A 53,404-nucleotide genomic window follows, 5' to 3' on the forward strand; every position below is an offset into this window, starting at 1 on the left:
CGCACCCGGGAGCGTGGGGCAACCGGCGACCCGGTTACTGCTACGTCGTCTCGCCCGGGATCGACGAGTCGCGCTACCCCTCCCCGGGCCGCACCCGGGCGTTCGGGCACCGGGCGGTGCCGGTCATGGAGCTGCTCGCCACGTGGGCGCAGCGCAACGGCGCCACCCCCGACCCGATCACCGACCGCGCCGCCGCCGCGGTGGCCGGCCGCGCCTACACCACCCGCAACGACACCGACGACCAGTCGACGGCGGGCGCCGCTGCCGACGAGGGGGACGACGACATGGAGTACGGGCTGTTGGTCGACCCGGAGGACGTCGACATCGACCCCGACGCCGAACTCCCCGACCCCGAGGAGGGCGACGACACCCCGCTGTTCGGACAGGAGACGGGGCACAAGCCGTCCCCGGAGGAAGCCCGCCGGCTGTTCGCTCAGGCGCTGGAGGAGTTCGAGAACGAGGGCCGGATGGTGGTGGGTCCGAAGGACTTCACGGACTGGTGCGACCGGCACAGCCTGTCTCGTTCCTGGGTGTCCAAGCGGCTCAAGGATGCCGCCCTGGAAGGCCGGTTGGAGCAGACGAACGCCACCGGTCGGTGGCGGATCGTCCCCGCCCTCACACCCGCCTGACACCCGTCACGGTGTGACGCCGCATCACACCCAAACCCCTAGGCACCCGCGCTGTGACGTGCCATCACACCCGCCGTCACAGGCCCCGTCACACCCGCGTCACACCCGGCCACGAGCCCGCGTCACACCTGACGCGCGCCCGCCCGTCTCCCGAGGGAGGACCCGTGCACCGCGACCCGCCGGGCATCATCGCCCCGCACATCCCCGCCGACGACTGGCGCCGCGCACAAGCCACCGGCGCCCCGGTCATCCTCATCGTCCAGACCACCACCGACCACACCGGCATCCCGTGGCGACGCGTCCTGATCCCGTTCGCCGTCGCGGGCGCCGCCGCCCTCGGAACCTGGGGCCTGGTCGTCGCCCTCTGCGCCCTGTTCGACGCCGCCGCCCACGCCGTCACCATCATCGCCGGCGCCACCGGCCCGATCGGCATCGGCGGCATCACCCTCAAGCTCGCCCGCGGCAAGAGCACCTAGCTACGCCAAGGGCGGCCCCCTCTCTCGCCAAAGAAACCGGGCCGCCCTTGTCCACCTGCCCTCAACAGACCTGTGGAGGTCTCCAGCATGACCCAACCGACCTACATTCGGCGAGCACCCGCCCACCTGCGCACCGCGCTGGGGTTGGCCGCGGCCGGTGTGCCACCTCTGCCGCTGCGGGTGGGGAAGGTGCCGTTCGGGAACTGCCGTACCTGCGCGAAGAACGCGTGCGGCGGACGACCGAACATGAAAGCCCCCGGCCCTTGCACTTGCCCGGCGCCCTGCCACGCGTGGGCCGCCGCGACCACCGACCCCGACGTCATCAACTCGCCTACGTGGGCTCGGGCGTGGCGCGACGCGGCGGCAGTGGCTTACCACCCCGGTGGTGCCGGTCTCACCGTCGTCGACTTCGACAACGCGGACGCCATCGCATGGGCCCGTGACACTCTGCCCGTCACCCGAACGGTGCCCACGACGCGCGGTGAGCACTGGCTCTACCAGGGCGCCATGCAGTCCGCCAACGCCGTACGGCCCGGCGTGGACATCAAGTCCACGATGGCCTACGCCCGTTGGCTTGGCCCCGGCACCGGCACCATGACGGCACTGCCGGACGTCGTCCGCGCGCTGGCCGTGAAGGAACCTACCGCGGTACGGCCGGCGACCGTCACGGTGCTCGCACGGGCCGCGGGTGGGGAGTGCCGGCACCGCACGCCGGCATACCTGGATCGCGGCATCGCCATGGCAGAGCAGCGCATCACCTCGGCTTCCAGCGCGGTGCATGCCACCGTCTACCGGACGTTCCTCGCCGTGCTGTCCACGCACGGGCGGTGCGGCTGCCTCACCGACACGCACGTCGCCCGGCTGTTCACCGCCGCGCAGGCCAAGGGCGAAACCCCCCGGCACTGCACGGACGCGTGGACCAACGCCCTCACCACGTTGGGACTGTGACCATGGCCGACGACGAGAAGAACCCCGCCCGCCAGATCATCACCGACTACGCGCAAGCCCACTTCCGGTACTTCCGCACCCCGGACGGGACCGTCTACGCGCAGAAGAACGGCCAACCCGTCGCCCGCCCGATCCGCTCCCAGGGCACCACCGGCAGCCACCGGCAGGAACTCATGGTCGGCCTCTACCGCGACGGACGCGGCGCGTTCAACGGCAGTGCGCTGAAAGAGGCGTTGGACCTGATCGAAGCACTCGCGCTGACCGAGGAAGTGCAGCCCGTGCACATCCGCGTCGCCCCCGGATTCGATGGGGCAACCTGGCTGGACCTGGGACGGGATGATGGTCAGTCCGTGCGGATCCACCCCACCGGGTGGGACATCCTCACGCCCGACCCGCGCGAGGTGTGCTGGCGTCGTACGCAGCTCACCGGGGAACTGCCGCTGCCCGTCAAGGACACGAACGGCAAGGGCATCGATCTGCTGATGCGGCTGTGTAACTTCGCCGGCGCGGAGAACGAGTGCCTGGCCATCGCGTGGCTGATCGGCTGTCTCGGTCCGTCCGTCCCGGTGCCCGCGCCGTTCCTCACTGGGCCGCAGGGCGCGGGGAAGTCGACCGGCGGGCGGATGCTGGTGCGGATCATCGAGGGGATGAGCGGGGACCTGCGTCGGGCTCCGAAGGATGAGGAGAACCTGATCGCGGCGGTGGCGGCGGGATGGGTCACCGCACTGGACAACCTCTCGCACATGTCGCCGGACCTGTCGGACGCGATGTGCTGCATCGTCACCGGAGCCGAGAGCGTCAAGCGCGCCCTGTTCACCGACGGGGACGTCTTCCGCGTCGGCTACCGCCGCCCCCTGCTGCTGACCGGCATCGATGTGGGGGTCATCCGCCCTGACCTCGCCGAACGGCTGCTCCCGCTCCGTTTGGAGCGGCCCGGTGTGCGGCGGACCGAGGCCGAACTGTGGGCGGAATACGAGGAGGTGCTGCCCGTCGTGCTCGGGTCCCTGCTCGACCTCACCGTCAGAGTGCGCGCGGCGCAGGCGGAGACTCCCACGGACCTGCGCATGGCGGACTTCGCGCACCTGTGCGCGCAGTTGGATGCGGCGACGGGTCTCGGGGCGCTGGCCGCGTACCGGGCCCGGCTGGACGATCTGAACGACGACGTGATCGAGGGTGACCTGTTGGCACAGACCGTCCTGCGGCATGCCGACACCATCGAGCTGGGCGGGGCGGAGCGGATGACGTCCACGGAGTGGCTGGCCTGCCTCAGTCGCCTCTACAGCGGCGATGACTGCCGTGCGCTGCCCAAGGGGTGGCCGACGACCGGCAAGGTGCTCTCCGACCGTCTCAAGCGTCTCCAGCCGACGCTTGCCGCGCGGGGTGTGCTCATCGACTCCGGCCGCACCAGCCAGGGCCGGTACCTGGAAATGACCCGCCCCGCCCCCACGCCCCCATTCGACCAACCCCGGATGCACTGAGCACGCCCCCCACCCTCACGCGGACAAGCAAGAAGAGCACCCGGCGGCCCGGCGAGGCGTGCTCTTCTTGCTGTTCGGGGCGCAGCCCCGCCCCAAGGACGTGCCGCGAAGCGGCTCCTTCTTCACGTTCTGAGCAGCACCGCACCACACCAGAACACCCTCTCTTTTGTCCTAAGAGGGAAGACGCTGCGTCATCTGCGTCAGGCGAACCGGAAAACGGCACCTGACCTGCGCATACAGGCATGACGCAGACCGCCGTGCCTGCGTCATCCTGCGTCATCCGCGTCATGGGCCACGTCACGGATGACGCTGCCCATGACGCATCCATGACGCAGACCTCACCCCTAGCGTCACCTAAAACCGCAGGTCAGACGCCTAAATGACGCTCACGACGCAATGACGCAGAAATCCACACCTCGGACAGACACGGACTCCCGAAGCAGGCCCCCCGGAGGTTCCTCGTGCCCCCCGTCGCCCAGATAAGCACCGCGCTCCCGCCCGCCGATCAACTGCTCTACACCCCTGAAGCCGCCGCCAAGGTGCTCTCGTACGGCCGCTCCACCATCTACGAGCTGATGGCCGAGGGACTCCTGAAGTACGTCAAGCGTGGCCGCTCCCGCCGCATCCGCCGGAGCGACCTTGAGGCCTACGTGAACGGCCTCGATCCGACAACCCACTGACCCAACCGACCAACGCTCGAACGAGGCGGCCCCGGACACCGGTCCGGGGCCGCTTCTCGCATGGAGGAATGAATGAGCCCCCGCCCCAAGAAGCTGAACATGGAATCGTCCGTCTATGAGGGCAGCGACGGTTGGTGGCACGGCCGCGTCACCATGGGCATCAAAGACGATGGCAGCTACGACCGCCGCCACCGCAGGGCCAGGACCGAGCCTGAAGTACGCCGCAAGGTACGCGAGTTGGAGAACCTGCGGGACAAGGGACGCGCCCCCAAAGCGGGCCGCAAGCCAACCGTAGAGCAGTGGATGACCACGTACCTCACGGACATCGCGAGCCTGAAGCTCAAGCCGCGCTCGCTGGATGACTACTGGTCGAAGACCCGAAACGACATCGTCCCCGGCGTCGGCAAGCACCGCCTCGACAAGCTGGCCCCGGAGCACCTGGAACGCATGTACCGAGTGATGCTCGACAACGGCCACGCGCCCTCCCACGTGGTCAAGGTCCACCGCATCCTCTCCCGCGCCCTGAAAATCGCGCACCGCCGCCGGATCATCGGCGAGAACGTGGCCACCCTCGTAGACCCGCCCACCGTCGACGAGACCGAGGCGAACCCCTTCACGACCGAGCAGGCAAAAGCGTTCCTGAAAGCCGCCGCCAAGCGCCCCACCTTCATGCGGTGGTGCGTGGGCGTCGGGATGGGCTTCCGGCAAGGGGAAACCCTGGGACTCCGGTGGGCCTATGTCGACTTCGACGCAGAGCTGTTCAACCCCCAGTGGCAGCTTCAGCGCCTCACCTGGCGCCACGGATGCGCCGACGCCCGCGCGTGCGGCGAACGCCTCCACCGATTCGAGCCGTGCCCGCCGGACTGCCGGACGCACAAGAACTACAAGCGCGGTTGCCCCAAGCCGTGCCCGAAGGATTGCCGACGGCACGCCACCGCATGTCCCGAGCGCAAGGGCGGCGGTCTGGTCTTCACCCGCCCGAAGACCAAAAAGAGCACGAACCCCGTACCGATCCCGCCGCCATTCATCCCCTACCTGCACGCGCACAAGCAGCAGCAGGACGAAATGCGGACCGCCGCCGGCGACGAGTGGCAGGAGTTCGGCGCGCTCTTCACGCGGCCGGACGGCCGTCCTCTCGACCCCCGGGCCGACTGGGAGGAGTTCAAGGAACTACTGGAGGAGGCAGGCATCACCGACCGTCGCCTGTACGACGGGAGCCGCCACACCGCCGGCACGATCCTGAACGAACTCGGGGTGGACATGCCAACGATCATGGAGATTCTCCGGCACACCCAGATCAGCCAGACCAAGCGGTACGTGAAGGGCCGATCCCACCTCTCCAAGGACGCGATGCGCCGCATGGGAGATCACTTCATGCCGCAGCCTGAACCCTCAATTGAGACCACAATTGAGACCACGGACAGCAAGGCGGCTCGCGCCATGCGCCGCCGCCGGGTCCGGTAAAAGCAAAAGCCCCAGGTCACGGCGAGTGAGTCCTGAGGCTTCCACAGAGCCGCCTTCGGGATTCGAACCCGAGACCTACGCATTACGAGTGCGTTGCTCTGGCCATCTGAGCTAAGGCGGCGCGCTGTCCACACCATGGTGCGATCAGCAACGTCGGTAAGTCTACACAGTTTCCGGGGGTGCTCCGCACACCCCCCTGAGGCCCCCGAAGAGGCCTCAGCACCCGCCTTCGCCACCCCCGCTACGACCCTACGAGCACCGCTTCCCCTCCACCGGGGGCGTCCCCCGGAGGAGATACGCGTTGATCGTATCGTCGATGCAGTCGCTGCCCCGGCCGTACGCCGTGTGCCCGTCGCCCTCGTACGTGAGGAGGCGGGCCGAGGAGAGTTGGGCGGCCAGGGACTGGGCCCAGGGGTACGGGGTCGCCGGGTCGCGGGTCGTGCCGACGACCACGATCGGGGCCGCGCCCTTCGCCTCGATGCGGTGCGGCTCGCCCGTCGGGCGGACCGGCCAGTACGCGCAGTTCAGGGAGGACCAGGCCATCGCCGCGCCGAACACCGGGGACGCCTTCTCGAAGGACGGCAGCGCCTCGCGCACCTGTTCGGGGGTGGCGTACGCCGCCGGGAGGTCGAGGCAGTTCACGGCCGCGTTGGCGAACATCAGGTTCGTGTAGCGGCCGTCCGCGTCACGCTCGTAGTAGCTGTCCGCGAGGACCAGCAGACCCGCGCCGTCCTTGTCGCGCATCGCCGAGGTCAGCGCCTCGCGCAGTTGCGGCCAGGTGCTCTCGTCGTACATCGCGGCGATCACACCCGTGGTGGCGAGTGCCTCGCCCAGCCGGCGGCCGTCCGCGTCGCCCGTCGGGATCGGTGACGCGTCGAGGCGGCCGAAGAACGCCTTCAGGTTGGTGCCGACCTCGCTCTCCTCCGTGCCGAGCGGGCAGTCCGGCTGCCGTACGCAGTCCTTCGCGAACGCGTCGAACGCCGTCTCGAAGCCCGCCGTCTGGCCGAGGCTCAAGCGGCTCGCGGACAGGGACGGATCCATCGCGCCGTCCAGGACGAGCCGGCCCACGCGGTCCGGGAACAGCTCCGCGTACGTCGCCCCGAGGAACGTCCCGTACGACGCCCCCACGTACGTCAGCCTCTTGTCGCCGAGGATCGCCCGCAGGATGTCCATGTCCCGGGCCGCCTCCACCGTGGACACATGCCGCAGCAGATCGGGCGAGCTGCTGCCGCAGCCCTCGGCGAACTTCTTGTACGCGCCGACCAGTTCGTCCGTCTCCCGGACGTTGTCGGGCGTCGTGTCCGTCTGCGTGTACGTGTCCATCTCGGGGCCGTCCAGGCACTCGACCGGCTCGCTGCGCGCCACCCCGCGCGGGTCGACCGCGACCATGTCGTAGCGCGCGCGGACCTCCGCCGGGTAGCCGATACCCGCGTACGACTGCAGGTACCCGACCGCCGAACCGCCCGGTCCGCCCGGGTTGACCAGCAGCGAACCCAGCGGCTTGCCGCTGCCCGTGGCCTTCTTGCGCGAGACGGCGAGCCTGACGTCGCCCTCGGACGGCGCCGCGTAGTCGAGAGGCGCCTTCATCGTGGCGCACTGGAAACCGGGCACACCGCACGACCGCCAGTTCAACTTCTGCGCGTAGTACGGCGCGAGGCCGGCCGGCACCGTGTCCGCCGACGAACTCGCCGCGCTCGTCGAACTCCCCGTGGAACACGCGGAGACGAGCAGCGCGGCGACCGCGAGCAAGGTCCAGGTCTGACGAGGGATGCGCCTCATTTGCATTCACCGAGCGTAACCCTGAGGAGCGACACGGATACTCTCCGTCCATGAAATGACCCATACGAGTTACGAGTTGCGGGTCACCAGCCACGGGATACGAATGAGCTACTGGTTACGAGTGATCAGCTCACGCCCGCCGATACCCGCACCCGCACCCACGCTCGCACCCACGCCCACGCCTGCCTGCACCCGCTGCAGCCGACGTTCCTCAGCCCGCTCTCAGCGCCAGCGTCATCGCCTCCACCGCCAGCAGCGGTGCCACATTGCGGTCCAGGGCCTCCCGGCACGCGGCGATCGCGTCGATACGGCGGAGCGTCGACTCGGGCGAGCCGGCCCGGGCCAGGCGTTCCAGCGCGTCCTCGGCCTCCGCGTTGGCGATGGCCAGGCGACTGCCCAGCTGGAGTGCGAGTACGTCTCGGTAGAAGCCGGTGAGGTCGATCAGGGCCAGGTCCAGGGTGTCGCGCTGCGTACGCGTTCTGCGGCGCTTCTGCCGGTCCTCAAGGTCCTTCATCACACCCGCCGTGCCACGCGGCATCCGGCCGCCCTGCACCGCGCCCATCGCCTGCTTCAGCTCCTCCGTCTCCTTCACGTCCACCCCCTCGGCGAGCTGCTTGGCGTCCTCCGAGGCCGCGTCGATCAGCTCCTGGGCCGCCTTGAGACAGCCGCCGACGTCCGCCACCCGGAGCGGCAGCTTGAGCACGGCGGCCCGGCGCTCACGGGCCCGCGGGTCCGTGGCCAGCCGCCGGGCGCGTCCGATGTGGCCCTGGGTCGCCCTGGCCACGGTGTGCGCGACGTCCGGCTCGATGCCGTCCCGCCGGATGAGGATGTCGGCGACCGCCTCCACCGGAGGGGTGCGCAGCGTGAGGAGACGGCAGCGGGAGCGGATCGTGGGCAGCACGTCCTCGATGGACGGGGCGCACAGCAGCCACACCGTGCGCGGCGCGGGCTCCTCGACGGCCTTGAGCAGGACATTGCCCGCGCCCTCGGTGAGGCGGTCGGCGTCCTCCAGGACGATGACCTGCCAGCGTCCGACGGCCGGCGACAGCTGAGCGCGCCGCACCAGGTCGCGGGTCTCCTTGACGCCGATGGAGAGAAGGTCGGTGCGGACGATCTGCACGTCCGCGTGCGTGCCCACCAGGCTGGTGTGGCAGCCGTCGCAGAACCCGCAGCCGGGGATTCCGCCGAGGGCGCGGTCGGGGCTCACGCACTGGAGCGCGGCGGCGAAGGCGCGGGCCGCCGTGGAGCGGCCCGAGCCGGGCGGGCCGGTGAAGAGCCAGGCGTGCGTCATCTTCGACGCCTCGGGCAGCGGCTCTCTCGCGGCGACGGCCGTGACCAGGGCGTCGGCATCCCGCGCGGCGGCCTCCAGCTGCGCGCTCACCTTCGCCTGACCCACCAGGTCGTCCCACACCGGCATGGGAACACCGCCCTTCCGTCACACGGTCAAACCGTCAAGCCGTTTCGTCACGGCTTGCCCCGCGAATCCCATTGTGCGGGCCACCACTGACAACGGGCTCCACCAGCAACCCGCACAAGCCCTCGTCACCGACCACGCAGGCTCTCGCCCCGCCAACCCGCATCACAGCCGTCGCCCCCAAACACAGCCCCCCAACGACGCACAGCCCCTCAGCGACGCCGCCCGCCCCGCCCCCGCCCCTCGTCCCGTTCGTCGTCCACACGCGGACCGAGCAACTCGTCGGCCAGCGTGGGCAGATCGTCCAGCGGAGTCTCCTCCGCCCAGTCAGAACGCGGACGGCGGCGCGGAGCACCGTCGGCATCGACCTGGGGCAACTCCCGCGTGCGGTCCTCACCCGCCCCGGCCTGCCCGTCCGCCCGCTCGTCCCGGAAGAACCCGGGCGGCACCCGATCCGCGGGCCCGCTGTCCCGCCGACCCGCACCGTCCTCCCGTACGGGAGGAAGCACCGCGGTCTCGTCGGCGGCACCCGGCACCACGGGCGGCAGCACAGCCGTGTCATCGGCGGCACCCGAGGGAACCGGCGGCAGCACAGCCGTCTCGTCCGCCGCACCCGGCACCACAGGACGCAGCACAGCCGTCTCGTCCGCCGCACCCGAGCGAACCGAAGGCAGCACCGCGGTCTCATCGGCAGCCCCCAAGGGCACCGAAGGCTTCTGCAGCTTCGCGGTCACCTCAGAATCAGACCCACGCGACCGCTCACCACCAGCCCCACCGGCCCCCGCAGCGCCAGCCGAACCCGCACCTGAAGCTCCCCCACCGGCCCCAGAAGCCCCCGCCGCCTCAGCCACCTCTGCCTCTGCCTCTGCAGCCGCCGAAGCTGCCGCAGCCGCGGAAGCAGCCGCCGCGGCGGCCGAAGCCGCAGCCGCCGCCTCAGCAACCCGCTTCCGCTCCGCGGCCTCCACCGCCTCCGCCGCCCGCCGCCGCTCGGCCTCGGCCCGGACCAGCGCCTCCTCGGCCTTCCGCTGCTTCTCCAGCCGTCGTTCCTCCGCCTCCGCGTGCAGCCGCGCCTCCTCCTCGGCCTGCTTGCGTCGGCGGTCCTCGTCGGCCTTGCGGCGGGCCTCGGCCTCGGCGCGGGACTTCTCCTCCGCCAGCAGCCGCACCCGCTCCTCCTCGGCACGCCGACGCGCGTCCTCGGCCCGCTGCCGGGCCTCCTCGGCCTGGCGTTCGGCCTCGCGGCGCTGCGCCTCCTCCAGCTCGCGGCGCTTGCGCTCCTCCTCCTCGGCGCGCAGCCGGGCCAGCGTCTCCTGGCGTTCGCGTTCGAGGCGCTCCTCCTCGGCCTTGCGCGCGGCCTCTTCCTCCGCCTTGCGCCTGGCCTCCTCCTCGGCCGCCTTGCGGGCCTCCTCCTGGGCCTTCACCTCGGCCTCGGAGAGGGGCAGCATCAGGTCGAGCCGGTGCCGGACGACCGTCGTGACCGCCTCGGGCTCCTGGGCCGCGTCCACGATCAGGTAGCGGCCGGGGTCGGCGGCGGCCAGCGTGAGGAAACCGGAGCGCACGCGCTCGTGGAACTCGGCCGGCTCCGACTCCAGCCGGTCCGGCGCCTCGGTGAACCGCTCCCGCGCGGCCTCCGGGGAGACGTCCAGCAGGACGGTCAGATGCGGCACCAGGCCATCCGTCGCCCAGCGCGAGATCCGCGCGATCTCCGTCGGGGACAGGTCCCGGCCCGCGCCCTGGTAGGCCACCGACGAGTCGATGTAGCGGTCGGAGATGACGATCGCGCCCCGCTCCAGAGCGGGCCGTACGACCGTGTCGACGTGCTCCGCGCGGTCCGCCGCGTACAGCAGCGCCTCCGCGCGGTGCGACAGTCCGGCGCTCGACACGTCCAGCAGTATCGACCGCAGCCGCTTGCCCACCGGGGTCGCCCCGGGCTCGCGCGTGACCACGACCTCGTGGCCCTTGGCCCTTATCCACTCGGCGAGCGCCTTCGCCTGCGTCGACTTGCCGGCGCCGTCGCCGCCCTCCAGGGCGATGAAGAAACCGTTCGACGCGGGTGCCTGCACGGGGTCGTCGCCGCCGCGCACCGCGTCCCGCAGGTCGTGCCGCAGCGGTACGCCGGACCGGTCGTCGGCCTTGGCGAGGACCAGCGCGGCCACCGGCAGCAGCAGCGCGCCCACCAGCATCAGCGTGAACGCCGCGCCCCCGTGCGCGAACACGAACTTGCCGCTCTCCAGCCGATGCGGCCCGATGAGGGCGGCCACCAGGGGCGCGATCAGCGCGGCCAGCGCCACGGACACCCGTACGACCGCGTGCAGATGCTCCGTAAGCCGCGTACGCCGCTGGTCCTCGGTCTCCTGGTCGAGCAGCGTGTGCCCGGTGTTGGCGGCGACGCCCGCGCCGATGCCCGCGAGGGCGACGATCAGCAGCACCGTCGTCACGTCCGGGACCAGCCCGGCGGCGAGCAGCGCGACCCCGGTGAAGGCGAGGGCCAGCGCGAGCAGCCGGCGCCGCGACAGCGACACCAGCACCTTCGGTGCCGTACGGATGCCGACGACCGTGCCGCCGGTCAGCGCGAGGACCAGCAGCCCGTACGTCACCGGTCCGCCGCCCAGGTCCTTGGCGTGCAGCACGGCCACGGAGACGGCCGCCGCGACCGCGCCGGAGACGGCCGCGCAGGCCAGTACGAGCAGCGGGATCGCGCCCGTACGGCCCGTCTCGGGAGCCGTGCCGGACTTGGGGCGGCGCAGGCCTTCGAGCGGTGACCGCGCGCGCGGGGTGCGGGCGTCGGGCAGTTCGAGGGCGGTGAGGACGGACAGCGAGGCGGCGAACAGCCCGGCGGCGACGTACGACCCGAAGGCCGCCTGGTGCACGCCGAACCACTCGATCCCGGTGCCCAGCAGGTTGTTGACCAGCGCGGCAACGACGAGCGCGGCGCCCGCGAGGGGCAGCGCGACGAAGGTCGTACGCAGGGACAGGCGCCGCAGGGCGTCCATGTGGTCCGGCAGCGGGCGGACCGTCGCCCCCTCCGGGGGAGGCGTGGGCAGCAGCGCGGGCGCCGCGCTCTCCCGGCACACCGTCCAGAACCGCTCGGCGACACCGCTCACGAAGGCGGTGACCAGGAGGACGGCGAGGGCGTTCTCCGGCGTCCAGTCGATCCACAGGGGCGCGATGATCATGAGTACGGCGCGCAGCCCGTCGGCGCCGACCATGGTCCAGCGGCGGTCGAGCGGGCCCTCCTGGGAGGTGAGCGACGTCAGCGGGCCGAGCAGGACGGCGCCGAAGAGCAGCGTGGCCAGAATCCGCGCCCCGAAGACGGCCGTCACGGCGAGCGCCACACCGCGGTACCCGCCGCCGAACGAGCCCTCCGCGATGGCCGCCTGAAGGACCAGCACCACCACGACCAGCAGCGCGAGCGCGTCGCCGACACCGCCCACCAGCTGCGCGCTCCACAGCCGCTTCAGCTGGGGCCGGCGCAGCAGGGCGCGGACGGCGCGTTCGCGGGAGTCCGCGACCAACGCGTCGTCGGGGGCCTGGGGAATGGCCGTTGGCTGCTCTGCTGGCGTCATGCTTTCAGCCTATCGGCAGCCACCGACAGCCCGAAGTGGCCGTCCACAGGCGCGACCGCCCCGACACCTGATGGTGATAAGGCGGTTGTTTTACGAAGCCGGTGCGAAGGCCCGGTGAAGGCGGGACACCGGAGTCGGGCGCACCCCCGCGGTCGCCGTCCGCGGGCGGCGACCGCATCGCTGCCGTCGCCGCCCGCGGACCACTCGTCGACCGTCCGCCTACTCGTCGACCGTGACCCGCGCCGCGGTCGCCTTCTTGGCCGGAGCCTTCTTGGCTACCGTCTTCTTCGCGGTGGTCGTCTTGGCGGCCGTCGTCTTCTTGGCGGCGGCGGTCTTCGTCGTCGCAGCCTTCTTGGCGGGGGCCTTCTTCGCCGGTGCCTTCTTCGCGGTCTTCTTGACCGGCGACTTGGCGCGCTTCTCGGCGAGCAGCTCGTAGCCGCGCTCCGGGGTGATCTCCTCGACGCTGTCGCCGGAGCGCAGGGTCGCGTTGCTCTCCCCGTCGGTGACGTACGGCCCGAAGCGGCCGTCCTTGACGACCACGGGCTTTCCGCTGACCGGGTCCGTGCCCAGTTCCTTCAGCGGCGGCTTGGCGGCGGCCCGGCCACGCTGCTTGGGCTGGGAGTAGATCTCCAGCGACTCTTCGAGGGTGATCGTGAAGAGCTGGTCCTCGGTCTGCAGCGACCGCGAGTCCGTGCCCTTCTTCAGGTACGGGCCGTAGCGGCCGTTCTGCGCGGTGATCTCCACGCCTTCGGCGTCCTTGCCGACGACCCTGGGCAGGGACATCAGCTTGAGCGCGTCCGCCAGGGTCACCGTGTCCAGGGACATCGACTTGAACAGCGAGGCCGTACGCGGCTTCACGGCGTTCTTGCCGGTCTTCGGCGTGCCCTCGGGGAGCACCTCGGTGACGTACGGGCCGTAGCGGCCGTCCCTGGCGATGATCTGGTGGCCGGACTCGGGGTCGGCGCCCAGCTCGAAGTCGCCGCTCGGCTTGGCGAGCAGCTCCTCCGAGAGTTCGATCGACAGCTCGTCGGGAGCGAGGTCCTCGGGGACGTCCGCGCGCTGGTGGTTCTCGGAGTCCTTCTCGCCGCGCTCGATGTAGGGGCCGTAGCGCCCGACGCGCAGCACGATGTCGTTGCCCACCGGGAACGACGACACCTCGCGGGCGTCGATCGCGCCCAGGTCGGTCACCAGCTCCTTGAGACCGCCGAGATGGTCCCCGTCGCCGTTGCCCGCCTCGGCCGCGCCGCCGACCGCGGGGACGCCCTTGGCGCCCTCGCCGAAGTAGAACCGCTTCAGCCACGGCACGGACTGGGCCTCGCCGCGGGCGATGCGGTCGAGGTCGTCCTCCATGCGGGCGGTGAAGTCGTAGTCGACGAGCCGCCCGAAGTGCTTCTCCAGGAGGTTGACCACGGCGAAGGACAGGAAGGACGGCACCAGGGCCGTGCCCTTCTTGAAGACATAGCCGCGGTCGAGGATCGTGCCGATGATCGAGGCGTACGTCGACGGGCGGCCGATCTCGCGCTCTTCCAGCTCCTTGACCAGCGAGGCCTCGGTGTAGCGGGCCGGGGGCTTGGTGGCGTGCCCGTCGACCGTGATCTCCTCGGCGGACAGGGCGTCGCCCTCGTTCACCTGCGGCAGCCGCTTCTCGCGGTCGTCCAGCTCGGCGTTCGGGTCGTCGGCGCCCTCGACGTACGCCTTCAGGAAGCCGTGGAAGGTGATCGTCTTGCCGGAGGCGCTGAACTCGGCGTCCCGGCCGTCGGCGGAGGTGCCCGCGATCTTCACGGTGACCGAGTTGCCGACCGCGTCCTTCATCTGGGAGGCGACCGTCCGCATCCAGATCAGTTCGTAGAGCCGGAACTGGTCGCCGGTCAGACCGGTCTCGGCGGGGGTGCGGAAACGATCACCCGACGGGCGGATCGCCTCGTGCGCCTCCTGCGCGTTCTTGACCTTCCCGGCGTACGTCCGCGGGGACGAGGGCAGGTAGTCGGCGCCGTACAGCTGGGTGACCTGGGCACGGGCGGCGGAGATCGCCGTGTCCGACAGGGTCGTGGAGTCCGTACGCATATAGGTGATGAAGCCGTTCTCGTACAGCTTCTGCGCCACCTGCATGGTCGCCTTCGCGCCGAAGCCCAGCTTGCGGCTGGCCTCCTGCTGGAGTGTCGTCGTACGGAAGGGGGCGTACGGCGAGCGGCGGTACGGCTTCGACTCGACCGAGCGGACGGCGAAGCTGGTGTTCTCCAGGGCGGCGGCGAGGGCGCGGGCGTTCGCCTCGTCGATGTGGAGGGTGTTCGCGCTCTTGAGTTGTCCCAGGGAGTCGAAGTCGCGGCCCTGCGCGACCCGCCTGCCGTCGACGGCCGTGAGACGGGCGACCAGCGACGACGGGTCCGACGAGTCCCCCGCGCGGCCGGTCGCGAAGGTCCCCGTCAGGTCCCAGTACTCAGCAGAACGGAAAGCGATGCGCTCGCGTTCCCGTTCCACCACAAGTCGTGTCGCGACCGACTGGACCCGGCCGGCCGACAGTTTCGGCATGACCTTCTTCCAGAGGACCGGCGAGACCTCGTAGCCGTAGAGGCGGTCGAGGATGCGGCGGGTCTCCTGGGCGTCGACGAGCTTCTGGTTCAGCTCGCGCGGGTTGGCGACGGCGGCCTGGATCGCGGCCTTGGTGATCTCGTGGAAGACCATCCGCTTGACCGGGACCTTGGGCTTCAGGACCTCCTGGAGGTGCCACGCGATGGCCTCGCCCTCGCGGTCCTCATCGGTGGCGAGGAAGAGTTCATCGGAGTCCTTCAGCAGGTCCTTGAGCTTCTTGACCTGGGCCCGCTTGTCCGCGTTGACCACGTAGATCGGCTGGAAGTCGTGTTCGACGTCCACACCGAGGCGGCGCACCTCGCCGGTGTACTGATCGGGCACCTCGGCGGCGCCGTTGGGGAGGTCGCGGATGTGCCCGACGCTCGCCTCGACGACGTATCCGGGGCCGAGATAGCCCTTGATCGTCTTCGCCTTGGCAGGCGACTCGACGATGACGAGTCGGCGGCCTCCCTTTGCGGTCTCGCTGGTCGGGGACAACTTCGCTCTTCTCTCCGGTCGACACTCGGGGTCTCCCCCGGCCTTGCTCCCGGGGTCGGGTCATGCTGACGCTGCGGAGTGTGACGGTACATCCCGCCCCCGTGTCAAACGGGAAAAGCCCGCAACGGCCACTCGAACGGTAACCCGACTACCGCCATTCCTGCCGCCCGGAGTGTCGACCTGCCCGTTCGCGCCTATCCGGAGGGTGACCTTCTGGTTACCGGCGACACCCCCGCCGTACGGGCCGTGCGCAGGCTTCCCGCCCGCCTCACAGCTGGGTGAAGCTCCATGCGCCGACCCCGAGGGCGACCAGTGCGACGACGGTCGCGAGGGCCGCCGATGCGACGGGGTTCACACCGAGGGCGACGGGCGCCCGGTGCCGTGCCCGGGCCGCGGTCCACACCAGCAGCCCGCCCCCGAACAGGGCGAACACCATTCCCACGAAGATCGCCGGTCCGCTCTCCATACCTCTGCGCGCCCCTCTCCCGCCGCCCGGGAGTCCCCGGACCCGGGAGACTCGCACGCCCGGGAAGCGTCCGCGCGAACCCTGGGTGAACGCGCGGCGGACTGAACGCCCGCGTCCCTGTGAGTACCCGCCGAGCGCCCCCGGATCACCCCCGCGAACAGACCGGACGACCACGTTCCGTCGCGGCGCGCGGCCCGCGAATCTCACACCCGGTACTCGTGTCCCGCCCGGCCCGCCCGCCCAACTCGGCGCGAATATGCCGCCCGAACCGCGCCAGCCGCACACCCACCGCACCGCCTACGGCACCCCGGGCACCGCGAGCGGCCCGCCCACTCCGCCCGCGCGCTTCCCCGCGCCTCGCGCGCCGCCCCTGTACCTCCCACCGCCGCAGTGCCCACGCGTACGCGACCTGCCGTACCCGTACCGGCCGCGGCACCCCCCACCGCCATGGTCGCCACGACGTAGCCGACCGCCCCACCGGCGACGGAACCGGCCCCGGAGCGCGCTCTCAGCCGGTCGTCGGCTCCAGGAACCCCAGCTCCACCAGCAGCCGGATCTGCGCGGGCGTCCGGTCCCGCAGCGACACCGGGTCCTCGCCGACGAGCTGGGCAATGGCGTCCAGGATCCGCCCGGCGCTCAGCGTGCCGTCGCAGACGCCCGCGAAGCCGGCGCCGACCGTGTCCACCTTGGTGGCCCGGCGCATCCCGCGGTTCTGTCGCAGCACCACGTGCTCCGGGTCCTCGGCGCCGGGCAGCCCGACCTGCTCCTGCACGATCTCGCCCGCCAGTCTGAAGTGGGCGGCGAGCAGCGCGGCGTCGTCGTGCGCGCGCAGGTAGTCCACGCGCTCGAAGTGCGCCCGCACGGTGTCCCCGAGCGGCTGTTCGACGGAGTGCGGCCACTCCTCCACGGTGATCGAGGGCTCGGCCGCCCCCGTCCTCCGCAGCGTGATCCAGCCGAACCCGACGGCCTTCACCTTGCGCGTCTCGAACTCGTCCAGCCACGCGTCGTACCGCGCCCGGTACTCCGCCGGGTCCGAGCGGTGGTCACCGGCGTCGCGCAGCCACAGCTCGGCGTACTGCGTGACGTCCTGCACCTCGCGCTGCACGATCCAGGCGTCGCACCCGCGCGGCACCCAGGACCTGAGTCTGTCCTGCCAGTCCTCCCCTTCCACGTGCTGCCAGTTGGCGAGGAACTGTGCGAACCCGCCCTCGCGCAGCCGCTCCCCCGCCTCCTGAACGAGCGTGCGGCACAGATCGTCCCCGCCCATCCCGCCGTCCCGATAGGTGAGGCGGGCGCCCGGCGAGATGACGAACGGCGGGTTGGAGACGATCAGGTCGTACGTCTCGTCCGCGCGGACCGGCTCGAAGAGCGAGCCCTCACGCAGCTCGGCCGCCGGGGCGCCGGACAGGGCGAGCGTCAGCGCGGTGATGTGCAGGGCGCGGGGGTTGAGGTCGGTCGCCGTCACGCGCGTGGCGTGCTGCGCGGCGTGCAGGGCCTGGATCCCGGAGCCGGTGCCGAGGTCGAGCGCGGCGGCGACCGGCGTACGGACGGTGATCCCGGCGAGGGTCGTGGACGCGCCCCCGACCCCGAGGACCACGCCCTCGTCCTTGCTGCCGATGCCCCCGGCGCCGCCGACCGCGCACCCGAGGTCGGACACGATGAACCAGTCCTCGCCGTCAGGACCGCCGTACGGCCGGACATCGACGGCGGCGGTCACTTCGCCGTCGTCCCCGGGGACCAGCCAGCCGCTCGCCAGGCAGTCGTCCACGGGCAGCACGCCCGTCACGCGCGCGCGGGGCACCGATTGCTGCAACAGGAACAGTCTTACGAGCAGTTGCAGCGGCGTGTCGCCACGGGTCGCCCGGAGCGCCGGCACGGTCTCGCTGCGGGCCAGGGCGGCGTACGCGGGCGCACCGAGCAGGTCGAGCAGCCCGTCGGCGGTGAAGTCGGCGGCGAGGAGGGCGTCCCGGAGTCGCTCGGCGACGTCGGGGCGGTCGGCGGAGGGCAGGGCGTGCAGGCTGGCGTTACTCACGCCCCCATTGTGTCCGCCCCGCCGCTCCGCCGCGCCTGCCTGTGGACAGACGCGCACAGGCACCCCGTACGCCTGTGGAAAACTCCCGGGCCGTCAGCTGGCCGCGGAGGACGCCGAGGGGGACACGGCCGTCGACTTGCAGCTCTGCTGCTCGGACATCGCCTTGCCGACGTCGCCCTCCTCCAGGGCCTTCAGGGCGTCGTTGCCGCTCTGGCTGAGCTTGTCCAGCTGGGTGGCGACGCCCTTGAGGCCGTCGGCGAACTTCGCCTGGTTCTTGATGTCGAGTTCGTCGACCTGCTTCTTCAGGCCCGCGTAGGAGGCCGCGATGTCGTTGAGTTCCTTGACGGCGTTCGTCTTCTTCGTCTCGCCGTCGTCGACATTGGGGGCGCCCGCGGTGTTCACGGCGGCGCCGATCGCCTTGTAGGCGTCCGCCATGTCCTGGAAGGCCTGTGCGTCGGTCTTCTGGACGGCCTCCGGGGTGCTGTTGTCGGAGGTCTCCTTCTGGATCGCGGCGTTGGCGGCCTCGATCTTCTGCGCCTGCGGTTTCACCGCGTCGCACACCTGCTTGGCCCAGGCATCCAGCTTCTCGTTGCCGTCGTCGCTGCTGCATCCCGACAGCGCGAGCACCAGTACCGCACCGCCGGACAGTGCGACCGCGAGCTTCTTGTTCACCGGATTGGTCCCTTCCATGGCTCTCGGCCCCGGAACATACACGCCAACTGGGCGACATCAGGGTGACGGACATCCGCTTGATGTGTTATTGCAGCCATTTGCACCAAGAGAGAGAAGGGTCACGGAAATGCCGTGCAACCCATGCCAAGCGGGCGGACGACGCGTCAAAACGCGCCGTCCGCCCGCTTGTTGGCCGGTTCCTGACCGCCCCCGCTACGAAACCACCGCAGGATCGGCCGACTTGGCCTCCCGCTGGGCATCCTCCCCCTCGTCGTCCCCGGCGACCCCGCGCCGCTTCGACACGTACACCGCGCCCACGATCACCGCGATGGACAGGACCGCGATGACGATGCGCAGGGCGAGGTTCTCGTCGTCGCCGTAGCTGAACTTGACGATCGCGGGCGCGATGAGAAGCGCGACCAGGTTCATCACCTTCAGCAGCGGGTTGATGGCCGGGCCCGCGGTGTCCTTGAACGGGTCGCCGACCGTGTCACCGATGACGGTCGCCGCGTGGGCCTCGCTGCCCTTGCCGCCGTGATGGCCGTCCTCCACCAGTTTCTTCGCGTTGTCCCACGCGCCACCGGAGTTGGCGAGGAACACCGCCATCAGCGTGCCGGTGCCGATGGCGCCCGCGAGGAACGCGCCGAGCGCGCCGACGCCGAGCGTGAACCCGATGGCGATGGGGGCCAGGACGGCCAGCAGCCCGGGCGTGGCGAGTTCCCTGAGCGCGTCCCTCGTACAGATGTCGACGACGCGTCCGTACTCGGGTTTCTCGGTGTAGTTCATGATCCCGGGGTGTTCGCGGAACTGCCGCCGCACCTCGTAGACGACCGAACCCGCCGACCGTGAGACGGCGTTGATGGCCAGCCCGGAGAACAGGAAGACGACCGCCGCGCCGGCGATCAGCCCCACCAGGTTGTTGGGCTGCGAGATGTCCATCACGAGGTTCATCGGCCCGCCCTCGCCGACCTTCTCGCCCACCTCCCGTGCCGCGGTCGTGATGGCGTCGCGGTACGACCCGAAGAGCGCCGACGCGGCCAGGACGGCCGTGGCGATGGCGATGCCCTTGGTGATGGCCTTGGTGGTGTTGCCGACGGCGTCCAGGTCGGTGAGGACCTGTGCGCCCGCGCCCTCGACGTCGCCGGACATCTCGGCGATGCCCTGGGCGTTGTCGGAGACCGGTCCGAAGGTGTCCATCGCGACGATGACGCCGACCGTGGTGAGCAGGCCGGTGCCGGCCAGGGCCACCGCGAACAGCGCCAGCATGATGGACGTACCGCCGAGCAGGAACGCCCCGTACACGCCGAGGCCGATCAACAGGGCGGTGTAGACGGCCGATTCGAGCCCGATGGAGATACCGGCGAGGACGACGGTGGCCGCGCCGGTGAGGGAGCTCTTGCCGATGTCCCGTACGGGTCGGCGGGTGGTCTCGGTGAAGTAGCCGGTCAGTTGCTGGATCAGGGCCGCGAGCACGATGCCGATGGCCACCGCGAGGAGCGCGAGGACCCGCGGATCGCCGCCCTTGGCCGCGATCGCCGCGTCGGTGACCCCGTCCAGATCGGCGTACGACGACGGCAGATAGACGAAGACGGCGATGGCGACGAGTGCGAGCGAGATCACCGCGGAGATGAAGAAGCCGCGGTTGATCGCGGTCATGCCACTGCGGTCGGACCGCTTCGGCGCGACCGCGAAGATGCCGATCATCGCCGTGAGGACGCCGATCGCGGGCACCAGGAGCGGGAAGGCGAGCCCGGCGTCCCCGAAGGCGGCCTTGCCGAGGATCAGGGCGGCGACGAGCGTCACGGCGTACGACTCGAACAGGTCGGCCGCCATGCCCGCGCAGTCGCCGACGTTGTCGCCCACGTTGTCGGCGATGGTCGCGGCGTTGCGCGGGTCGTCCTCCGGGATGCCCTGCTCGACCTTGCCGACCAGGTCGGCGCCGACGTCGGCGGCCTTGGTGAAGATGCCGCCGCCGACCCTCATGAACATGGCGATGAGGGCCGCGCCGAGGCCGAAGCCTTCGAGCACCTTGGGCGCGTCGGCCGCATACACCAGCACCACGCAGGAGGCGCCCAGCAGGCCGAGGCCCACCGTGAACATGCCGACGACACCGCCCGTACGGAATGCGATCTTCATCGCTTTGTGCGAGACGTCGGTGAGATCCTTTTCCGGCTCGCCTTCCGCCGGAGTCGCTTCCCTGGCGGCTGCGGCGACCCGCACATTACTGCGCACAGCGAGCCACATGCCGATATAGCCGGTGGCCGCCGAGAACGCGGCGCCGATCAAGAAGAACACCGACCGTCCGGCGCGCTGATTCCAGTCGTCGGCGGGCAGCAGCAACAGCAGGAAGAAAACGATCACGGCGAATACGCCGAGCGTGCGCAACTGCCGTGCCAGATAGGCGTTCGCGCCTTCCTGGATCGCCTTCGCGATCTCCTTCATGCTGTCGGTGCCCTCGCCCGCCGCGAGCACCTGGCGCACCAGCACCCCGGCGACCACGAGCGCCGCCAGGGCGACGACGCCGATGACCATCACGAGCAGTCGGTTGTCGTCGGTCAGTACTGCGGCTGCGAAGGTTGTGGGTTGATCGAACCGATGAGGGGTAGAAAGCCCCGCCATTCGTCCTCCTTGACGCTTGGGCTGAGCTCAAGATGTGGACGGATTGTAGGTACCGGAACCTGATCAAAACAGTACGCGGAAACGGAATAGATCGCCCCATGCTATTCAGCAAATGATCGGCGGAAGATCCAATGGCCCGGATGATGTAATGCCGCAGGCGCATTGTCGGTTGATCGAATTGTCGCGCGAATGATCGTGAATGACTTCACGAAGGGATCGTGAATAGCTTCACGAATTCCGAAAACCGCCGACAAAAACACCAAGGGCCCTGCTCGGCAGGGCCCTCAAGGTGTACGGCGTCGGGGTGTCAGGGGAGGAGCGTGACCGGCGGCATGGTTGGCCAGCTCATGCGGATGGATCCGCCGTTCTCCCCCGCGGTGACCTCGACGTCGTCGACGAGGCCGCTGATGACCGCGAGGCCCATCTCGTCCTCCTCGGCCTCCACGTCCACGTCGCCGCCCGCACCCGGAGCGTTGTCGCCGGGAGCGGATCGGGGCGCTTCGTCGCCGACCTCGATGGAGAACTGCTTCTCCTCCTCGATCAGCGTCACCCGCACCGGCTCCGAGATGCCACCGCTCTGGTGCAGTCCGACGGCACGAGAGCAGGCCTCGCCGACGGCGAGTCGCACCTCGTCGAGTACGGCCTCGTCCACTCCGGCCCTGCGCGCCACCGCTGCCGCCACCAGTCGGGCGGTCCTGACGTGCTCGGGCAGCGCGCTGAAGCGGAGTTCAACGGTGGCCATGCATCCCCCTCGGAATACGGGCGTGCGGTCAGGGGGGCCGGGTCGCCGAGACCCGGACCCCCGTCGTTTAACTTCTTCCGTCACGGACGTGTGTACGAGTGACCGCACACGCGTCCGGCAAACGGCCGTCAGTCGGTGGCCGCCACCGCTTCGTCGACCGAGGTGTGGATCGGGAACACCTTGGTGAGACCGGTGATGCGGAAGATCTTCAGAATGCGCTCCTGGTTGCAGACCAGGCGCAGCGAGCCCTCATGGGCACGTACGCGCTTCAGGCCACCGACCAGCACGCCGAGCCCGGTGGAGTCGAGGAAGTCGACACCCTCCATGTCGACGACGAGGTGGAAACTCCCGTCGTTGACCAGCTCGACCAGCTGCTCACGCAGCTTGGGCGCGGTATAAACGTCGATTTCGCCACCGACCTCGACGACCGTACGATCGCCGACGGTACGGGTCGACAGGGACAGGTCCACGGATCCTCCAGCACCTTGCTATCGAGCGGTCATCCCAAGGGACACCTCGGCAGAGTCCCCAGGACGGTTCGCCAGCCGCGATGGCATTCAATCACTTACCGCAGGGCGTGCACGACGCCTTGGGCCCATTGTCCGTCACGCCAGTGACACACTCGATGCCGATGGCCAATATTCACCGATCCGATCGACCCTCGAATTTCGCCGCCCCGCGGCCCGATCCGGGCACGATCCTGGACCGGCTCGCCTCGGGGCCGAGCCGGGCTTCGCGCATCACTCATACGGAGCACTTGCCCCCACGTGCGGGGAGGCATGCCGTCTGGCCGGACCGGATTCGCGCCGAGGTCGTCGCGGCCGTCCAGGCCGCCGGTATCGAACACCCCTGGGCCCACCAGGCACTGGCGGCCGAGCACGCCCTGGACGGCGACAGCGTGATCGTCGCCACAGGCACCGCCTCGGGCAAGTCGCTCGCGTACCTGGTACCGGTCCTCTCGGGCCTCCTGGACGGCTCCGAGGCGCCGAACGGCCGCGGGGCGACCGCCCTGTACCTCGCCCCGACCAAGGCCCTCGCGGCGGACCAGCGACGCTCGGTGAAGGAACTTTCACAACCATTGGGAAACGCGGTGCGACCGGCCGTGTACGACGGCGACACCCCCTTCGAGGAGCGCGAGTGGGTCCGCCAGTACGCGAACTACGTCCTGACCAACCCCGACATGCTGCACCGGGGGATACTCCCGTCCCACCCCCGCTGGTCCTCCTTCCTGAAGTCGCTGAAGTACGTCGTCATCGACGAGTGCCACACCTACCGGGGCGTCTTCGGCTCCCACGTCGCCCAGGTCCTGCGCCGGCTGCGCCGCCTGTGCGCCCGCTATGGCGCCTCCCCCGTCTTCCTGCTCGCCTCCGCCACGGCCGCCGAGCCGTCCGTCGCCGCCCGCAGACTGACCGGCCTCCCGGTGGTCGAGGTCGCCGACGACGCCTCACCGCGCGGTGAACTGGTGTTCGCCCTCTGGGAGCCTCCGCTCACCGAGCTGCACGGCGAGAAGGGCGCACCCGTCCGCCGTACGGCCACCGCGGAGACGGCCGACCTGCTGACCGACCTGGCCGTCCAGGGCGTGCGCACGGTGGCCTTCGTACGCTCCCGGCGCGGCGCCGAGCTGATCGCGGTGATCGCCCAGGAACGCCTCGCCGAGGTCGACCGCTCCCTGGCCCGCCGTGTGGCCGCCTACCGCGGCGGCTACCTACCCGAGGAGCGCCGGGCCCTCGAACAGGCGCTCCACTCCGGCGAACTCCTCGGCCTCGCCGCCACCACCGCCCTCGAACTCGGCATCGACGTCTCGGGTTTGGACGCCGTCGTCATCGCCGGCTACCCGGGCACCCGCGCCTCCCTGTGGCAGCAGGCTGGCCGCGCCGGACGGGCCGGACAGGGCGCGCTGGCGATCCTGGTCGCCCGCGACGACCCCCTGGACACCTTCCTCGTCCACCACCCGGAGGCCCTCTTCGACCAGCCGGTCGAGTCGACGGTCCTCGACCCGGACAACCCCTACGTGCTGGCCCCCCACTTGTGCGCGGCGGCGGCCGAATCCCCCCTGACCGAGGAGGACCTGGACCTCTTCGGCCCCGAAACGGCGGCCCTGCTCCCGCAGTTGGAGGCCGCGAAGCTGCTGCGCCGCCGCACGAAGGCCTGGCACTGGACCCGCCGCGAGCGGGCCGCCGACCTGGCCGACATCCGGGGCGGTGGCGGGAACCCGGTCCAGATCGTCGAGGAGGGCACGGGACGGCTCCTCGGCACGGTCGACGCTGGCGCCGCGCACACGACCGTCCACGAGGGCGCGGTCCACCTCCACCAGGGCCGTACGTATCTCGTCCGCTCCCTCGACCTGAAGGACTCGGTCGCCCTGGTCGAGGAGGCGAGCCCGCCGTATTCGACGGTCGCCCGCGACACGACGGCCATCTCCGTCCTGGAGACCGACACCGAGATCCCCTGGGGCGACGGCCGCCTCTGCTACGGCTCCGTCGAGGTCACCAACCAGGTCGTCTCCTTCCTGCGCCGACGGGTCATGACCGGCGAGGTCATGGGCGAGACGAAACTCGACCTCCCGCCGCGTACGCTGCGCACCCGCGCCGTGTGGTGGACGGTCACCGAGGACCAGCTCGACGCCGCCCGCATCAACCCGGAGATCCTCGGCGGCGCCCTGCACGCCGCCGAACACGCCTCGATCGGCATGCTGCCCCTGTTCGCGACCTGCGACCGCTGGGACATCGGCGGCGTCTCCGTCCCGCTCCACCCGGACACCCTCCTCCCGACGGTCTTCGTGTACGACGGCCACCCGGGCGGCGCCGGCTTCGCAGAACGCGCCTTCCACACGGCCCACTCCTGGCTGACGGCCACCCGCCAGGCCATTGCCTCCTGCGAGTGCGAAGCCGGCTGCCCGTCCTGCGTCCAGTCCCCCAAGTGCGGCAACGGCAACGAACCGCTGCACAAGCGGGGGGCGGTGCGGTTGCTGACGGTGCTGCTGCAGGGGGCACCGGAGGAGAAGGCTTAAGGCCTGCCCGTACGGGTTCGCCTCAGGTCAGTTCCAGGGCGCCGGGTGGCCCCGGTGGCCCCGCCCTCGACCTGACCTCCGCCGCGAACAGCCCCCTTCCCGATATCACCGTCAGATCCGACGTCTCGCCCACCACCGCGCACCGCACGAGCCGCGTGCCCTGGACCGCCGCCACCCGGTCCGCCCGAGCACAGGCCGCCGAGGTGCCCTCCGTCCAGTGGTCCGCCGCAGCGAGCGCCGCCAGATCCGCACCGGCGGCGGCCCGGTGCCGGGCCACGGCGGCCTGCCCCATGGCGAGCACGACACCGAACACCACGCAGAGGACGGCGAGGGCACCGACGCTCCAGACGGTCGCGGAGCCACGGTCGGAGCGGATCGACCGCCCGGTACCGGCTCGACCGAGCCACCCGCCAACAGCCCTGCCGAGGCGCCCGGCGACACCCCTGACGAGCCGTCCACCTCCCCGGCACCTCACGAGCCCACCCCCACCGTCTCCTCCGCCAACGCCACCGCCTCGTGCGTCACATCGACGGCAAGGGAACCGATCCCCGGCGACCGCGCCACGACCCTCACCCGGACCAGGTCGCCCTCTCTGCTGACGGCGACCTCCGCCCCGCTCGGGGCCGCACCACGGGCCACCTCGGCGACGGCACCGGGCGGGTCCTGCCGGGCGGCGGCCCGGGCACCGGCCCGGGCCGCGTCCACGCACTGGATCTGCGCGGCGGCGACGAGCAGCGCCCAGACCAGGCCCAGCGAGAACAGCACCAGCACGGGCAGCGCCACAGCCGCCTCGGCGGTCACGAACCCCCGGTCGCCGCACCGGCGTTCACATCTTGGCATCGAGGGCCTTCTTCACGATGGCCTGCAACTCCGAGTTGACCTGCCCGCTCGTCACCACCTTGTAGAGCACGGCGGCGAACGCCACCGATGCGATGATGCCCACGGCATATTCCGACGTGACCATTCCGGCATCCCTGCGCGCCACCAGCGCCGCCCGCGCCCTGAACGCCAGCGCCCACACCCGTTCCCGTACCACTGCGAACATCTCGACTCCCTTAAATATCAGTGCTGTTGATGACTTGATGTCGATGACCTACTGCTGACCCGCCCGTTGCTCCCGCGTCACCCACCACCCCCGCCCAGCAGCCCGTCCGCCAGCCCGATCACCACGGGCAGTACGCCGACCGCGATGAACGCGGGCAGGAAGCACAGACCCACCGGGACGGTGGCCATGACGGCCGCCCGCCGGGCCCGTTCCGTCGCCGTGCGTCCCCATTCGGCGCGGGTGTCGGCGGCGAGGCGGGCGACGGGCCCGGCCGCGGGTACGCCCGACTCGTCGGCCCGCTCCAGCAGCCTCGCCAGAGGCCCGGCGCCCGGTATCGACGCCAACCTCCGCCAGGCCTCGGCCGGTTCGCCGCCCAGCCGTACCTCCGCCGCGCCCCGTGCGAGCGCCTCGCCGACCGGTCCCGCCAGCGCCTCGCCCACCGCCTGGGCGGCGATCACCGGACCGGCGCCGGCCGCGATACAGGCCGCCAGCAGATCGGCCGCGAGCGGGAGTTGCCGGGCCGCCTCGGCCGCGTCGGCCTCCTCCGCGGCGCCACCGGCCGCCTGCCGCAGTCGCCACCGCCACAGCCCGACCCCGGCGACCAGTCCCACGAGGACGCCCACGGCACCGCCGACGAGCACCCACCCGGCGCTCACCGCCCCCACCACGGGCAGCCACCGCCGTACGGCGTCCCGCGCGCCGAACCGCCGCCCCAGCGAGGCCCGTTCCCGCTCCAGCGCGAGCAGCCGGGCCAGCCTCCGGCGCACCCTCCGCTCATCGCGCACCGTCTCGATCCACCGCAGGAGCCACCCCAGGGCCAGCGCGACCGCAACCACCGCCCCCAGCCTGTGGAAAACCTCCGCACTCACGCCGGCTCCCTTCGCCCGCCACGGTCGACGGCCGTACCGACCCGACCTCCGTCATCCACTCGCCCGGCCCTCACACCGCCTCCGCTCCCCGCACGATCCGCAGCACCCACCACAGCCCCACGCCCTCCAGCACCCCGCCGACCAGCAGGCAGCCCAGTCCGGCGCCGGTGTGCAGCAGGACGTGCAGGGGGTCGGCGCCCAGGGCCGTGCCCAGGAACAGGCCCAGCACCGGCAGGCCCGCGAGCATCACCGCGGTCGAGCGGGCGCCCGCCAACTGGGCGCGCAGGTCTGCACGTTGGTCCCGGTCGGCGCGCAGGGCGCCTTCGAGGCGGTCCAGTCCGGCCGCCAGGCCCGCGCCCTGGTCCACAGCCACCCGCCAGCACGCCGCGAGCCCCAACAGGCCCTCCGCGCCCGGTTGCCGGGCCGCCACGGCGAGCGCCCCGGGGACGTCCCCGCCGAATCTCGCCGCCGCCAGCACCGACGCCTGTGCCTCGCCGAGCCCGCCGGAGTCGCGTGCCGCCCGCAGCAGCGCCTCCCCCGGCTGCCGTCCGGCCCGCACCTCACCGGCGAGCGTCCCGCACAGCGCGATCACCTCGTCGCCCCGCCGCTCCCGCGCCCGCCGCAGCTCACCGGCCCGCCTGACCCGGCGCAGCAGCGGCACCCCGGCCGCGCCCGCGAGGGCCGGCACCACGGAGGCGCCCAGCAGCGCCACCACAAGGCCGACGGCCACCGCCCACCACTCGGCCCGCAACCGCCCGCGCAGTCTGCGCAGTTCACCGGCGGCCCGTTCCCACGGAGGCGGCCCGGCGCCCACCGCCCCGCCCCCGGCGAGCAGCAGCTCCGCCCGCCGCGCCCCCGGATACCGGCCGCCCAGCAGCCAGCAGACCGCCCCTACGCACACCCCGGCCGCCCCCATCGACAGCTCGACCGTCCCGGTCACGCGCCCTCACTCCCCTGTCCCTTGTCGCCTCCGGCGCGCAGCAGCCCCCGCAGCCGCTCCCATCCCCGCTCGTACGCGAACGCCTCCTCGCCCCACCGCAGCGCCGGCACCGTCACCACCAGCCCCGACGGGTCCCGCTCCAGGACGTGCACCTCGGCGATCCGGCGCCGCCCGGCGCGGTCGCGGACGAGATGCAGGACCACCGACAGCGCCGCCGCCAACTGGCTGTGCAGCGCGGCCCGGTCGAGCCCGGCGGCCGTCCCCAGTGCCTCCAGCCGGGCCGGTACGTCCGCCGCCGCGTTCGCGTGGACCGTCCCGCAGCCCCCTTCGTGCCCCGTGTTGAGGGCGGCCAGCAGATCCAGTGCCTCGGCGCCCCGGACCTCGCCGACGACCAGCCGGTCGGGCCGCATCCGCAACGCCTGCCGCACCAGGTCCTGGAGGGTGACCAGGCCCGCGCCCTCCTGGTTGGCGGGTCTGGTCTCCAGGCGTACGACGTGCGGATGGTCGGGCCGCAGCTCGGCCGAGTCCTCGGCCAGCACGATCCGCTCACCCGGGCCGACCAGCCCCAGCAGCGCGCTCAGCAGAGTTGTCTTGCCACACCCCGTGCCGCCGCTGATCAGGAAGGACAGCCGGGCGTCGAGCAGCGCCCGCAGCACCCGGTCGCCGCCCGGCGGTACCGTCCCCGCGGCCGTCAGCTCGTCCAGGGTGAAGGCCCGCGGCCGTACCACCCGCAGCGACAGACAGGTGCAGCCGACGGCCACCGGGGGCAGCACCGCGTGCAGCCGGGTCCCGTCGGGCAGCCGGGCGTCGACCCAGGGGCGGGCGTCGTCGAGCCGCCGCCCGGCCACCGCCGCCAGGCGCTGCGCGAGCCGTCGTACGGCGCCCGCGTCCGGGAAGGAGACGCCGGTCAGTTCCAGGCCGCCGCCCCGGTCCACCCACACCCGGTCCGGCGCCGCCACCAGGACGTCGCTGACCGACGGGTCGGCGAGCAACGGCTCCAGCGGGCCGGTGCCGACCAGTTCGGACCTCAACCGCTCGGCGGCGCCCAGCACTTCGGCGTCCCCGAGCACCCGCCCCTGCTCCCGCAGGGCCTGCGCCACGCGCGCGGGTGTCGCCTCGGCGCCGCTCTCGGCCAGCCACTGCCGTACGCCGTCCAGCAGCCCGGCGGGCGCTCCCGGCCCCTCGTCCCAGCGGACGGCGTTCATACGCCACCCGCCTCGGCCAGGGCGCGCTCCCAGAACACCGTGCAGAACCGGGCCAGGGGTCCGCGCGGGGCGGCTCCCGGTGGCGCCTTGCCCTCGTGCGGGCGGGCCAGGGCCGATTCGACGGGGACCTCGCCCGCCAGGGGCAGGTCGAGCAGCCGGGCCACCTCGCGGTCGTCCAGGCCCGGTGTGTACGGCCCGCGTACGGCCACCCGCAGGTCGCGCAGGACCATGCCGACGGCGGACGCCACCCGGCCGGCCGCCGCGACGGCCCGCAGCTCGCCGGGGACGACCAGGAGGCCGACGTCGAGCTGGGCGAGGACCTCGGCGACTCCGTCGTCGATGCGCCGAGGGAGGTCGACGACAACCGCCCCGCCGCGCCTTCTCGCCGCCGCGAGGACCGCCCGTACGGCCTGGGGCGGGATGGCCACGCAGTCTCCGCGGTCCCAGCTCAGCACCCTCAGGGAGTGCAGTTTCGGCAGCGACTCCTCCAGGGCGCCGCCGCCGACCCGGCCGCGCGAGGCGGCGAACGCGGGCCAGCGCAGTCCGTCGGCCGTCTCACCGCCCAGGAGTACGTCGAGTCCGCCGCCCAGCGGATCCGCGTCCACCAGCAGGGTGCGCACTCCCTCCCGCGCGGAGGTGACGGCGAGGGCGCAGGCCAGCGTGGACGCTCCGGCCCCGCCCCGGCCGCCGATGACGCCGACGGTGAGCGCGGGCCTGCCGACGCCCTCGGCGACGTCGGCGATCCGGTCGACGAGCCACTGTTCGCCGTCGGGCAGCATCAGGACGTGGTCGGCGCCGATCTCGACGGCCCGCCGCCAGACCCCGGAGTCGTCCTGGTCCCGCCCGACCAGCACCACCCCTCGCCTGCGAGCGGCGCCGCGCACCCGGCGTACGGCGTCGTCGCCGACCAGGACGAGCGGCGCCGCCTCCCAGCCACCGCCCCGCTCGGGCACCCCGTGGTGCACTTCGGGGGTGGCTCCGGCCGCCGCGCACAGGCGCAGCAGGTCGTCCAGCAGACCGGCGTCCTCGGTGACGATCAGCGGTCCGCTCTGCCGCCCCTCGGCCGCGGGCTGATCGTTGTCGTGTGTGATGGCTCCCGCCATGATTTCCGGCCCCCTTCGCTATATGAACGGCCGACAGAACCCGGCCGAGCGCGTTCGACAAACCGAACCGGCCATGAACTCGCCGCGAGCGGGACGCGCTGGAATCACGGTGGGGCGAACCCGGAAATCATGTGGATCTTGATCGAAATCTGTGGACAGTGCTGCGGTTGTGGATATCTCTCTCACCCACACAGGTGACGCCTGGACGACTTCCCCCAGCGCAGCGCTTCAGCTACGCACAGTGACGGATCGCAGGCATGCGAAAGAGGCGGCCGAAGCCGCCTCGGACGGCGCCAGGGCCGCGAAAGGGATGCGAGGGGAGAAAGAGAAACCCACCCGGACATGCGACGACCCCCGCCGGGGGGGGGAGAGCGGGGGTCGTCCCCACGGTTCGACTCGGGGGGGGAGGAGCCGGACCGGGTTAGCACGGTCGCGAACGATCCGTGACTTCCATGGTGTACCCGACAGCCCTCTCAGGCAAACCCACGCGCCACGCCTTACGCCGAATGGTGGGCGCCTATGCTCAGCATCGTGGAAAACCACTCCTTGCCCCGCACAGCGGCCTTCTTTGACCTGGACAAGACGGTCATTGCGAAGTCGAGCACGCTCACGTTCAGCAAGTCGTTCTACCAGGGCGGTCTCATCAACCGCAGGGCCGCCTTGCGTACCGCCTATACCCAGTTCGTCTTCCTGGCGGGCGGCGCCGACCACGACCAGATGGAGCGCATGCGCAAGTATTTGTCCGCGCTCTGTCGCGGCTGGAACGTCCAGCAGGTCAAGGAGATCGTCGCCGAGACCCTGCACGACCTGATCGACCCGATCATCTACGACGAGGCGGCCTCCCTCATCGAGGAGCACCACACCGCCGGCCGCGACGTGGTGATCGTGTCCACCTCGGGCGCGGAGGTCGTCGAGCCGATCGGCGAACTGCTCGGCGCTGACCGGGTGGTGGCCACCCGCATGGTCGTCGGGGACGACGGCTGCTTCACCGGCGAGGTGGAGTACTACGCGTACGGGCCCACCAAGGCCGAGGCGATCAGGGAACTGGCCGAGTCCGAGGGATACGACCTCGCGCGCTGCTACGCGTACAGCGACAGCGTCACCGACATCCCCATGCTGGAGTCCGTCGGCCATCCGCACGCCGTCAACCCGGACCGCGCGCTGCGCCGGGAAGCGGTCGCCCGGGGCTGGCCGATCCTGGACTTCCACCGCCCGGTCCGGCTGAAGCAGCGCCTGCCCGCACTCTCCGTACCGCCGCGCCCGGCCCTGGTGGCCGCCGCCGCGATAGGTGCGGCAGCGGCCACCGCGGGCCTCGTCTGGTACGCGAGCAGGCGTCGTCCGACAGTCGCCTGACCTACTCCCCCGACGCCCGAATCATGGCTGTTTGATCATAAAAGTAAAGAAGTACATCCAGGGCTTCCGCTTACTCCGGTCCAGGAGTAGAAAGGACTTAACGGCCCGCGAGACCAAGGACATCCGAAAGGATCACCTTAATAACGCATTTGGCCCCACGGACCGAGCATGAACACTGGGCACCCACGCGACGTCGACCCGTCGATTACGGGCCAGCCGCACCAGGTGACGGGCCAAGTTCCCGACCTGATGGGCAATATATCGAGGACGCTTGGTAACCGGGTGAACATGCCAGCGGCGGTACGAATCCCCGTACCGCCGCATCCCTTTGTCCGCACTCCACTTGATGGCCCTCCGCGGAGGGCCATTTCGCTGCGGCCCCCCGCGTAGCCGCTTTTACGCCGCCCCGCGCTGCAACGCCTCGCACACGGCCGTCGATTCGCGTGCCCCGAGTTCGACCGCCCGCCCGCAGTGGGCAATCCACGCGGCCATGCCCTCCGGAGTGCCGGAGGCGTAGCCGTCGAGTGCCGCCAGATAGGCCGCGCGGCCCGGTTCGGCGTGGCCGACCTCGGCCGGGCACACCGACTTCGGGTCGAGGCCGCTGCCGACCAGGACGATCCGCTCCGCCGCGCGCGCGACGAGGCCGTTGTGGGAGCCGAAGGGGCGCAGCGCGAGGAGTTCGCCGTGCACGACGGCCGCGGTGACCAGGGCGGGGGCCGAGCCGCCCGCGATGATCAGCTCCGCGAGCCCCTCCAGCCGCGCCGACACCTCGGCCGCGCCCGGCAGCGGCAGTTCGACCAGCGGCTCGTCGACCAGCTCACCGTCCTGTCGCGGACGCCCGACCTCGTCGGCCGTGCCAGCGGCGGCGACCAGATGCAGCCGGGCCAGCACGCGCAGCGGCGACTGCCGCCAGATGGACAGGAGTTGACCCGCCTCCGCGGTCAGCCGCAGGGCCGCCCCGACCACCCGGGCCTCGTCGTCGCCGCTGAAGTCGGTGCGCCGGCGCACCTCTTCGAGGGCCCAGTCGGCACCGGAGAGGGCCGCGGAGCCGCGCGCGCCGCGCAGTCCCGCCTCACCGGTGATCTCGTTGCTGCGCCGCCGCATGACGCGGTGGCCGTAGACCCGGTCCACGGCCTTGCGCACGGCTTCCACGGAGTCGGCCACCCCGGGCAGCGACCCCAGGGCCGCTAGCGGATCGGCGGTAGCGCCTGTCGTACTCATGAGTACGACCCTACGCAATCCAGGGAGCCGACCCACGAAGGAGTGGACTTCCTCACGCGCCCTGGACACCCTCGGCGGTCGCCCCACTACCGTTACTGAACATGAAAATTGCTTTCGTCGGGAAGGGCGGCAGCGGCAAGACCACGCTGTCCTCCCTGTTCGTCCGCCATCTCGCGGCCTCCGGGGCCCCGGTCCTCGCCATCGACGCCGACATCAACCAGCACCTGGGCGCCGCACTCGGCCTCCACGACGCCGAAGCCGCCGCGCTGCCCCCGATGGGCGAGCGGCTGGACCTGATCAAGGAGCACCTCCGCGGCACGAACCCGCGCATCACCTGCGCCGACGCGATGATCAAGACGACCCCGCCCGGCGAGGGCTCGCGGCTGCTGCGCGTCCAGGAGACCAATCCGGTGTACGACGCCTGCGCACGACCGGTGGAACTCGACGGCGGTGCCGTCCGTTTGATGGTCACCGGCCCGTTCACCGAGGCGGATCTGGGGGTGGCCTGCTACCACTCCAAGACGGGCGCGGTGGAGCTGTGCCTGAACCACCTCGTCGACGGCCCGGGCGAGTATGTCGTCGTCGACATGACCGCGGGCTCGGACTCCTTCGCGTCCGGCCTGTTCACCCGCTTCGACATCACGTTCCTCGTCGCCGAACCGACCCGGAAGGGAGTCTCCGTCTATCGCCAGTACAAGGAGTACGCCCAGGACTTCGGGGTCGTCCTGAAGGTCGTCGGCAACAAGGTGCAGGGCCAGGACGACCTCGACTTCCTCCGCGCCGAGGTCGGGGACGACCTCCTGGAGACGGTCGGCCACTCGGACTGGGTGCGCTCCATGGAGAAGGGCCGCCCCACCCGGTTCGACCTCCTGGAGGACACCAACCGCCGCGCCCTGCGCCGACTGCGAACGGCCGTCGACGCCACGTACGAACTGCGCGACTGGGAGCGCTACACCCACCAGATGGTCCACTTCCACCTGAAGAACGCCCACTCCTGGGCCAACGCGAGAACGGGAGTCGACCTGGCGGCCCAGGTCGACCCGGGCTTCGTACTGGGCGAACAGCTGACGGCAACCACGGTCTGAGGCGGTCGGGGCGCGCAGCGCCCGCCGACAGGGGCGCGGGGAACTGCGCGACCAGCCCCCACAGCCCCGCGCACGAAGAACCGCTCCAGGCCAACCCCTACCGCTTGCCCGCAGGCGCCCCCGGCACTCCCTGGGGCGCCGGGGCCGAAGCCGGGCGGCCGGCCAGCAGGGACGCCCAGCCACGCTCAGGCGCCTCCCCCACCCCCAGCGTCCGCAACTTCGCCAGCACCTCCGGGTCCTGCGCGTCCAGCCAGTCCGCGAGCTGCCGGAAGGAGACACACCGCACGTCCGACTTCGTGCACACCCGCTCGATGAACTCCTCGACGGCCCGCATGTACACGCCGCCGTTCCAGGACTCGAAGTGGTTGCCGATGATCAGCGGCGCCCGGTTGCCCTCGTGGGCCCGCTCGAACCCCTTGAGGAGCCCGTCCCGGAACTGGTCGCCCCAGTACTCGTACCGCGCCTTGTCCCCCGTCCGTGCCGCGGACTGGTTCATGTAGAAGTTGTAGTCCATGGTCAGCGTCTCGAAGCCCCGGCCGGGCATCGGGACGAGCTGCATGGACAGGTCCCACAGCCCCTTCTTCCGCTCGGGCCAGACCTGGTCGTTGACCCCGCTCGTGTCGTAGCGGAAGCCCAGTTCGCGGGCGGCGCTCATGAAGTTCTTCTGCCCTTCCAGGCAGGGTGTGCGGGCGCCGACGAGTTCCCGCTCGTAGTCGAAGGGCAGCGGGGACGCCTTCTTCATACCGGTGGTGGTCTTCCAGGACTTCACGAAACGTTTCGCCTGGGCGATCTCGTCCTTCCAGTCCTCCACCGACCACTCGCCGACCCCGCCCCCGGCGCCGCAGAAGTGACCGTTGAAGTGGGTGCCGATCTCGCTGCCCTCCAGCCAGGCGAGCCGCAGCTGCTTCACGGTGTCGGCGATGCCCTGCTCGTCGTTGAAGCCGATGTCGGAGCGGCCCGGCGAGTGCTGGGGCGGCCGGTACAGGTCGCGCTGGTCCTCCGGGAGCAGGTACACACCGCTCAGGAAGTACGTCATCGTCGCCCTGTTGGCCTTGGCCACCTTGCGGAAGTGGGAGAACAGCCGCTGGCCGTCCTCACCGGCGCCGTCCCAGGACAGGACGACGAACTGCGGCGGCTTCTGGCCGGGCTTCAGCCGCTCCGGTCTGGGCTGGTAGGGCTGGGCTCCGGTGTACGCGGTGGAGCCGTCGCCGATCAGCCGGACCGCGCTCCTGGGTGCCGGGGCCGGCGCGGCCTTCTTCGCGCCGGGCGCACCCCCCTTCGTACCGGAGCCGGTGGTTCCCGCCCCGCAGCCGGCCAGTGACGCGGCACAGGCCGCGACGGCCACTACGCCCGCGGCGATCCTCTTGGTGACGGCCATCTCCGCCCACCTCTTCCTTCGTTCGGGCCGGCGCTTTCGGGCGCGGCGCCGTCAAGGTCGCATGGGACGAAAAAGGAATTAGTACGACAAGCCGATCAAATATTCACTTCACCCTTCCGGATGATCCATTGCACCATTTGCCCCGAAAATCCATACACGGCCTTTACTGTGCATTACGATCCATTTACCGAGCGTTGAAAAATCCCGCCGCTGCACGCCGTGACCACACGGCCGCGACCCGCCCCCCGCCACAGCCGGGGGACCACCTGTTCCGCGACCGCGCTGCCCCGGAGGAGACGGGAAACATGTCTGCCTGCGTCCCCACTCGCGCCCCCGAACCGACTCGGACGAAGCGCATGCACCAGCCTCACAGCCCACCACCACCGCCGACCCCACCCCGCCGCTTCCGCGTCGCGGGCGCCGACGTGTCGGCCTCGATCGCGGTCTTCCTGATCGCCCTGCCACTGTCCCTGGGCATCGCCCTGGCCACCGGCGCTCCGCTCCAGGCCGGACTGGTCGCCGCCGCCGTCGGCGGGATCGTCGCCGGACGGCTCGGCGGCTCCCCGCTCCAGGTGAGCGGACCCGCCGCCGGGCTCACCGTCGTCACCGCCGAACTCATCCAGCGGTACGGATGGCGGACGACCTGTGCCATCACCGTCCTCGCCGGGCTCGCCCAGCTCGGCCTCGGCTGCCTGCGGGTGGCCCGGACCGCGCTGGCCGTCAGCCCCGCCGTCGTCCACGGCATGCTCGCCGGCATCGGCGTGACCATCGCCGTCGCCCAGCTGCACATCGTCCTCGGGGGTACGCCGGAGAGCGCGGTCCTCGACAATCTCCGCGCGCTGCCCGCCCAGTTGGCCGGGCTGCACCCCGCCGCCGTGTCGATGAGCGTGCTCACGCTGACCCTGCTGCTGGTCTGGCCCCGGCTGCCCGGCCGGGTCGGGGGCGTGCTGCGCAAGCTGCCGGCCGCCCTCGTCGCCGTCACCGGCGCCACACTCACCGCCGCGCTCGCCGGGCTGAGTCTGCCCAAGGTCGACCTGCCGTCCTGGAGCAGCCACGCGCTGGCCGGGCTGCCCGAAGGATCCGTGCTCGGCCTGGTCGCCGCCGTGCTCACGGTCACGCTGGTGTGCAGCGTGCAGTCGCTGCTCGGCGCGGTCGCCGTGGACAAGATGGTCGCCTCCCGGCCCGATCTGCTGGCCGGCCGCACCGCCGGACCGGGAGCCGGAAGCCGCGTCGGCCGCTCCGACCTGAACCGCGAACTGCTCGGCCAGGGCGCCGCCAACGTCGTGTCCGGAGTGCTCGGCGGACTGCCGGTCGCGGGCGTGGCCGTGCGGAGTTCGGCGAATGTGCAAGCCGGTGCCGTGAGCCGGAACTCCACGATGCTGCACGGCGTTCTCGTAGTAGTCGCCGCGCTGCTGATGGTTCCGATCCTGGAGCTGATCCCGCTCGCCTCACTCGCCGCCCTGGTGATGGCCGTCGGCATCCAGATGGTGTCCCTGCACCACATCCGCACGGTGACTCGCCACCGCGAGGTCCTGGTCTACGCGGTGACGACCCTGGGCGTCGTCCTGCTCGGCGTCCTCGAAGGAGTCCTGCTGGGCGTCGCGGTCGCCGTCGCCGTCGCCCTGCACCGCCTCGCCCGCACCCGGATCACCTACGAAGTGAGAGACGACGAAAGAGAAGGAGTCCACTACGTACACGTACGAGGCCAGTTGACGTTCCTCGCGGTGCCCCGGCTCAGCCGGACCCTGCACCTCGTCCCCCAAGGGGCCGACGCCGTCGTGGAGTTGGACGGCTCGTTCATGGACCACGCGGCCTACGAATCACTGCAGCACTGGCAGAGCACGCACACTGCGCAGGGCGGCACCGTCGAGGTGACCGGCCGCACGGGGACGCGGATCGCCGAGCCCGCGAGCAGCTCCGACTGCCGCTGCCGGCCCTGGACGCCCTGGCGCAACCACCAGTGCGAGGTCCCCGAGTCCGGTCAGAGGCGTGGAGGGTTCGCGAGCGGGCCGGCGGGAGCGAACGGGCCCATCGGGCCACCCGGTTCGGCCGGTGGTCCCGGCTCGGCGGGCCCGGGCGGCCCGGAGGGCTCATCCGGCCGCACCGGCGCCTCCGGCTCCTCCGGTCCCGCCAGCTCCTCCGAGGCGTCAGGCTCCGCCCGGTCGACCGGTGTCGCCGAGCCCAGTGGGCATCAACTGGCTCGTGGGATCAGCGCGTTCCAGCGGAACACCGCTCCTCTGGTGCGCGGTGAGCTGGCCAGGCTGGCTCGTGAGGGGCAGCGGCCCGCGCAGCTGTTCCTGACCTGTGCCGACTCGCGGCTCGTCACGTCGATGATCACCTCCAGCGGTCCCGGCGACCTGTTCGTCGTGCGGAACGTGGGCAACCTGGTGCCGCAGCCCGGCGAGGAGAGCGGGGACGACTCGGTGGCGGCGGCCATCGAGTACGCGGTGGACGTGCTGCGGGTGCGGTCCATCACGGTGTGCGGGCACTCCGGGTGCGGGGCCATGCAGGCGCTGCTGAGCATGGAGCCCGGCGGGGCTCGGACGCCGCTCAGGCGGTGGCTGCGGCACGGGGTGCCGAGTCTGGAGCGGATGGCCGACAGGGACCGGCCGTGGGCGCGGCTCGCCGGGCGGGCGCCCGCCGACGCGGTCGAGCAGCTCTGCCTGACCAATGTGGTCCAGCAGTTGGAGCATCTGCGGGCGCACGAGTCGGTGGCGCGGGCCCTGCGCGAGGGGGCGCTCGAACTGCACGGGATGTACTTCCATGTGGGTGAGGCACAGGCGTATCTGCTCAGCGGGGAGGTTGACGGGGACGAGGTGTTCGATCATGTGCGGGCGGCCGGGCTGCCGGCCTGACGGGAGCGGATGAACCGGGCGGCCGTCGCGCACGTGACCTTGGTTGTCCCCTTCATGAGGAGGCGTGCCGACGGGATCGGCCCGAGGGTCCGACGGTCTGACGACTTGAGGACACAGAGGTCTAAACCAATTTTCCGTCGGCCCTTGTCATCGGGCCCCCCGGTCTGATGAGCTGTGGCCTGGGACACAACGGCCGCCCCGGCAAAGCACCGTAAGGGAGATGTCGTGAGCAACGAAAGCCTGGCCAACCTGCTCAAGGAAGAGCGCAGGTTCGCGCCGCCCGCCGAGCTGGCCGCGGACGCCAACGTCACGGCGGAGGCGTACGAACAGGCCAAGGCTGACCGGCTCGGCTTCTGGGCCGCGCAGGCCCGCCGGCTGAGCTGGGCCACCGAGCCGACCGAGACGCTGGACTGGTCGAACCCGCCGTTCGCCAAGTGGTTCAAGGACGGCAGCCTCAACGTCGCCTACAACTGCGTCGACCGGCATGTCGAGGCGGGCAACGGCGACCGGGTCGCCATCCACTTCGAGGGCGAGCCCGGCGACAGCCGTGCGATCACCTACGCCGAGCTGAAGGACGAGGTCTCCAAGGCGGCCAACGCCCTGCTGGAGCTGGGAGTCCAGAAGGGCGACCGGGTCGCCGTCTACATGCCGATGATCCCGGAGACGGCCGTCGCCATGCTGGCGTGCGCCCGGATCGGCGCCGCCCACTCCGTCGTCTTCGGCGGCTTCTCCGCGGACGCGCTGGCCACCCGTATCCAGGACGCCGACGCCAAGATCGTCATCACCACCGACGGCGGCTACCGCCGGGGCAAGCCGTCCGCGCTCAAGCCCGCCGTCGACGCGGCCGTCGCGCGCGTCGACAACGTCGAACATGTGCTCGTCGTCCGCCGCACCGGCCAGGACGTCGAGTGGCACGAGGGCCGGGACGTGTGGTGGCACGAGGTCGTCGACCGGCAGAGCAGCGAGCACACGCCCGAGGCGTTCGAGGCCGAGCAGCCGCTGTTCATCCTCTACACCTCGGGTACGACGGGTAAGCCCAAGGGCATCCTGCACACCTCCGGCGGCTATCTCACCCAGGCCGCCTACACCCACCACGCCGTCTTCGACCTCAAGCCGGAGACCGACGTCTACTGGTGCACCGCCGACGTCGGCTGGGTCACCGGGCACTCCTACATCGTGTACGGGCCGCTGGCCAACGGCGCGACCCAGGTGATGTACGAGGGGACGCCGGACACCCCGCACCAGGGCCGCTTCTGGGAGATCGTCCAGAAGTACGGCGTCACGATCCTCTACACGGCGCCCACCGCGATCCGTACGTTCATGAAGTGGGGCGACGACATCCCCGCGAAGTTCGACCTCTCCTCCCTGCGGGTGCTGGGGTCCGTGGGCGAGCCGATCAACCCCGAGGCGTGGATCTGGTACCGCAAGCACATCGGCGGCGACGCGACGCCCATCGTCGACACCTGGTGGCAGACCGAGACCGGCGCCATGATGATCTCCCCGCTGCCCGGTGTGACCGAGACCAAGCCGGGGTCCGCCCAGCGCGCGCTGCCCGGCATCTCCGCCACCGTCGTCGACGACGAGGCACGCGAGGTGCCGGACGGGGGCGGCGGTTACCTCGTACTCACCGAGCCGTGGCCGTCGATGCTGCGCACCATCTGGGGCGACGACCAGCGGTTCATCGACACCTACTGGTCGCGTTTCGAGGGCAAGTACTTCGCCGGTGACGGCGCCAAGAAGGACGACGACGGCGACATCTGGCTGCTCGGGCGGGTGGACGACGTCATGCTCGTCTCCGGGCACAACATCTCGACGACCGAGGTCGAGTCGGCAATGGTGTCGCACCCGTCCGTCGCCGAGGCGGCCGTCGTGGGCGCCGCCGACGAGACGACCGGGCAGGCCATCGTCGCCTTCGTCATCCTGCGCGGCACCGCCACCGAGACCGACACCCTCGTCGCCGAACTGCGCAACCACGTCGGTGACGTCCTCGGCCCGATCGCCAAGCCCAAGCGCATCCTGCCGGTCGCGGAACTCCCCAAGACCCGCTCCGGCAAGATCATGCGCCGCCTGCTGCGCGACGTCGCCGAGAACCGCGAGCTGGGCGATGTGACCACCCTGACCGACTCCACCGTCATGGACCTCATCCAGACGAAGCTCCCCGCGGCGGGCAGCGAGGACTAGATCACGACGGGACCCGAGGGTTTCCTCCGGGCGGCGGCTCCCGCGCACCTTAGGTAAGCTAAAGATCGCGTCAACAACGCGACAAGATCCGCGAGGATCGCCAAGGTGCGCCGGGAAGTCTGGTCGGCACGCGTTCCGTGCTGCCCACCGACCGGAGGTCCCCCCGTGGTCGCCCCCCGTACCACCAGCCGCAAGCTCCTCGGACGGCTCTCGCTGCCCGAGCGGACGTTCGTCGCGGACGCGCTGCGCACCGAGACCGTCGGTGGCGTGCTGTTGCTCCTCGCCGCGATCGCCGCGCTGGTCTGGGCGAACACCCCGGTCAAGGAGTCCTACGAGACCGTCCTCGACCTCCATGTCGGACCGTCCGCCCTCGGGCTCCACCTCTCCCTCCAGCACTGGGCCGCCGACGGCCTGCTCGCCGTCTTCTTCTTCGTCGCCGGTATCGAACTCAAGCGCGAACTCGTCGCCGGGGACCTCCGCGACCCGAGGGCCGCCGCGCTGCCCGTCGTCGCCGCCCTGTGCGGAATGGCCGTACCGGCGCTCGTCTACACCCTCACCAGCCTCAGCGGCGGCGGCTCGCTCGCCGGGTGGGCCGTGCCCACGGCCACCGACATCGCCTTCGCGCTCGCCGTGCTCGCCGTCATCGGTACGTCGCTGCCCAGCGCCCTGCGCGCGTTCCTGCTGACGCTCGCCGTCGTCGACGACCTCTTCGCCATCCTGATCATCGCGGTCTTCTTCACCGACGACCTGAACCTCGCCGCGCTCGGCGGCGCCTTCACCGGCCTCGCCGTCTTCTGGCTGCTGCTGAGGAAGGGCGTACGCGGGTGGTACGTCTACGTCCCGCTCGCGCTGGTCATCTGGGGGCTGATGTACAACAGCGGCGTCCACGCCACCGTCGCCGGGGTCGCGATGGGGCTGATGCTGCGCTGCACGACCCGGACCGAGGACGGGGAGGAGCGGTCGCCCGGCGAGCACGTCGAGCATCTGGTGCGGCCCCTGTCCGCCGGGCTCGCCGTGCCGCTGTTCGCCCTGTTCAGCGCGGGGGTGTCGGTGTCCGGCGGGGCGCTCGGAGAGGTGTTCACGCGGCCCGAGACGCTCGGGGTGGTGCTCGGGCTCGTCGTCGGGAAGACGGTCGGGATCTTCGGCGGGACCTGGCTGACGGCGCGTTTCACCAGGGCCTCGCTCAGCGACGACCTCGCCTGGGCGGACGTCTTCGCCGTCGCCTCGCTCGCCGGGATCGGCTTCACCGTCTCCCTCCTCATCGGCGAACTCGCGTTCGACGGCGACAGCGCGCTCACCGACGAGGTCAAGGCCGCCGTCCTGACCGGCTCCCTCATCGCCGCGCTCGGCGCGACCGTGCTGCTGAAGATACGGAACGCCCGCTACCGCGGGATGTGGGAGGCCGAGGAGCGCGACGACGACCTCGACGGCATCCCCGACATCTACGAGCAGGACGATCCGGCGTACCACCTGCGCATGGCCGACATCTACGAGGGGAAGGCGGCAGAGCACCGGCGCATCGCCGGGCTCAAGGCCGCCGAACTGGAGGCCGCCGAACGGGACCGGCTTGCCGAAGTGGCGGGCGGGGCGGGCGACGAGGGTGACGGTCCGGCATGATCTGACACGTAGGCGTCGGACATGTGCGTCAGATGCGTACGGCGGCTGGTGATGGCCGCCGGGTACGGCAGTCACGTACGCCGGTCGCCTGCACCCGACACCCGACATCCGAGCAACACAACGGCAAGACAACAGGGAGACCTCGATGAGCGCACCCGACGGCAATCCGGTCGGCGCCGAACGCAGCATCGGCCAGTTGTTCGCCTCGGCGACGACCGAGATGTCCGCGCTGGTGCACGACGAGATCGCGCTGGCGAAAGCCCAGCTCAAGCAGGACGTGAAGCGCGGCGTGACGAGCGGTGGCGCGTTCATGGTGGCCGGCGCGGTGCTGGTCTTTTCCCTGCCGATGCTCAACTTCGCACTGGCGTACGCCATTCGGACCTGGAGCGACTGGAACCTCGCCCTCTGCTTCCTGCTGTCGTTCGCCGCGAACGTGCTGCTCGCCGTGCTCCTGGTGCTGGTCGGCGTCGTCTTCGCGAAGAAGGCCAGGAAGGGCAAGGGCCCGCAGAAGGTCGCCGCGTCCGTGAAGGAGACGGCGGGCGTCCTGCAGAAGGCCAAGCCGCACCCCCGGCCCGCCCCGGTGAGTGAGACGGTCGAGGTTGTGGCACGCTCGTCCTCATGACGGACCCCGCCACACCCCCGGCGTACCCCGCGTTCACCCAGCCCGCCTCGGCGGTACGGCTCGCCCTTCCCGGCGGGCGCGAGGTGGTCCACCGGGATGTCGCCGCGAACGGCGCCCGGTTCCACATCGCCGAGCTGGGCGACGGACCGCTGGTCATGCTCGTGCACGGGTTCCCGCAGTTCTGGTGGACCTGGCGGTACCAGCTGGCCGCTCTCGCCGACGCCGGGTTCCGGGCCGTCGCCATGGACCTGCGGGGCGTGGGCGGCAGCGACCGTACGCCCCGGGGTTACGACCCCGCGAACCTCGCCCTCGACATCACGGGCGTCGTCCGGTCCCTGGGCGAGCCCGACGCCGCGCTGGTCGGCCACGACCTGGGCGGCTACCTCGCGTGGACGGCCGCGGTGATGCGCCCCAAGCTGGTACGGCGGCTCGTGGTCTCCTCGATGCCGCACCCCCGGCGCTGGCGCTCGGCGATGCTCTCCGACGTCAAGCAGACGGCCGCCGGTTCCTACATCTGGGGGTTCCAGCGGCCCTGGCTCCCGGAGCGGCAGCTCATCGCGGACGACGGCGCGCTCGTCGGGCGGCTGATCCGGGACTGGTCCGGGCCGCGACTGCCGGACGACGAGGCGGTGGAGACGTACAGCAGGGCGATGTGCATCCCGTCGACCGCGCACTGCGCGATCGAGCCGTACCGCTGGATGGTCCGGTCGATGGCCCGGCCGGACGGCATCCAGTTCAACCGCCGCATGAAGCGGCCGGTACGGGTGCCGACGCTGCATCTGCACGGCTCGCTCGACCCGGTACTGCGCACGCGCAGCGCGGCGGGCTCCGGGGAGTACGTCGAGGCGCCGTACCGCTGGCGGCTGTTCGACGGGCTGGGGCACTTCCCGCACGAGGAGGACCCGGTGGCCTTCTCGACCGAGCTGGTCAACTGGCTGAAGGACCCCGAACCGGACCGCTGAGTCACCGGCGGCACAGGAACAGACACGCGAACACCTGTCCTACGAACAGCCAATTGCCCAACGCATAGGCCGATTGGGGGCCCATGGGGCGGTTATCGACCTTGGGGCAGGGGCAGACGTCGGGGTATGGGCTGGACGCACGACTACAGTGACGCAGCACGCAATCGCCGCTCGGGCCACGGTCCGGGCTCCCACCGAGGAGGTTCCCCGCAGCTGGCGGGGACCGATCTGAGGGTGGGAATCCCGCGCATCCTGCGCCGCCGGGCCCGCTGGGTCTCGGTGCGCCTGCGCCACCCCCGCCCCTGAGCCCGGCGCCTCCGTACGCGTACGGGGTTCAGAGCGCGCAGCTGTCGCTGTCCACCTGCTGGTTCGCGGTACGCCCCTGGGCGATGTCCGACTGGATCTCGTCCGCGGTGAGCGCGTAACCGGTGTTCGGGTCGTCGAGGGACTTCGCGAAGACCACGCCGTACACCTTGCCCTCGGGCGTGAGCAGCGGGCCGCCGGAGTTGCCCTGGCGGACGGTCGCGAACAGGGAGTAGACCTCGCGGCGGACCGTGCCGCGGTGGTAGATGTCCGGGCCGTTGGCCTCGATGCGACCACGCACGCGCGCGGGACGGACGTCGTACGAGCCGTTCTCCGGGAAGCCGGCGACGATCGCGCTCTTGCCGCTGCCCGCGACCTCGGTGGTGAACTGCAGGACGGGCGCGTTCAGTTCGGGTACGTCGAGGACGGCGATGTCGCGCTGCCAGTCGTAGAGGACGACCGTCGCGTCGTACTTCCTGCCCTCGCCGCCTATCTGGACGGTGGGTTCGTCGACGCCGCCGACGACATGCGCGTTGGTCATCACACGGCGCCGGTCGAAGACGAAGCCGGTGCCCTCCAGGACCTTGCCGCAGCTGGTGGCGGTGCCCATGACCTTGACGATGGAGCGCTGGGCGCGCACGGCGACCGCGCTGTTGGCGAGCGCCGGGTCGGGCGGGTCGACGTCCTTGATGGGCTCGTCGGAGAACGGGCTGAAGACCTGCGGGAAGCCGTTCTGCGCGAGGACCGAGGTGAAGTCCTTGAACCAAGTGTCCGCGTCGGAGGGCAGCACCTCCTGGACCCCCAACAGCACCTTGGAGCCGCGGACCTCCTTGCCCACCGTGGGCATCGTGGTCTGCGCGAGGGCGGCGCCGATCAGCCAGGCGACCAGGAGCATCGCGACGACGTTGACGAGGGCCCCGCCGGTCGCGTCGAGGGCGCGGGCGGGCGACCAGGTGATGAAGCGGCGCAGCTTGTTGCCGAGATGGGTGGTCAGGGCCTGGCCCACGGAGGCGCAGACGATCACGATGACGACGGCCACGACGGCGGCCGTCGTGTTGACCTCGGCCTCGTCGGTCACGCCGTCCCAGACGACGGGCAGCAGATAGACCGCGACGAGACCGCCGCCGAGGAAGCCGATCACCGACAGGATGCCGACGACGAAGCCCTGGCGGTAGCCCACGATCGCGAACCACACGGCGGCGACCAGCAACAAGATGTCCAGCACGTTCACGAGGGCCACCCTGTCACGCGCGCCAGTCGAGCGGGACCTGCTTGTTTCTGTCCCACGGGCGCTCCCAGCCCGAGTAGTGCATCAGACGGTCGATGATCCCGGCCGTGAAGCCCCACACGAGGGCCGATTCGACCAGAAATGCCGGACCCTTGTGGCCACTTGGGTGTACGGCGGTGGCCCGGTTGGCCGGATTCGTGAGATCCGCCACGGGGACCGTGAAGACCCGTGCCGTCTCGTTCGGATCGACGACCCCGACGGGTGTCGGCTCGCGCCACCAGCCGAGCACGGGCGTGACGACGAAGCCGCTCACCGGGATGTAGAGCTTGGGCAGTACGCCGAAGAGCTGGACGCCGGCCGGATCGAGCCCGGTCTCCTCCTCGGCCTCGCGCAGCGCGGCCCGCAGCGGGCCGTCGCCCTGCGGATCGCCGTCCTCGGGGTCGAGGGAGCCGCCGGGGAAGGAGGGCTGGCCGGCGTGCGAGCGCAGCGAGGTCGCCCGCTCCATGAGCAGCAGCTCGGGCCCGCCGCCGCCGTCACCGTCTCCGCCTCCGTCTCCGGTCTTCCCCTCGCCCTCGCCGAAGAGGATCAGTACGGCGGACTGGCGTCCGGCGCCGTCCGCGGGCGGCAGGAAGCGGCTCAGCTGGAGCGGCTCGACCGTCTCGACGGCGTGCACCACCGGGTCGAGCCAGCCGGGCAGGCCCTCCTTGCTGAGCGTCGCCTCGCCGCCCTGTGTGTTGCTCGCGCGCGTCACCGCCACCCCCGTTCTGCTGCTTCCAACGCCTGCGGCCGTCCCGTTGGTTCCGCCGCTCCCGATCCGGTACGGCTCCCCGGTCCCACCCCTGGCCTCATCCGGCCCCCAGCGGCGGCGCCGGGATGCCGCCCGCGTCGAGGTACGCCTGCGGCGGGTTGAGCCGCTGGCCGGGGAAGCCGCCCTTCTCGTACTTCAGGAGCTTCTTCGCCTTCTCCGGGTCCGTCTCGCCCTCCCCGTACGCCGGGCAGAGCGGGGCGATCGGGCAGGCGCCGCAGGCGGGTTTGCGGGCGTGGCAGATACGGCGGCCGTGGAAGATCACGTGGTGCGAGAGCATCGTCCAGTCGGCCTTGGGGAAGAGGCCGCCGATGGCCGCCTCGATCTTGTCCGGGTCCTTCTCCGCCGTCCACCGCCAGCGGTGCACCAGCCGCTGGAAGTGGGTGTCCACGGTGATTCCCGGGCGCCCGAAGTAGTTGCCGAGCACGACGAAGGCGGTCTTGCGGCCCACACCGGGCAGCTTGACGAGGTCTTCGAGCCGCCCCGGCACCTCACCGCCGAACTCCTCCGACAGTGCCTTGGACAGCCCTATCACCGACCTGGTCTTGGCCCGGAAGAACCCGGTCGGCCGCAGGATCTCCTCGACCTCCTCGGGGTTGGCGACGGCGAGGTCCTCGGGGGTGGGGTACTTGGCGAAGAGGGCCGGGGTCGTCTGGTTCACCCGGAGGTCGGTGGTCTGGGCGGAGAGAACCGTGGCGACGAGGAGCTGGAAGGAGTTCTCGAAGTCCAGTTCGGGGTGGGCGTAGGGGTAGATCTCGGCGAGTTCGCGATCGATCCGGCGGGCACGGCGGACTAGGGCGGTGTGGGACTCGGTGGGGGGTGTCTTGGTGGGGGGTGTTCTGGGGGCGGTGGTTTTGGTGGCGGCGGTCCCTGGGGCGCCGGTTTTGGTGGGGGCCTTCCCTGGGGCAGTGGTTTTGGAGGCAGCCCCCCCAGGGGCGGTGGTTTTAGCGGCGGCCGTCCTGGAAGCAACGGTCTTGGAAGCGGCCTTCCCTGGGGCAGTGGTCTTGGTGACGGCAGTCCCAGAGGCTCCGGATTTGGCGGCGGGCTTGGAGGCGGCGGTCCCGGAAGCGGTGGCCTTCGAGGCAGCCACCTTGGAAGCAGCCGCCTTACGGGACGTCGACTTGGTCGCGGGCTGCTTGCGGGCGGCGGGCTTGGAGGCGGTGGCTTCAGAAGCGGCCGTCTTGGCAGCAGCCGCCCTGGAGGCGGTGGCCTTGGAGGATGCCTCAGTCTTGGTAGCAGCCACGCTGGATGCGGTTGCCTCGGCAGCAGCACCGCCGACGCCCACGGCCTTGCCGGCGGGCTTGGCGGCAGGCTTGCCTGCGGCCCGGGCCACGGCCGACTTCGCGGGCGCGGCTTTCGCGGACGCGGCCTCCGAGGGCTGAGGTTTCGAGGACGTGGCCTCCGAGGGCTCAAGCTTCACGGCGCTGCCCGCGCCGGACGCAGCCTTCCCAGTGCGGCTCTTCGCAGACGCAGCCTTCCCGGTGCGACCCGCCAAGGAGCCAGCCTCCCCAGTACTGCCCACCGACGACACACCCTTCCGGTTACTGCCCGCCCCAGACACGGCCTTCCTTGCGTCGCCCGTCGAGGTAGCAGCCTTCCCGGCGCCGCCCGCCGACGACGCAACCTTGCGAAAGCTGCCCTTCCCGGATACGGCCTCCCCTGCGTCGCCCGTCGAGGAAACAGCCTTCCCAGTGCGGCCCTCCCCAGACGCGACCCTCCCAGTGCCGCCCGCCACAGAGCCAGCCTCCCCAGTACTGCCCGCCAAAGACTCCGCCTCCCCAGTGCTGCCCTCCGAGGCCGCGTCCCTCCCGGTGCCGCCCACCGACGAACCCGCCGTCCCGGCGCTGCCCGCCCCGGACGTCGCCTTCGAAGCGCGGCCCGGCCCGGACGCCTCCCCAGAGCCAGCCCCCGCCGAAGCCTCCGCCGTCTTCCCAGCCCCGGCCGCCCCTCTCGCCACCCCGGAGGCAGCCTTACCGACCACCCCGGAGGCAGCCTTCCCGACCACCGCAGGCGCAGCCTTCCCGACCGCCCCAGAGACAGCCCTCCCCGGCGGCTCAACCTCGACCGCCGAGCCGGGTCGGGGCTCCTGCCCGGTCTCACCGGCGGGGCCCGCGGGCACCCTCTTCACCGGCCCGGTCACCTTCTTGGCGGCCTTCTTCACCGACATCACCTCTGCCGCTTTCTACGCATTCCGGCCCCCACCAGTGACCTGTTCGCCCACAGCGGAATCACGCCGTGCGGCCACCCGTCCAGCCCCCTCGGCCTGTGCTCTCACCGGCGATTTGGACACCCGGCCAGCCTAGAGCCCGGCACTGACATCCGCCCCGGACCCTGGAGATCGGCGCCCAATTGGCCCCCTGCCGCACTGCGCGGCACACCTGTGCGGCATCCTTGTGACAGATCACACTGTTTGGACCGTCCGGCAAGATGGGGAGCACGGTCCCCGGTAACCGGGGAGCAAGATCCCCTGAGCAGGTCGACAAGGAGAGAACTCGTGGACGACGTTCTGCGGCGTGCCCCGCTCTTCGCGGCACTCGATGACGAGCAGGCCGCGGAGCTCCGCGCCTCCATGAGTGAGGTGACCCTCGCGCGCGGTGACGCCCTGTTCCACGAGGGCGACCCGGGAGACCGGCTCTACGTGGTCACCGAGGGGAAGGTCAAGCTCCACCGCACCTCCCCGGACGGCCGCGAGAACATGCTGGCCGTCCTCGGCCCCGGCGAGCTGATCGGCGAGCTGTCGCTGTTCGACCCGGGCCCGCGCACCGCCACGGCCACCGCGCTGACCGAGGTCAAGCTGCTCGGCCTCGGCCACGGCGACCTCCAGCCCTGGCTGAACGCCCGCCCCGAGGTGGCCGCCGCGCTCCTGCGCGCCGTCGCCCGGCGGCTGCGCAAGACCAACGACCAGATGTCCGACCTGGTCTTCTCCGATGTGCCCGGCCGCGTCGCCCGCGCCCTGCTCGACCTCTCGCGCCGCTTCGGCGTGCAGTCGGAGGAGGGCATCCACGTGGTGCACGACCTGACCCAGGAGGAGCTGGCGCAGCTCGTCGGCGCCTCCCGCGAGACGGTCAACAAGGCGCTCGCCGACTTCGCGGGCCGCGGCTGGCTGCGCCTGGAGGCACGGGCCGTGATCCTGCTGGACGTGGAGCGCCTCGCGAAGCGGTCGCGCTAGCCGGGGTCGCCTGCCGGCTGGGCCGTCCGTCAGCCGGGGCGTCTGCAGGCCGGGGCATCCATAGGTGCTGTCGTCCACAAGTACTGTCGTCCGTAAGTGCTAGAGGGGCCCTGCCGAACGGCGGGGCCCCTTTGGCGTTCACCGGTTACCGGGTTCATCCGATTACCCGGTAACAGGGTTCACCGGGGCGGGGGCCGTGCGGTGACGAGAACTCCATGAACGGAACGGAATCAAGGGGTGGATGGCCATGCACCAGGACAGAGCGCCCGAGTCGGTCTGGACGGCGCCGGAGCCCGCGAAGCGCCGCCTGCGGCTGTTCCGCCGGGACCCGGAGGCGCAGACGCTGTGGCAGTCCGAGTTCGAACAGCGGGACCTGGGCGAGCCGCTGGGCGTGTGGGCGACGGACGACGCCTTGGTCCTGGCCCGCTTCGACCGCGTCGCGGCGTACGCGCCGGAGACCGGTGAGCCCGGCTGGACCTGGCAGCCGCCGGGCCGGGACGTGATCGTCCGGGTGGCCCAGGACCCGCAGGACGGCCTGGGCGTCGTCCTGCACCACGACGACGGCGCGCGGAACGCCGAGCACGTCCGTCTCACCGCCCTCGACCTCGCCTCCGGGGACGTGGTCTGGTCGCGCGAGCAGCCGAAGGACGGGCTGGGCAGCGTCCACACGGACCACACGCGCGAGGTGGCGATCGGCGGCGGCCGGCTGACGACCGCCCCCGTCTGGAAGGCGGACGCCCAGGGCTGGAAGGGCAACTCACCGCCGTTCGTCCGGTGCCTCGACGCGCGCACCGGCGCCCTCCAGTGGGAGCGGCAGCTCCCGGACCACTGGGGCGACTCGTTCTCCGTCCTGGCGGCCGACCCCCCGGTCCTGGCCGTCGCCAACCGCGGGAAGCGCTCCCGGCCCCGGCTGTACGTGGTGCGCGAGAGCGGCGAGTGGTACGTCGAGCTGCCCGACGGCTACAAGGACTTCGGCCCCGCCGTGGCGGTCGTCGGCGACACCCTCGTCGTAGGACTGGAGCCGGACGAGCCCGCGGGCGACGACGACAAGAGCGCCGACGCGCTCGTCCACGCCTACTCCGTGGCGACCGGCGAACGGCTCTGGGAATGGCGTACCGACCACGGCCGTACGCTCCACCCGCTCGCCCACCGCGGATACGTCATGGTCGGCAACGGCTACGGCAGCCGCGTGACCGTCCTCGACCCCGTCGACGGCCGGGTCGTCGCGGAGCGCCGACTGCCCGGCTTCAGCTACCGCGCGCGGTACGCCGCCTGGGACGACCGGCTGGCCGTGGTGTGCCACGCGCTGAGCGAGACCCGCCGGGTGCGCGTGTTCCGCTGGAAGTGACGTGACATAGGGAGACCGGGACGGGGATACGGATACGCCTGGGGATGCGGATGCGGACACGAATGGGGAAAGTCCCGGTCAAGGGGCTGGACGAGCAGGGGTTCATCGTCCGTGAGGGATCTCTCGCGCGCGTGCCGCCCGTTTTCCGGCCCGTGGTCGACGCGGCCCGTGCCCGGGTGCACGGCGTCTTCGGGGACCGGCTGCACAGCGCGTACCTCTACGGGTCGATCCCGCGCGGCACCGCGCGCGTGGGCGTCAGCGACCTGGACCTCCTGCTGGCGCTGGGCGAGGAGCCCACCGAGGCGGACCGGGCGGCGGCCCAGGCACTGGACGAGGCGCTCGATGCCGAGTTCGGGCAGATCGACGGCGCCGGCACGCTGCTGGTCTCGCGGGCGCAGGTGCTGAGCGACCTGGAGCGGCACGACCTGGGCTGGTTCCTGGCCTGCCTCTGCACGCCCCTTCTGGGCGAGGACCTGGCCGCGCACCTCCCCCGCTACCGCCCCGACTCCCTCCTCGCCCGCGAGACCAACGGCGACCTGCCCCTGTGCCTCCCGCGCTGGCGGCGCCTGATCGCGGAGGCGACGGCCCCGGGGGCGCCGGAGGGGGACGTACGCGTGCGCGTGCGGGGCATTTCGCGCCGGCTGGTGCGTACGGGCTTCACGCTTGTGATGCCCCGGTGGCAGGGCTGGACCAGCGACCTGGAGGAGATGGCCGGGGCGTTCGCCTCGTACTACCCGGAGTGGGGCCCCCGGATGGCTGAGGCGGCGGCACTGGGCCTGCGGCCGACGGACGATCCGGCGGTCCTGCGGTCGTTCCTGCACACGCACGTGGAGGAGCTGGGCGGCTGGCTGGCCGAGGAGTACGCACGCGTGCACGGCGTCAAGGCACCGCGGCCCACGTGAACCGCCCGCCGGACAGGCCCTAGATGAGTCCGTGTTCGCGCAGGTACTCCAGCTGGGCGCGTACGGACAGTTCGGCGGCCGGCCACAGGGAGCGGTCGACGTCCGCGTACACGTGGGCGACGACCTCCGAGGGGGCGGTGTGGCCGTTCTCGACGGCCGTCTCGACCTGGGCGAGGCGGTGGGCCCGGTGGGCGAGGTAGAACTCGACGGCGCCCTGGGCGTCGTCGAGGACGGGCCCGTGGCCCGGCAGGACGGTGTGCACGCCGTCGTCCACCGTCAGCGACCTCAGCCGCCTCAGGGAGTCCAGATAGTCCCCCAGGCGGCCGTCAGGATGGGCCACCACGGTCGTTCCGCGCCCCAGGACGGTGTCCCCGGTCAGGACGGCCCGATCGGCCGGGAGATGGAAGCACAGCGAGTCCGCGGTGTGCCCCGGCGTCGGTACGACCCTCAGCTCCAGCCCGCCGACGGTCACGACGTCCCCGTGCCCGAGCCCTTCGTCCCCCAGCCGCAGGGCCGGATCGAGCGCCCGCACGTTCGTGCCAGTCAGCTCGGCGAACCGTCCGGCGCCCTCCGCGTGGTCCGGATGCCCGTGCGTGAGCAGCGTCAGCGCGACCCGCTTGCCGACCTTCTCCACGGTGTCGACGACATGCCTGAGGTGTACGTCGTCCAGGGGCCCCGGGTCGACGACGACGGCCAGTCCGGAGTCGGGCTCGGAGACGATCCAGGTGTTCGTGCCGTCGAGGGTCATCGCGGAGGCGTTGGGCGCGAGGACGTTGACCGCGCGCGCGGTGGCGGGCCCCGAGAGAACCCCGCCACGCGGCTGGCCGGGGAGGGCGGCGGCTTCTGTCATGCGGGGCACCTGCCAGAGGGGAGGGGAGGGTGATTGCGGTGTTGTCGTCGTCAGTGCGGTGCTGTCGTCTTCACCGCGGTGCTGTCGCCGTCATACGGGCGTTTCCCCGATACGGATCCGCTTCGTGAACTCCTCGTGCCCCGGCCAGGCCAGCACGATCTCGCCGTCCGTCAGGCTGGCCCTGGCCAGAACGGGCGTCAGGTCGCGCTCCAGGGACCCGGTGAGGGCCCCGGCCGCGCTGTCGTACGGGGCCAGCGCGCGCAGCGTCGCGATCGTGGGCGGCATCATCAGCAGCTCGCCCTTGTCGTACGAGGCCGCCGCGACCGCCGGTTCGATCCATACCGTGCGGTCCGCCTCCGTGGAGGCGTTGCGCGTGCGCTGCCCCTCCGGGAGGGCTGCCACGAAGAACCAGGTGTCGTAGCGGCGGGCCTCGAACTCCGGGGTGATCCAGCGGGCCCACGCCCCGAGGAGGTCGGAGCGGAGCACCAGTCCGCGGCGGTCCAGGAACTCGGCGAACGACAGCTCGCGGGCGACCAGGGCGGCGCGGTCCGCCTCCCAGTCGTCGCCCGTGGTGTCGCCGACCACGGAGTCGGCGGACGGGCCCGCGAGCAGGACGCCCGCCTCCTCGTACGTCTCCCGTACGGCGGCGCAGACGACCGCCTGGGCCTCCTGGGCGGACGTCTCGTCGTCGCCCAGGCCGAGCCGGGACGCCCACCACGCGCGCGTGGGGCCCGCCCAGCGGACGAGGTGGTCGTCGTCGCGCGGGTCGACTCCGCCGCCGGGATACGCGTACGCGCCCCCGGCGAAGGCCATGGAGGCGCGTCTGCGCAGCATGTGGACGGCGGGGCCGGTGTCGGTGTCCTTGAGGAGCATGACTGTGGCCGCGCGCTTGGGGGTGACCGGGGTGAGGGTGCCTTCGGCGAGCCCGCGGATGAGGTCCGGCCACTCCGGTGGGTACCACTGCCCGTTTGCCATGGGCGGAGGTTATCCGGTGGGGGGCACATGTTCGAGGCCCCGATTTTCCTCGCCCCCGCCGCCCCTACCCGTCCCATCCCCGGGGGCTGCCGCCCCCGGACCCCCGCTTGTCCTCAAGCGCCGGACGGGCTGGAGGGTGCCGGGCCTGGGCTGCAGGGTGCCGGTCCCGGGGGTGGGTGGGTAAGCAGGGGTGGGTGGGCGGGAAAATCGGCCTGGACGGCCTCGTCCTCAAACGCCGGACGGGCTGAAGAACCAAGCGCCGGCCTGCACCATTTGCAGCACAGGCCGGCACCCCTCAGCCCGTCCGGCGGTTGAGGACGAGCGCGGTCAGCGCGATACGGGGGTTCGGG

The 53,404-nt window shown here is 71.4% G+C and carries 42 protein-coding genes and 1 tRNA gene (1 of these 43 running past the window's edge); 18 read left to right on the plus strand and 25 right to left on the minus strand.

Features of this window, described 5'->3' with window-relative positions:
- The 6 genes from traB to CW359_RS17990 form a co-directional block, all read left to right on the plus strand.
- Positions 1–629 carry the 3' end of a plasmid transfer protein TraB gene (traB, locus tag CW359_RS17965; RefSeq protein ID WP_105971010.1) on the plus strand. The gene continues 1,378 nt to the left of window position 1, outside the view, so 629 of the gene's 2,007 nt are visible here — the last part of the coding sequence; the start codon falls outside the window, past its left edge; it ends in the stop codon at positions 627–629.
- Positions 630–793: 164 nt separating this feature from the next.
- Positions 794–1,105, plus strand: coding sequence for a hypothetical protein (locus CW359_RS17970; protein ID WP_105970953.1), 312 nt, complete (start codon positions 794–796; stop codon positions 1,103–1,105).
- Positions 1,106–1,192: 87 nt separating this feature from the next.
- Positions 1,193–2,053 carry a bifunctional DNA primase/polymerase gene (locus CW359_RS17975; RefSeq protein WP_105970954.1) on the plus strand — a complete coding sequence of 287 codons (861 nt, stop codon included), beginning with the start codon at positions 1,193–1,195 and terminating at the stop codon, positions 2,051–2,053.
- 2 nt (positions 2,054–2,055) lie between these two features.
- Positions 2,056–3,531 carry an ATP-binding protein gene (locus CW359_RS17980; protein WP_105970955.1) on the plus strand — a complete coding sequence of 492 codons (1,476 nt, stop codon included), beginning with the start codon at positions 2,056–2,058 and terminating at the stop codon, positions 3,529–3,531.
- Positions 3,532–4,010: 479 nt separating this feature from the next.
- Positions 4,011–4,211, plus strand: coding sequence for a helix-turn-helix domain-containing protein (locus CW359_RS17985; protein ID WP_105971011.1), 201 nt, complete (start codon positions 4,011–4,013; stop codon positions 4,209–4,211).
- Between the two features lie 72 nt (positions 4,212–4,283).
- On the plus strand, positions 4,284–5,675 hold the full coding sequence (locus tag CW359_RS17990) for a tyrosine-type recombinase/integrase (RefSeq protein ID WP_105970956.1): 1,392 nt from the start codon (positions 4,284–4,286) through the stop codon (positions 5,673–5,675).
- A 47-nt stretch (positions 5,676–5,722) separates the two neighbouring features.
- Here the strand turns inward: CW359_RS17990 and CW359_RS17995 are convergent.
- The 11 genes from CW359_RS17995 to bldG all read right to left on the minus strand — a co-directional run bounded on the left by CW359_RS17995 (position 5,723) and on the right by bldG (position 22,498).
- Positions 5,723–5,796: transfer RNA gene (locus CW359_RS17995), tRNA-Thr, on the minus strand.
- A 128-nt stretch (positions 5,797–5,924) separates the two neighbouring features.
- Positions 5,925–7,460 carry an alpha/beta hydrolase gene (locus tag CW359_RS18000; RefSeq protein WP_105970957.1) on the minus strand — a complete coding sequence of 512 codons (1,536 nt, stop codon included), beginning with the start codon at positions 7,458–7,460 and terminating at the stop codon, positions 5,925–5,927.
- 205 nt (positions 7,461–7,665) lie between these two features.
- Positions 7,666–8,871 carry a DNA polymerase III subunit delta' gene (locus tag CW359_RS18005; RefSeq protein ID WP_105970958.1) on the minus strand — a complete coding sequence of 402 codons (1,206 nt, stop codon included), beginning with the start codon at positions 8,869–8,871 and terminating at the stop codon, positions 7,666–7,668.
- Between the two features lie 209 nt (positions 8,872–9,080).
- Entirely contained in the window at positions 9,081–12,431 is a 3,351-nt protein-coding gene (tmk, locus tag CW359_RS18010) for a dTMP kinase (protein WP_105970959.1), read from the minus strand.
- Positions 12,432–12,650: 219 nt separating this feature from the next.
- A complete protein-coding gene (gene topA, locus CW359_RS18015) occupies positions 12,651–15,497 on the minus strand; it encodes a type I DNA topoisomerase (RefSeq protein ID WP_105970960.1) in 2,847 nt (948 codons plus the stop codon).
- Positions 15,498–15,765: 268 nt separating this feature from the next.
- On the minus strand, positions 15,766–15,963 hold the full coding sequence (locus CW359_RS18020) for a hypothetical protein (RefSeq protein WP_105970961.1): 198 nt from the start codon (positions 15,961–15,963) through the stop codon (positions 15,766–15,768).
- A 508-nt stretch (positions 15,964–16,471) separates the two neighbouring features.
- Complete coding sequence (locus tag CW359_RS18025) at positions 16,472–17,995, minus strand: DUF7059 domain-containing protein (RefSeq protein WP_105970962.1); 1,524 nt, start codon at positions 17,993–17,995, stop codon at positions 16,472–16,474.
- Positions 17,996–18,088: 93 nt separating this feature from the next.
- Positions 18,089–18,685, minus strand: a complete 597-nt coding sequence (locus tag CW359_RS18030) for a small secreted protein (RefSeq protein WP_105970963.1) — start codon at positions 18,683–18,685, stop codon at positions 18,089–18,091.
- A gap of 195 nt (positions 18,686–18,880) precedes the next feature.
- A complete protein-coding gene (locus CW359_RS18035; protein ID WP_105970964.1) occupies positions 18,881–21,286 on the minus strand; it encodes a sodium-translocating pyrophosphatase in 2,406 nt (801 codons plus the stop codon).
- Positions 21,287–21,593: 307 nt separating this feature from the next.
- Positions 21,594–22,028 carry an ATP-binding protein gene (locus CW359_RS18040; protein WP_105970965.1) on the minus strand — a complete coding sequence of 145 codons (435 nt, stop codon included), beginning with the start codon at positions 22,026–22,028 and terminating at the stop codon, positions 21,594–21,596.
- 128 nt (positions 22,029–22,156) lie between these two features.
- A complete protein-coding gene (bldG, locus tag CW359_RS18045) occupies positions 22,157–22,498 on the minus strand; it encodes an anti-sigma factor antagonist BldG (protein ID WP_005475923.1) in 342 nt (113 codons plus the stop codon).
- An 80-nt stretch (positions 22,499–22,578) separates the two neighbouring features.
- Between bldG and CW359_RS18050 the strand changes: the two genes are divergently transcribed.
- Positions 22,579–25,038: a DEAD/DEAH box helicase gene (locus tag CW359_RS18050; RefSeq protein WP_198655259.1), complete on the plus strand. Its 2,460-nt coding sequence runs from the start codon at positions 22,579–22,581 to the stop codon at positions 25,036–25,038.
- Between the two features lie 22 nt (positions 25,039–25,060).
- Here the strand turns inward: CW359_RS18050 and CW359_RS18055 are convergent, their stop codons facing one another.
- The 7 genes from CW359_RS18055 to ssd all read right to left on the minus strand — a co-directional run bounded on the left by CW359_RS18055 (position 25,061) and on the right by ssd (position 30,200).
- The gene (locus CW359_RS18055) at positions 25,061–25,414 is read right to left on the minus strand and encodes an Rv3654c family TadE-like protein (protein WP_105971013.1); all 354 of its coding nucleotides are present in this window, start codon (positions 25,412–25,414) and stop codon (positions 25,061–25,063) included.
- 95 nt (positions 25,415–25,509) lie between these two features.
- The gene (locus CW359_RS18060) at positions 25,510–25,878 is read right to left on the minus strand and encodes a TadE family type IV pilus minor pilin (RefSeq protein WP_105970966.1); all 369 of its coding nucleotides are present in this window, start codon (positions 25,876–25,878) and stop codon (positions 25,510–25,512) included.
- A complete protein-coding gene (locus tag CW359_RS18065) occupies positions 25,865–26,083 on the minus strand; it encodes a DUF4244 domain-containing protein (protein WP_105970967.1) in 219 nt (72 codons plus the stop codon). Before CW359_RS18065 ends, CW359_RS18060 begins: the two co-directional genes overlap by 14 nt.
- Before the next feature lie 77 nt (positions 26,084–26,160).
- Positions 26,161–26,952 carry a type II secretion system F family protein gene (locus CW359_RS18070; protein ID WP_105970968.1) on the minus strand — a complete coding sequence of 264 codons (792 nt, stop codon included), beginning with the start codon at positions 26,950–26,952 and terminating at the stop codon, positions 26,161–26,163.
- 70 nt (positions 26,953–27,022) lie between these two features.
- Entirely contained in the window at positions 27,023–27,868 is an 846-nt protein-coding gene (locus tag CW359_RS18075; protein ID WP_105971014.1) for a type II secretion system F family protein, read from the minus strand.
- 20 nt (positions 27,869–27,888) lie between these two features.
- The gene (locus CW359_RS18080) at positions 27,889–29,097 is read right to left on the minus strand and encodes a TadA family conjugal transfer-associated ATPase (RefSeq protein ID WP_105970969.1); all 1,209 of its coding nucleotides are present in this window, start codon (positions 29,095–29,097) and stop codon (positions 27,889–27,891) included.
- Positions 29,094–30,200: a septum site-determining protein Ssd gene (gene ssd / locus CW359_RS18085; RefSeq protein ID WP_105970970.1), complete on the minus strand. Its 1,107-nt coding sequence runs from the start codon at positions 30,198–30,200 to the stop codon at positions 29,094–29,096. Before ssd ends, CW359_RS18080 begins: the two co-directional genes overlap by 4 nt.
- A 519-nt stretch (positions 30,201–30,719) precedes the next feature.
- Here ssd and CW359_RS18090 point away from each other — a divergent pair.
- Positions 30,720–31,553, plus strand: coding sequence for an HAD family hydrolase (locus CW359_RS18090; RefSeq protein WP_105970971.1), 834 nt, complete (start codon positions 30,720–30,722; stop codon positions 31,551–31,553).
- A 396-nt stretch (positions 31,554–31,949) separates the two neighbouring features.
- Here the strand turns inward: CW359_RS18090 and CW359_RS18095 are convergent, their stop codons facing one another.
- Entirely contained in the window at positions 31,950–32,774 is an 825-nt protein-coding gene (locus tag CW359_RS18095; protein WP_105970972.1) for a Fic family protein, read from the minus strand.
- Between the two features lie 101 nt (positions 32,775–32,875).
- Between CW359_RS18095 and CW359_RS18100 the strand changes: the two genes are divergently transcribed.
- Positions 32,876–33,859, plus strand: coding sequence for an ATP-binding protein (locus tag CW359_RS18100; RefSeq protein WP_105970973.1), 984 nt, complete (start codon positions 32,876–32,878; stop codon positions 33,857–33,859).
- Positions 33,860–33,956: 97 nt separating this feature from the next.
- On the opposite strand, the gene CW359_RS18105 is transcribed toward CW359_RS18100, so the two are convergent.
- The gene (locus CW359_RS18105) at positions 33,957–35,237 is read right to left on the minus strand and encodes a polysaccharide deacetylase family protein (protein ID WP_105970974.1); all 1,281 of its coding nucleotides are present in this window, start codon (positions 35,235–35,237) and stop codon (positions 33,957–33,959) included.
- Between the two features lie 305 nt (positions 35,238–35,542).
- Here CW359_RS18105 and CW359_RS18110 point away from each other — a divergent pair, with 305 nt between their 5' ends.
- The 6 genes from CW359_RS18110 (at position 35,543) to CW359_RS46490 (ending at position 43,780) form a co-directional block, all read left to right on the plus strand.
- Entirely contained in the window at positions 35,543–38,092 is a 2,550-nt protein-coding gene (locus tag CW359_RS18110; RefSeq protein ID WP_105970975.1) for a bifunctional SulP family inorganic anion transporter/carbonic anhydrase, read from the plus strand.
- 225 nt (positions 38,093–38,317) lie between these two features.
- A complete protein-coding gene (gene acs / locus CW359_RS18115; protein WP_105970976.1) occupies positions 38,318–40,273 on the plus strand; it encodes an acetate--CoA ligase in 1,956 nt (651 codons plus the stop codon).
- 165 nt (positions 40,274–40,438) lie between these two features.
- Positions 40,439–41,890 carry a Na+/H+ antiporter NhaA gene (nhaA, locus tag CW359_RS18120; protein ID WP_105970977.1) on the plus strand — a complete coding sequence of 484 codons (1,452 nt, stop codon included), beginning with the start codon at positions 40,439–40,441 and terminating at the stop codon, positions 41,888–41,890.
- A gap of 145 nt (positions 41,891–42,035) precedes the next feature.
- Positions 42,036–42,512 (plus strand): phage holin family protein, encoded by a 477-nt coding sequence (locus CW359_RS18125; RefSeq protein ID WP_105970978.1) that lies wholly within the window; start codon positions 42,036–42,038, stop codon positions 42,510–42,512.
- The gene (locus CW359_RS18130; RefSeq protein WP_105970979.1) at positions 42,509–43,474 is read left to right on the plus strand and encodes an alpha/beta fold hydrolase; all 966 of its coding nucleotides are present in this window, start codon (positions 42,509–42,511) and stop codon (positions 43,472–43,474) included. The genes CW359_RS18125 and CW359_RS18130 overlap by 4 nt, the downstream gene beginning before the upstream one ends.
- Before the next feature lie 126 nt (positions 43,475–43,600).
- Entirely contained in the window at positions 43,601–43,780 is a 180-nt protein-coding gene (locus CW359_RS46490) for a hypothetical protein (protein ID WP_105970980.1), read from the plus strand.
- A 28-nt stretch (positions 43,781–43,808) separates the two neighbouring features.
- Here CW359_RS46490 and CW359_RS18140 read toward each other — a convergent pair whose 3' ends face one another.
- From CW359_RS18140 to nth, 3 genes are all read right to left on the minus strand, one after another.
- Positions 43,809–45,008 (minus strand): MarP family serine protease, encoded by a 1,200-nt coding sequence (locus tag CW359_RS18140; RefSeq protein ID WP_105971015.1) that lies wholly within the window; start codon positions 45,006–45,008, stop codon positions 43,809–43,811.
- A gap of 13 nt (positions 45,009–45,021) precedes the next feature.
- Complete coding sequence (locus CW359_RS18145; RefSeq protein WP_105971016.1) at positions 45,022–45,756, minus strand: NUDIX hydrolase; 735 nt, start codon at positions 45,754–45,756, stop codon at positions 45,022–45,024.
- 94 nt (positions 45,757–45,850) lie between these two features.
- Entirely contained in the window at positions 45,851–46,900 is a 1,050-nt protein-coding gene (gene nth, locus CW359_RS18150) for an endonuclease III (RefSeq protein WP_105970981.1), read from the minus strand.
- A gap of 1,404 nt (positions 46,901–48,304) precedes the next feature.
- On the opposite strand from nth, the gene CW359_RS18160 reads away from it, so the two are divergent.
- The 3 genes from CW359_RS18160 to CW359_RS18170 all read left to right on the plus strand — a co-directional run bounded on the left by CW359_RS18160 (position 48,305) and on the right by CW359_RS18170 (position 51,229).
- The gene (locus tag CW359_RS18160) at positions 48,305–48,979 is read left to right on the plus strand and encodes a Crp/Fnr family transcriptional regulator (protein ID WP_006382668.1); all 675 of its coding nucleotides are present in this window, start codon (positions 48,305–48,307) and stop codon (positions 48,977–48,979) included.
- A gap of 247 nt (positions 48,980–49,226) precedes the next feature.
- The gene (locus CW359_RS18165; RefSeq protein ID WP_157968567.1) at positions 49,227–50,327 is read left to right on the plus strand and encodes an outer membrane protein assembly factor BamB family protein; all 1,101 of its coding nucleotides are present in this window, start codon (positions 49,227–49,229) and stop codon (positions 50,325–50,327) included.
- A gap of 62 nt (positions 50,328–50,389) precedes the next feature.
- A complete protein-coding gene (locus tag CW359_RS18170) occupies positions 50,390–51,229 on the plus strand; it encodes a nucleotidyltransferase domain-containing protein (RefSeq protein ID WP_105970984.1) in 840 nt (279 codons plus the stop codon).
- A gap of 19 nt (positions 51,230–51,248) precedes the next feature.
- On the opposite strand, the gene CW359_RS18175 is transcribed toward CW359_RS18170, so the two are convergent.
- Positions 51,249–52,079 carry an MBL fold metallo-hydrolase gene (locus tag CW359_RS18175; RefSeq protein ID WP_105970985.1) on the minus strand — a complete coding sequence of 277 codons (831 nt, stop codon included), beginning with the start codon at positions 52,077–52,079 and terminating at the stop codon, positions 51,249–51,251.
- A 90-nt stretch (positions 52,080–52,169) separates the two neighbouring features.
- Positions 52,170–53,054 (minus strand): NUDIX hydrolase, encoded by an 885-nt coding sequence (locus CW359_RS18180; RefSeq protein WP_105970986.1) that lies wholly within the window; start codon positions 53,052–53,054, stop codon positions 52,170–52,172.
- Positions 53,055–53,404 lie beyond the last annotated feature (350 nt).

It is taken from the genome of Streptomyces geranii (assembly GCF_002954775.1).
GTDB classification, from domain to species: Bacteria; Actinomycetota; Actinomycetes; order Streptomycetales; family Streptomycetaceae; genus Streptomyces; species Streptomyces geranii.

Bases quoted from the DNA above. Each gene is read 5' to 3' on its own strand.
- CW359_RS17975 (WP_105970954.1), top strand. From the start codon at position 1,193: ATGACCCAACCGACCTACATTCGGCGAGCACCCGCCCACCTGCGCACC.
- CW359_RS17980 (WP_105970955.1), top strand. From the start codon at position 2,056: ATGGCCGACGACGAGAAGAACCCCGCCCGCCAGATCATCACCGACTAC.
- CW359_RS17990 (WP_105970956.1), top strand. From the start codon at position 4,284: ATGAGCCCCCGCCCCAAGAAGCTGAACATGGAATCGTCCGTCTATGAG.
- CW359_RS18000 (WP_105970957.1), bottom strand. From the start codon at position 7,460: ATGCAAATGAGGCGCATCCCTCGTCAGACCTGGACCTTGCTCGCGGTC.
- CW359_RS18005 (WP_105970958.1), bottom strand. From the start codon at position 8,871: ATGCCGGTGTGGGACGACCTGGTGGGTCAGGCGAAGGTGAGCGCGCAG.
- tmk (WP_105970959.1), bottom strand. From the start codon at position 12,431: ATGACGCCAGCAGAGCAGCCAACGGCCATTCCCCAGGCCCCCGACGAC.
- CW359_RS18020 (WP_105970961.1), bottom strand. From the start codon at position 15,963: ATGGAGAGCGGACCGGCGATCTTCGTGGGAATGGTGTTCGCCCTGTTC.
- CW359_RS18030 (WP_105970963.1), bottom strand. From the start codon at position 18,685: ATGGAAGGGACCAATCCGGTGAACAAGAAGCTCGCGGTCGCACTGTCC.
- CW359_RS18035 (WP_105970964.1), bottom strand. From the start codon at position 21,286: ATGGCGGGGCTTTCTACCCCTCATCGGTTCGATCAACCCACAACCTTC.
- CW359_RS18040 (WP_105970965.1), bottom strand. From the start codon at position 22,028: ATGGCCACCGTTGAACTCCGCTTCAGCGCGCTGCCCGAGCACGTCAGG.
- CW359_RS18050 (WP_198655259.1), top strand. From the start codon at position 22,579: ATGGCATTCAATCACTTACCGCAGGGCGTGCACGACGCCTTGGGCCCA.
- CW359_RS18060 (WP_105970966.1), bottom strand. From the start codon at position 25,878: ATGCCAAGATGTGAACGCCGGTGCGGCGACCGGGGGTTCGTGACCGCC.
- CW359_RS18065 (WP_105970967.1), bottom strand. From the start codon at position 26,083: ATGTTCGCAGTGGTACGGGAACGGGTGTGGGCGCTGGCGTTCAGGGCG.
- CW359_RS18075 (WP_105971014.1), bottom strand. From the start codon at position 27,868: ATGGGGGCGGCCGGGGTGTGCGTAGGGGCGGTCTGCTGGCTGCTGGGC.
- CW359_RS18080 (WP_105970969.1), bottom strand. From the start codon at position 29,097: ATGAACGCCGTCCGCTGGGACGAGGGGCCGGGAGCGCCCGCCGGGCTG.
- ssd (WP_105970970.1), bottom strand. From the start codon at position 30,200: ATGGCGGGAGCCATCACACACGACAACGATCAGCCCGCGGCCGAGGGG.
- CW359_RS18090 (WP_105970971.1), top strand. From the start codon at position 30,720: ATGCTCAGCATCGTGGAAAACCACTCCTTGCCCCGCACAGCGGCCTTC.
- CW359_RS18095 (WP_105970972.1), bottom strand. From the start codon at position 32,774: ATGAGTACGACAGGCGCTACCGCCGATCCGCTAGCGGCCCTGGGGTCG.
- CW359_RS18100 (WP_105970973.1), top strand. From the start codon at position 32,876: ATGAAAATTGCTTTCGTCGGGAAGGGCGGCAGCGGCAAGACCACGCTG.
- CW359_RS18105 (WP_105970974.1), bottom strand. From the start codon at position 35,237: ATGGCCGTCACCAAGAGGATCGCCGCGGGCGTAGTGGCCGTCGCGGCC.
- CW359_RS18110 (WP_105970975.1), top strand. From the start codon at position 35,543: ATGTCTGCCTGCGTCCCCACTCGCGCCCCCGAACCGACTCGGACGAAG.
- CW359_RS18125 (WP_105970978.1), top strand. From the start codon at position 42,036: ATGAGCGCACCCGACGGCAATCCGGTCGGCGCCGAACGCAGCATCGGC.
- CW359_RS18130 (WP_105970979.1), top strand. From the start codon at position 42,509: ATGACGGACCCCGCCACACCCCCGGCGTACCCCGCGTTCACCCAGCCC.
- CW359_RS46490 (WP_105970980.1), top strand. From the start codon at position 43,601: ATGGGCTGGACGCACGACTACAGTGACGCAGCACGCAATCGCCGCTCG.
- CW359_RS18165 (WP_157968567.1), top strand. From the start codon at position 49,227: ATGCACCAGGACAGAGCGCCCGAGTCGGTCTGGACGGCGCCGGAGCCC.
- CW359_RS18170 (WP_105970984.1), top strand. From the start codon at position 50,390: ATGGGGAAAGTCCCGGTCAAGGGGCTGGACGAGCAGGGGTTCATCGTC.
- CW359_RS18175 (WP_105970985.1), bottom strand. From the start codon at position 52,079: ATGACAGAAGCCGCCGCCCTCCCCGGCCAGCCGCGTGGCGGGGTTCTC.
- CW359_RS18180 (WP_105970986.1), bottom strand. From the start codon at position 53,054: ATGGCAAACGGGCAGTGGTACCCACCGGAGTGGCCGGACCTCATCCGC.